The sequence below is a fragment of the Acinetobacter sp. RF14B genome, from assembly GCF_006864105.1.
GTDB classification, from domain to species: Bacteria; Pseudomonadota; Gammaproteobacteria; order Pseudomonadales; family Moraxellaceae; genus Acinetobacter; species Acinetobacter lwoffii_C.
Genome location: NZ_SMTB01000010.1, coordinates 1 through 44,432, shown reverse-complemented (window position 1 = coordinate 44,432; position 44,432 = coordinate 1). Strand labels below are relative to the sequence as shown.

Here is a 44,432-nt window from a genome sequence, read left to right as displayed (position 1 = left end):
GGCTGCCTCTACCGGCGCCATGGACCCCTGGGTGCTGATTCCGCTCTTGTTTGCTGCGGCAGTCTTGGGTGACACCCTGAATTATCATATTGGTAAATATATTGGTCCACGGGTGTTCGAGATTGAATCACGTTTTATTAATAAACAGCATTTAACCTATACACAAAAGTTCTTTGAAAAACATGGTGGTAAAACCATTATATTTGCGCGCTTTGTACCGTTTGCCCGCACCTTTGCACCCTTTGTGGCCGGTGCTGGCAGCATGAACTATAAGTACTTCCTGACGTATAACGTGGTGGGCGCTCTGCTCTGGATCAGCTCTTTTGTGATTTTAGGCTATATGTTTGGCAATATGCCGATTATCAAAGACAACTTTACCTATCTGATTTTCGGTATCATTATTCTGAGTGTGATGCCGGGTATAGTCGGCTTTATCCAGCAGAAGCTGAAAAAAAGCAAACCGGCTTAAATCTGTTTTCTTAGAATTAATCCCAAAGCTTGATCCATACTGGAATCAGGCACAGTAAAAGCAGCAATAAGGTGATCTTATAGATCAGCTTGTTGCTGATGCGTTTAAGCTGATTTGCAAGTAATGCCTGTCCGAAGTATATCCAGAAAAAAGTGACTGGCACCGCGACCGCTATAAATGCTGCAAAGACCAGCAGAAAATTGACCGGACTTTGCCAGGTTGCTGTGGGTAAAATCCCCGCAGCCAATAGCGCTGCTTTGGGATTTTTTAAGGTTATTCTAAACATTTGCCAAGGATGTAGATGTGGATGGCCCTTGTTATACTGCTGTAATTGTTGGGCCTGATATAAATGAAAGGTCATCCAGCCTACCCAGATCAAGCTCAGAACATGCACCACCCCTCTAAAGCCGGGCCAGATTGGGGAGAACAAATGAATCAGTAAGGCCCAGGCATTAATGGCATACAGATAGCCGACCAGAATCGCCGGGATATAAAGGCTGGTTTTTAATGGGCCATGCTGATAGGCCGAGCTGGCGACCATTGCATTGGCTGGCCCAGGAATCATCAGGACCGCTAAAATGGCTAGCACAAACAACCAGTTTTCAATCATAGGCAGAGCAACTCTTCAATTCAGGCCGTACCTTAACCAATCTTGAAGCCCGAGAACAAGCGCACAAATTTTTATTTTTTATGCTGATGAGTCATTTTTTCATCAAAATATTTTTATTTTTCTAGCATATCACAGTGCAGATATAAAAAATGCCAGCCTAAAGCCAGCATTTTTGATTATTGCAAAGAAAGATAGTTAAGACGCCACGGCTTTCCGGGCAATCATCGGACAGTTTTTATAGCGTGCTGCTTGAGCAATGGCTTCCTGTTCACCCAATAGTCGTGCCGTTTCAGTACGTTTGGTATTGGAAGATTGCCCCATATTCACGGATACACTTGGACCAATGCCCCACCCCCCCCGACTGCCCCAGCCACCACCTAAGCCTACTCCCACCCCGACTCCAGTACGCTTAGGTGCTTCCACACCATTATTAATATACTGCTGAATCCGGTTATATTCGCTCTGTAACTGCTGACAGCTAAGTGCCTGATAATGGGTCGGTGAGACATAGGTCGGCTTGATGGTACTTGCACAGGCATTTAGCAGCACCAACATGCCAAGGCCCAGACTTAGTTTCACAAGTTTCATAGTTAGCTCGATCTTAGTTCTGCTCAATCTCATTGAACAATGATTGATAGGCCTGAGTCAATTTATGATCAGTAGCGAGATGAATCAATGGCTGATTTTTTTGATGGGATTCTTTCATCACAATAGAAGGCGGCAACATACTGTTCAGTACAGGCAGTCCCTCATCTTTGAGCTGCTGCACGACTTCGCGTGGCAGTTTTGCCTGCGCCTGAAACTGATTGACCACAATCCCTTCAATTTCCAGACCAGCATTATGATCATCCTGAGTTTCGATGACATTTTCAATTAAAGTATGCAGAGCACGCTTGGAAAATACATCGCAGTCAAACGGAATCAGAACCCGATCTGCTGCAATCAGGGCAGACAGGGTAAAGAAGTTAAAAGCTGGCGGCGTATCAATAAAGACCCGATCATACTGACCGGCCAGAGCCTGCAGAGCATCACGTAGCTTGTAGATTTTATGTTTAGCTTCCAGTCCATGCGCCAAAGCACCCAAATTCGGGCTGGCGGGAATGACCTCCAGATGCTTGAAAGGCGATTGATGCACATAACTTTCCAGCCCTTTGGCGCGGGTCTTTAAAATAGAACCAATCGCATTGCCAAGCAGTCCCTTGCTTTGCTGCTGACCGAGTATATCTACAAAAAAGTTCTCAATATTGGGTTCTAATGCAGGTTTATCATGTGAATAGGTGGCATCATCGCCCAGTAAATATTGACTGGAGTTGGCCTGGGGGTCCAGATCAATCAGCAGTGTTTTCAGCCCCTGGTGCGCACTGATTGCAGCCAGATTCACTGCAATACTGGACTTGCCCACCCCACCCTTTTGATTAAATATCACACGTGTACGCATAAGAACCCCCTTTTCATTTTTGTATTTATTTCACTGAGATGATATTGCGGTTAGTTAATTCATTTTTTTAACCAAACGTTGGTTTGCTAATCACCAACCCGATAATCGCAAGCAAAGAAACCACTGCGATGAGTAGACCTGCCCGACGCTGCACCAATAAGATTGAATCATCTTTTTTATAGGCTTTCCCCAAAGATGAAAGCAAAACCAGAAACAGAACAATTTTGGCATAGAACCAGGGCTGCACATCAAAGTCTTTAAGGACCAGCGCAATTACGCCTGTTATCGCAATGATGGTCATGGACAAATGCTGTAAGGCCACTAAAAATTTCTGTGCGACTGGATTAGGTAAATTTCCCTGCGTACCCACAAACAAGGTAAACGCACGTATAAGGATGGCCACGAGGGCCACGCCTGCAACAGACATATGAATTATTTTAACTAAAAGTTGAGTGTCCATAATACGCTCTCAGTGTTTGGGTGCATGTGCACAGGCTGGGCTGGAGGTATCTTGTTCTTTCCATTCCTCAGGTAGAAAAGCATGGATGGCTAAAGCATGGATCTTGTCTTTAGCCAACAAGTCTCCCGCTGCAGCATAGACTTTCTGATGACGCTGTACCGCACGCAGGCCAGCAAACGCTTCACTGACAATGACTGCCTTAAAATGCGATTCTTTACCAGGAAAATACCCCCCATGACCCGAAGATTCATTGACGACTTCCAGATAACTTGGTGACAATTGTGCCAAACGGTCTTTCAGTTGCTGTTCTAAGCTCATGGCCTGACTCCCATTGATAATCTGTCTCCAGTATACCTTGTTCTCTACTCTATTTCGGTGAACGATTTACCTCTAATCATTTGATTGTGGCCAATTTTCATTAAAATTAGCATAACTTTTGTACACCCATCTGCTTATAGCCCCAATATTGCTTTTATTTTATGCAATTGATACAAGATTTTTCATAAAGTGATTGACCCTGATTTTTCATGCTGTATTATACACGGCATGCGGGAATAGCTCAGTTGGTAGAGCACAACCTTGCCAAGGTTGGGGTCGGGAGTTCGAGCCTCCTTTCCCGCTCCAAATTCTTTTTTGTTCATTTTTTTGTAGTAAAAAACTGATCGCCTATGCGGGAATAGCTCAGTTGGTAGAGCACAACCTTGCCAAGGTTGGGGTCGCGAGTTCGAGTCTCGTTTCCCGCTCCAGATTCAAAAAGCCCTGATCGAATGATTGGGGCTTTTTTATTGTTGATTTTATTATATTTTTTAAAAACTCTCCTTCCTTTGTTATTCGATTCAATAAAAAATATTCTTAATGTGATTCGTATTTTGTGACCAAGATGTGACCATGGCGTGCCCACAACAAAAAAAATGGTCTCAATTGATCTTAAATGTCCTCAATCGATCACCACTTTCAGAGCTTTTTTGAAGGCAAAAAATCACCCTGTTCTCTTCCAAACAAGATATTTTTTACCAAATGATCAATAATTTGTGACCATTTCACTTTTTGATGTGACCATTTGTGACCAAACTACTTACTAACAGATTGTTCTTTATTGTCTTTTTCAAAAACAAATAAATCCCCTACCTGTACATCCAAATAATCACAAATTCGATCGATGGTCTCCAAATCAATTCGAGTCAATTCGCCATTATAAAGCTTATGCAAAGTTGTCTTATTAATGCCTGTGCCACGAATTAAGTCAGCTACACGCATTTTTCTTTCAGCCAACAATATTGGCAGCTTACAAGTAACCATTAATTTTTCCTCTAATACAATGAAAATTTAATTGCATTTAATTAAATTTGAGGTTATTTTAGGTCTAAGGATGAAAAATTCATTACATCCTATGAATTACGCTAGGAATACAATTATGTCATATACCTATCTCACAGCCCAGCAACTGGCTGAAAAAATCCAGTACGACGCTCGTACTATTCGCAACCAGCTGAAGGACAGTGTCTTTATTGAAGGTGTTCACTACATCCGTCCTTTTGGTGGTCGCAAAATTCTTTTTGTTTGGGAACGTATTGAAACTGAAATGCTTAAATTCACTGGTTTAAGCATGGATGCCCTGCAATAAGGCTTAGGAGGTTTAACTGATGGCTACCATCCGGGAACGAAGTGGCAAACTGATTGCCGATTTTCGCTACATGGGCATTCGTTGCAGAGAAACAACCAGTCTTGAAGACAATGCCTATAATCGTCGCATTTTAAAAAAACGTCTCGAGCAGCTAGAGGCGGAAATTACTTTGGGAACTTTTGAATACGAAAAGTACTTCCCAAAAAGTAACCGTGTCGAGGAGTTTAAGGAAAAAAGAAGTCAGCAAATCGCTGTACAAACCAAAGTACCTCTTTTTAAAGAGTTTACTGCACTGTGGTTTAAACAGAAACAGATTGAGTGGAGAATATCCTATCAACACAAGGTTTCAATTATTATTAAAAATTATTTGATTCCTGCTTTTGGTAATCAGGTTCTCTCAAAAATCAAGAAGTCAGACTTGCTGAACTTCCGTGCTTCCCTCGCCAAAGTGACTCACGGAAAAGATCAGACAAGTCTGAAAGCATCGAGAATCAATCAAATCATGACGCCTTTACGTATGATACTCAATGATGCGGCTGAACGATACGAGTTTGAGTCGCCTTATAAAAATATTAACAATCTGAAGGAAAGCAAGATTGAAGTCACACCTTTTTCTCTGGAAGAGGTGCATAAAATTCTTACCACAGTGCGTGAAGACTTCCGTCCCTATTACACCATTCGCTTTTTTACGGGTATGCGTACCAGTGAAATCGATGGTCTGCAATGGAAAAATATCGACTTACAACGTCGTGAAATCCATATCAGAGAAGCGTTAGTGAATGGTGTGCTTGGTGGAACCAAAACTTATGGTTCTGACCGCACGATCCAGATGAATGACCACGTTTACCAAGCCTTTCTCCAACAGAAAAGCTTAAATAATGGCAAATCAGAGTTTGTATTCTGCAATCGTGACGGTGGACCTCTCGATTACCGTCTGGTGAATAAACGTGTCTGGCATCCGATCTTGCGCTTTCTAGGATTGAAGCCTAGAAGAGCCTATCAAACACGTCATACCGCAGCAACACTCTGGCTGTCGGCAGGCGAGAACCCAGAATGGATTGCACGCCAGCTGGGACATTCAACGACTGAAATGCTATTCCGGGTCTATAGCCGTTACATCCCTAATGTTACGCGCCGCGATGGTAGTGCTTTTGAAGCCATGCTGGAGAGACTGAATACAGAGGAGCTTGCCCATGAACAGTAAAGCTTTCTTTGGCGGCGTAGTCGTTAGCCCAGAAGCAGATATGGTCGCTCGTGAATTAATCCATGAGCTCCACATTCCCAAACTGCACAATCTGGCCTTTTTGCTGGAAATCAATAAGTGCTTCGATGATCACCAAGTATTAAGACTCTGGTTACAACGAATGCTGGATGAAGGGCAAGCCCATTACGATGACTTGGCCCAACAGGCCCGTCTCCGGTTAATGAGTCTCGCCCACCAATAAAACCAACATAGAAGGTCATCCAATCGATGACCTTAGCCCCTCTATACCTATAAAAAGGTGAACACATGCATAAAGATATTTCAATTTGGATGCCACTCTATATTGGCGACCTACAGGCAAAATTTGCACGAATGACGGCAGAACAAATTGGTGCCACCCTACTGTTAATGATGGATTTCTGGAAAAATGGTGCCATTCCTCATGACCTAGCTACTGTATGTAGCATCACAAAATTATCGCAACATACCAAGGCTAAAACTTTGTTGAATACGCTAATGGCCCTGGAATTGTTTGAAATCGAATCTGAGCAGATTCATTCAAACTTTTTAACCAGTTTAAAAAGCCAGGCATTGCAAAATCAGCAAATGAAATCTGATAAAGCTAAAAACGCAGCTCAAGCACGTTGGGGAAAATCCGCAAGTAATGCTCAAGCATCAACCAAGCAACGAAAAGTAAATGCTCAAGCAGCTCCTGAGAAGAGCCCGAGTATTACTCAAGTCATGCTTGAATCATGCCCTTCATCTTCATCTTCATCTTCATCTTCATCTTCATCTTCATCTTCATCTTCATCTTCATCTTCATCTTCAAATTTTGAAGAAAAAAATGAGGATTTTGCAGAAAACTCCAAATGGATTTGAGGAGGTTCTAATGAATACTATGCCTAGAATGCTTCAGTTTGACGCAGAATCAACGAAAACACTTTGCCCTACCCACCATATACCCCTGATGGAAATTGCTGGTCATAGGCTCTGTAAATTGTGTGCCAAAGAAACCGTCCATCACTCACATGCAGCCTATGAGGATGAACTGCAACAGCGATTGCTACAACAGAAAATTAAAAATTCAGGGCTCAATAAACGCTACCTGGATCGTGGCTTCAAGAATTATGTAGTTGCATGCCCTGCACAAGATAATACCATCAAGCTATGCCAGGCCTTTGCACAGCAAATTATTTCTGATCACAACCCGAACATGTTGATGATTGGTACACCGGGTACAGGTAAAACCCATCTGAGTGCATCAATTATTCGCAACATTCTGCATAACAGTACAAAATCTGCACGCTACTATACCAGTGCAGAAATTGCTCAAAAAATGATGGATACCTGGTCAGATACTTCACGCTCTGAGAAAGAAGTCATCGATCATTTCTCCAGTTTTGATTTATTGGTGATTGATGAATATGGCCTGCATGACCGGCATGAAAAACGCCTGGAGATGGTGCATAAGGTCTTATATAGTCGTTATGACAATATGAAATCTACCCTGCTGATTTCCAATTTCACAGTCCAAAATATGCAGCGGGATTTAGGTGTCCGATTATGGTCACGATTACATGAAAACAATTTGATTGTAGTACCGTGTTATTGGGATGATCGACGAATAAGCAGATAGCCAAACTTTTTGCTCAAGCCAATTATCTTCCGAGATAATTGGCTTTTTTATTAAAAAAATTATTTACAGGCTCGAAAAGTGGGTTCAGCGGACGCTTACGGTCAAAATACATTTTGTGGTGTATGCAATATTTCAAATGAGCTCAAAAACTCAATTTCATCCGAATTGCTATCTACTCCAAGTAATTCTTGTACATATTTTTTGACTAAAATGGATGAATTACATAATATTTTTTACCAATTTTTATTATGAACTACCCCAATTTCAAGCCATTTATTTCCTTGAATTCTGGTGGTGCGTATTCTTATTTTAATGGACAGATATTCTTATTTGAAGTAGAACATCAATTCTTACTTTACTTGGACACATTATAAAATTTAAAGTATTCCTGTACCAGTTTGATGCTTTAATAAAGCTGCCAATTGTGAACCTGATTTTAGCTTCTCTGTATAGGGACAGCCTTGATCATTAGGTGCCCAATGAGGACAACGTAAATAATATTGATCTAATAGCCCAACTCCATTCTTTTTCTTTTGTAAAACCATCGGTTCAGCATGCATTGGGCAACAAACAATGTTAACACCTTGCTTTTTACTCCTTAGATCAGACTGTAAATCATCCATACGCTCTATAATACTTTCAGACGTACGATGATCCTGAAGAATAATATTGAAGTCTTGAGCTGAAAGACTAAATTCAGGTGCGGATGTATCTGTCATTAATGCTAAGTCTTGTTGAGATAAATTTTCACGATATTCACATAAACGAACCTGTTTATTATTAAAATACCAACCTGTACATCCCCAATAGAAATCTTGTGGATTAACATGAACTAAATTACGTGCCCACTGTAATTTCATAGGTCTTTGACATCTAGGGCATGCCTTTGCCATGGTATCTGCAAAAGCATTCCATTGAAGGACATGGGTTGTTTCTAGATCAATATCAACTTTATGAATATTATTTTCATTCTGTTGGAATCTATCAGCAGCAATAATTTGACTATCACTTTTAATGCCTTGTTTTAAAAAATTTCTTTCCTCATCAAGCTCATACAGCCTTTTACGTTGTTGTTCAGTAATACGTCCTGATTCATTTAATTTTCTACGCAAAAATTGAATTTCTTGATTAAGCTCATGTATTTGATCTTGTTTTTTGTCTCGCTCATCGTAGACAGTTTTTGCTACGATTTCTTTTGCAGTGAAATAGGTTTTGACTGTAGAAACGACTTCAGAAACTACGCTCACTGCTGCACTGAATAAAGACCCAATGCCAGAAAACAACATATCAAAAAAGCCCATAATTTCCTCGTAAAAGAAAGTCTATGACGTAGTCATAGACTTTCGATTGCTTATTTCACTAATTTCATCAAACTACCAAAACTATCAATCACCGAATAATGAACTACATCCTCCAATGATTGATTTTCTTGATTTAAAGTAGCGAAGAACTTTTTAGCACTGTCAATTTTACGTTTCTCTTTTTCCCTTAGGTCACTGTCTAGCATTGAGCCTTTAGTTTCTGCAACGAAATAGATTTGGCGTACTTTATCCTTATTGAAAGCAATTGCCCAGTCAGGGTTATAGCTACCAAAAGGCGTAGGAATCTGGAAACGATCAGGAAGTTTAGCGTAGACGACCACCTCATCTGCACCATCCAGCTCCTCAACAAATTTACGCTCATTATCAGAATCGGTGACTACGTAATCCCATATATGACGCTCTGCCTTATACGCCTGTAATGGAATATTTTCATTACTCACAAAGATTTCATTGTCAGGATAAGTACTATCTAAAGGGTTATATTTCAGTCCTTGAATGACCATTTTGGCTTGCTGTTCGTTGATGATACGACTCATTTCACGAATGAAAGCTTCTGGATTCGACTTAAACTGCGCAAATACCGCAGCGTTAATTCCCTGTAAGATACGAGCAACCGTTTTACGAGTGAGATTCGTATCATCAGCAATATTGCCAATCAGGTCATAGGTCACTTGAGACTGAATAAAAATATTCGCCACTTCAGTTTTTGAAGTCACCTTCCCAAACATTTCTTTGGCTTTGACTTGCTCATAGGTGGATTCATCATTCTGTGTCGCTTCTGCAAGTTTATAACTCAACGTTTCCACAAATTTGTTGTTGCGCTCAACAGCAGTACGTTCAACAGCACTAATGCTTTGCTCAATGAGTTTTTCAGAATCTAGATGAATTTGATAAACTGCTTTACGGTTAATACGAGACCATAAAGCCTGGAATTCTTTTCGTTCTAAATTGGTTTGGTTGATCGTATTGGTTAGCTTCTTATTGCCATTATCAGTCATACCCTCCAAAGCTTTTGGATCAAACAGCCCATCAATCAGCTTGTGAATTTGCTCAGAATAAGCCACTAAATTTTCAGGCAATTCAGCAAGCGTACCTTGCTCTTTCGCTTCGTGATACTTTGACGTTAACTGATCATTGTCATCTATATAATCATGCTTAGACAGATGCTTATTAATCTGCTTTGCCATCAATTCAGTTACTTCAACACTAGATCCATCGGATAACTTAAAAATTTTCCCTTTAAAGTAATCAGGAGTCGCTTGTGTCGGACGATTTTGAATCGTATTTAAGATTTCTGATTGTAGATTCGACACAAACTCTTTGTAACTTTCATTGGTAACAACTGTGAGATTATTCAGTTTATGAATTTCTCCTAAGGCCCCTTGGAAATGGTTGGCATCCATACGTTCGCCAAATTTATTCACTGCAAGGCGCATACCACGGCCAACTTCTTGGCGACGAGAAATCACATTATCTGAATGCTTTAAAGTACAAATCACAAAGACGTTCGGGTTATCCCAACCTTCTCGTAACGCTGAGTGAGAGAAAATAAAACGAGTTGGCTCTTCAAAGGAAAGTAGGCGTTCTTTATCTTTTAAAATCAGGTCATAAGCGTCTGTATCATTGGATATCTGAGCTTCTTCAGCTTTCTTATCAATTGCTGGATTGGCAAGACGTTTTGATTTCTTATCAATTGAGAAATAACCGTTGTGAGTGCGGTCTACCTCAATTGCTTTCAGATAGTCAAAATATGGGTCATTTTCTAAGTTTAGATCCAGAACTTCATTGAGTACCTGCTGGTACTGTTCTTTAAAAATTTGAATATATTCCCCATCTACAGGATTATTATCCTCATCATATTGACGATATTTTGCTACTTCATCAATGAAGAAAAGACTCAGAACTTTAATACCCTGATTGTATAACTGACGTTCTTTTTGAATGTGTGCACGAATCGTTTCACGGATCTGAATGGTTCGCATGATCTTTTCATCAACATGTCCCAATGCTTCACCAACATGAATTTTGATTCCATTTACAAAAGTAATGGAATTATCTCGAGCATCAATATCTCTGACTACATATCTATCATTATATTGTTCAGCTTTATTGGAAATATCATAAAGATTATTGCCTTTACTGACCTTTCTCACTTCACGCTTAAAGCCATTTTGGGTTTTAATTTCGATTTCTAAACGCGCGACAGGTGCAGATTTAGATACAATGATGTCTTGTAAGTATAAATAGCCATGTGTACCCGTTAAGCCTTGTACTTCCACACCTTTCACGGTGATTTTTTTCACCAGTTTTTGGTTATAGGCATCCAAGGCATCCAAACGGTAAACAAGGTTATAGTTGCGCTTATGCGTAGCTGAATAGCGCAAAATGAATAAGGGGTTGAAGTTTGATAAAGACTCTAGTGTTTTATCTGCCCCCATCTTTTGAGGCTCATCCAATATTAAAATTGGACGGTTACGGCTGATCACATCAATTGGACGACGGGATTGGAATTCATCCAATTCGTCATAGATCCGACGGTTATCTTTACCTGTCGCATTAAAGGCTTGAACGTTAATGACCATGACATTAATGCCACCATTAGAACTAAAACTTTCTAAATGGTGCAGTGCTTTTGAAGCATAGATAAAGAAACGCGCCTTTTTGCCGTACTGTTCTTGAAAGTGATCTGCCATCATATTTAGGCTTTTATAAACGCCCTCACGAATGGCAATGCTTGGTACGACCACAATAAATTTCGACCAGCCATACTGCTTATGCAGTTCAAACATGGTACGGATATAACAATAGGTCTTACCTGTACCTGTTTCCATTTCAATATCAAGGTTTAATGGGCTTTTAGTCAGGTTTTTACCTTTGCCATTGTCATCCGTGATCAATTGCGATGATCGTTGTAATCCACCTGCTGCTTGTACTTCCTGAATGTTTTTCAATACAGCTTGCAGATCAAAAATATGAGCATTCTCAAAACCAACATCGGCAATAACTTTTTTAGCCTTACCACCTTCTAAGTCCAAGGTTTCTTCAAGCATATCAACCTGTGCAGTTGCTTTTTTCACTTTAGCTGCACCTTGGTCAATCATGTAACGATGACCTTCAGAACGTGGTTGTCCTTTAAAGCAATCCACAATCGCTTGTACAGAATCTTTCTGATAATCAAGAGTTTTAAAACGGATTTCCATTATCTAACCTTCTTAAAGAAACTTGACTTCGGTATCAGGAGAGAGCTGTTTAAAGCGTTCTTTGATATTGGTTTTATCATGGTCTAGACGAATGGCCTTTTCTGCTGATACGAAGCGTAAAGGACGATCTTTAGCAACTTCATCAACTACATCGAAAGTCAAATCATCAAAACAAGCTACAAGGCTATTGCCTGCAACGTAAAAGACTTCTTTTCCTGCAATAGTTTTACGTTCAATCGGTAAAGAAAGTTCAAGCCCCCAATCCAACATGACTTGGAATAACAGATCTTCAGATGTACGGTCTTCTTTAATATTTGAAGCTAAATCCAGCATATCAGCTTGTCTTAAAGCGTCAGGTGTGTAATACACATCCTTCATATTGGTTGAGTCAATTTTTAAGAATCTATACCCACAAGTTAAATTATATTTATTCTTTAACCCCAAAATTCTTTTATGAAAGATATTTTCTATACCTTCATGGGCAATTTGGATTAAAATAAATTTTCTTTCATTATTAGAGTCTATTTCCTTGTTTATTTCAACGATAGCTTGAGCTGTTGTACCAGAACCTGCATATAAATCTAAAATTAAATCCCCTTCATTTGAAAATGTTTGAATTAAATATTTCATCAAATTAATTGGTTTTACAGTATCAAAACCATGTTGATTTCCAACAAGAAAATTTAATTCTGATTTTCCATTCTCAGCAGTACCAGTTAAATCAGTATCTAAATAGGTATATACTGGATAGAGAGGGTCATATTCATCATCTTCATATTTTTTTAAAACTGGATATCCATCTTCATTAAAGATTATTTGATTGTCTGCAAATAAATTTTCAATCGTTTCTTTTCCAGCTTTCCAACGATACTCTTCTTCAGGTAAATAACCATTACTTTCAAATCTCATGGTTTCACGTCTGAATGATCCTCTATTCGAAGTCAGAATTGTTGTAGTCCTGTATTTTCTACCATCTGTATCCGTATGAGGATAAGTTCTACTTTTTGACGAGCTTAAATTTAAAATAACTTCTTCTGGGTTAGTCATAGAATAGACAATTACATATTCAGCAACTTTTTGAGCTCTATATTTTGAATTACCGGCATTAGTAGGTTTGCTTCTTGATTTCCATGTAAAAATTCCGAGTTGATTTTTTTCTCCAAATACTTCACTCAGCATTTTGAGCATGTTACTTAATTCACGCTCTCCAATCGATACAATGATAAATCCGTCATCTGCTAAAAGATTTTTTGATAAACGTAGCTTTGGATAAATATCTGATAACCAATCAGAATGGAATCTTCCGTTACTATCAGAATTTGTAAAGAATTTATTACCTTCTTGATCTATTTCATTGGCTTGTAATTTGTATAGATCTCTATTAATTGCAAAATTATCTTTATAAATAAAATCATTACCCGTGTTGTATGGTGGGTCAATGTAGATCATTTTGACCTTACCCAAATAATTCTCTTGGAGAAGTTTTAGTGCTTCGAGGTTATCACCTTCGATAAACAAGTTTTCTGTCTTATCAAAATTAACGCTTTCTTCACGACATGGGCGCAAGGTTTTCGCAATTGGTGCATTAGCCGTTAAAATGGCTTCTTTTTTACCGACCCAATCAAGATGATAGCGTTCCTGCTCACCTTCAACCAAAACTTGTGAAAGTTCTTGTTTAAGCAAGTCAAAATCAACGGCTTTTTTCAGCTCACCATTTTCATCTTTGGTTTCGGTAATGCAGTTTGGGAATAGTGCTGAAATTTTTTCGATGTTTGCATCCACAAGATTGGGTGAGTGCATTTTTAACTGGTCTGACATAGATAACTCTTAATTTTCTGAATGATTTAATTCGGTATTGGTACGGTATGCTTGCTTTTCATGCGTCGGTGTCGTTGGAAATGCAAGACAAAGCTGGTTGGCTTTTACCATTGGGGATAGATAACGCTTTCTTAAAGGTTCAGCCTTACGATTCAGCAATTCACCTAAAGCAGATATGGTAAAAAAATGCTCACTACAAAGTCGCAAAATTATGTGCTGCATGACTTCGAAAGAAAGACGCTGCTTTATTCTCGCTTCATTCGCCAAAACATAAAGACTTTCCCTAAAATCCTCAGATAATTCCATTAAATTATCAATAATTGGAAAGTCCAAACGATCGCTACACAAGCGCCCCATCTCATCTCTATATGATCCATTAGGTATAGAGCTCGACTCTTTAAGACCTAAGCTAGCGTCGTTAGAACCTAAGCTCGCTTCGTTAGAACCTAAGCTAGAATCACTTATTTCTTTATTTTGTTCATTAAAAATATCATCTGGCTGAACAATATCTACCCCAGCCAAGGTATATACAGAACCACGACCACCACTCGTATTTAGAAAGCCAAGTTTAACAAGATGTTGTAAATCACGAGTGATATCAACGGAATGTCCTGTCACAACAGTTTGTAAACGTGCATGTGTTACAGTGCCTTCAAGTTTGGCAATGGCAAGGGCAGCGCGCTCATTTTGCGTGAGCTCAGTAAAACTTGAGCCAAATTGTTGCGTCAATTGCTGCATGGTGTCAGATGGAAATAAATCAACCATGGTCATTTCGAGAAGGGTTTGATTATTGGGTTGTCGCTTCTCATGTAAATAAGGTGGAATCCAATGCTGAGAATGCCACCCAGATAGGATTTTTGGAATTCCTGAACCTGCCTGCTCACCGACATTAATAAGTCTAAATATTTGATGTAGCCTTCGATTACGGCAGTCGGATTCACTACCTTTTAGTGCATGCTCTAGTGGAATCCGCATCAGTCCAGGATTTCGGAAACCAAACATATCGGGACGTTTTACAATAAGGACCGAAGCTCGATCTGTATAATCCGCATGTACAATACAATTTACCAAAGCTTCACGTAATGCAATATGAACTGGTGTATCTTCTTGACGCACTCCATCTTTAAGCTCAAACGGAATTTTTAAATCTTGTATAAGTTTATTATAAACCTTACGGTAAAAGTCGTATAAGTTCCCGCTCCAAGAACCGTCAGGCACAACTCGATCAACCCAACGCGCTTCTGTTTGCGCATGAGGTCGTTCTTGATAGTCCACCATGTAGTTTGGGAATACCTCAGCTATTGTATGCTGCATTCCAAACATCAATAATCCCGCTTTGGTTAGACCGCGCGCGCCTGTTTCACGGTTAATCCCATAAGCCCCGATACGACGTAAAAACTCTATATCAACCAAATCATTTAATTCAGCATTAGGATTTAAATTGCTATAGCGTTGTCGATAAGACCTTAATGACTCTATCGCTAAATCATCTAACCCAAAATTCGGAAGAATCTCATCATCTCGACCATCATGTGCTTGTTCAGCCAACATGCGTTTGACATGTTCATCATCAAGTTTATAGTCACCCTCATTCTGACGAACATAAGTATTATTGAGTGGATTATTATTTAAATAAATTGGCTGCTGCTTTCGTGATGCTCTAGGCACAGCAATCACTAGCAAACATTTACCATCAACTTGCCATTCTCGAACAAACTGATCGGTTAACAAGTTTTTATTAATCTTTGCAGGATTATTCAGCGTATTAAATAAATCTGCTTTGATCTGAATAAGATTTTCTATACCACGTGCTTCAAATGTGCCATTTTTTAACTCTTTGGCACCTAAAATAATGATGCCACCATCCGTATTTGCAAAAGCACTGTATGTTTCCCAAAGGCTTTTTGGTAACCCACCTTTTCCATCATGACCAATAGCTAATTTGCACTCAATATCTACGCTTTCCTGTAGAAGGGAAAAATCTCCTGCGATCAATTGCTCTAACTGCTGAATAATGGAATTTATCATTTTATATCAACCATTAATGAATACGGCTTATCTGTAATTGCAAATTTTGCAATTGTTTATTCAACTCAACTCTACGATTAAATTGCCTTTCATTTCTCAACTTGGATTGCAACTGAGCAAGCTGCTTTTGCAAGCTTTCAAGTTGTTGAGCTTTTTGCAGTTGAAGTTCAATAGAAACGGACTCATCATCGTTTTCTAAGTCTTTACTTGATGCAATTGGCAAGATTTGAGCAATGAAATGTTCATATAGATCAGCCAAGTTTAAATAAAAAGGTAGTTCTATACGATCATGATCCTCTAGCCATTCAGAAGCATAATATTGACCTATCACAGCTTTGCTTTTATCTGCTTGATTCAACCGTTTATAGGTTGCAACAACCTTCACTTTATCTTGATAAACAACTTCAAAAACAATTGGAGTGAGAATGAGCTTATCAATGAAAGATAGAATTGACATATCTAAATCTTCAACCCGACTTTTCACTCGAAAGATTTGAATTTCCTTCAAATCTTCCTGATCTTGGAGGTGGATTGTAGATGAAGCCAACTTGTAAGCCCACCGTATATTTGCCACTTGATCAACAAATAGTTGTTCGAGCTTGGCATTGGCTTTCCCTTGCTCATAAAACTTATTTTTCGGAATTAACAGATCCACTTTAGCCTGGGGTGGAAATTTATATAACTTCATGATCAAGATTCTTCAATCACAATAAAACTAATAAGCTCAAAGTCATTTAATCCAGAAACCACATCTACCAACGCCGATGTAGTCAAGCCTGAAAACAAGCTATCAATATCCTTCTCAGCTTTTACGTCCTGAATGGTATGAATTACAATATCCAACAATTCTGAATATTGGCTCATATCTTGTCCATCATTGGTTTTCTCATTAAACTTTTCATATGCTTCAGGAATCGGATGATCTTTTCCTCGACATGCTTTACGTGCTACATCCAATAAATATTTGGCTTGGGTATAGTCATAAACGACTTCACCGCCTTGATTAATATAAACTAAGTAATATGGATATAGGCGGTTGCTTTGGCTGTTAGGTGACTCAGGATGTCGTGCTCTTAGGGTAAAAATAACTCCTGCATTTAAACCGAGTTCTGGCTGTGCAGGGACAACGGTATGCAATCCATTCGGTAATCGCTCCAATTCAGGATGCTCTTCCATATAGCCAAGCAAATCCATACGGAAGTCATTTAGACCTAAATCGGTAATAGAAACCCCTGTATTGGCATCTTCCAAGTCTAGTACTTCAGTTTGTAGCTTTTGTAATTGTTCACGACGATAGGCAATATCATTGGCTTGAGCACTGAGGACGTTATCATCTCCCGTACTGGTCATATCGACGATCACCATGCGATTCTCGACGCGTTCTCGCAAGTTAATATATTCATCCAGACTGATATCAGGCCAGTAATTAACGAGCTGAATGACGCTATTTGATGAGCCAATACGATCCACACGCCCAAAGCGTTGAATGATGCGTACAGGATTCCAGTGAATATCGAAATTAATCAAATAATCACAGTCCTGTAAGTTTTGTCCTTCAGAAATACAGTCGGTTGCAATGAGCACATCAATTTCTCTGGACTCTTCAGGGAATATGTCTGCTTTTTGCTTTGATTGTGGAGAGAATAGAGTCAGTAAGCCCTGCATATCATAACTTTGACGACTTCCCACTCTGGTCTTAATCGTTGAAGTATTATCACTACCGATCACTTTGGCACTGTGCAGACCGTAGGTTTCTAGCAAAATCGGAGCAATATGCTCATAGATATAATTCGCTGTATCCGCAAAGGCAGTAAATATGATGACTTTACGGTTATTGGCATTAATTGGGTTCTGAATTTTCTCAACAACATGTGCTTTAAGATGCTGTAGTTTGGCATCCTTTTCAGCATTAATTGGCTGAATCATTCGCAGTAAACCGAGAATAATGTGGTAGTCACCGTCTAGATCCGTTTTCCAGCTCAACAGATCCATATCAGCCAAATGAATTTTGAGCTTATTGCCAATGAGGTCTTCAGTATTAAGCAATTCGCCATTCTCATCTTCATCGTAGCCAAAGTCTGGTGAAATACTGACTTCATCATCCGCCTGACGAGCTTCAAAGTCCGCAATTTTAGCGAGTGCATTTTCAATATTTTTCTTTAAAACGTTGAGCGTCAGTCTAAACGCATGGACAGAACTTTCTAGGCGTTTCAGCAAGTTGACCGTCATTAAGGCCTGTAAACTTTTTTCACGGTCTACCTGTCTTAATTTACCTTTGCCTTCTACACGAGTATCAAAAATCTCTTCATATTTTCTTAAGGCACTTGGAAAGATATAACTGACTGGTGCATAGACTGACATCTTGATTAAGGACAGATCTGCATAAATTTGATTCAGAGAAACACTATCCTGATCGGTTGATAATGCACAACGGAATGAAATCGGCTTGAGTCGTTGAGGGAACTGTCCAATATCTTTGGTGTCATAGAAAGTTTGAATGTGTTTTCTTGAACGAGCAATTGTTACGCTATCCAACAGCTTAAAGAAATCGAAATCCAGAAGGTTAAGAATTTCTTGAGTTGTCCGTTGGGCAGGATCTAGTTTTGCCCAGGCATTAAAGCTGGCCTGTGCTCTACGGAATATGGTTTCGATATCACGTTCAGTATCGAGCTTATTTTCCAATAACCCTGCATTTCCCTCATAAGCAAGGGCGAGCTGATTCTTAAGGTCAGTAAAGTGATTATTTACTGGCGTAGCAGATAACATTAACACTTTGGTTTTCACGCCCTGACGAATCACTTGATTCATTAAGCGGTCATAACGTGTTTCTCGATCCTTAAACGTGCCACGGTTACGGAAGTTATGCGATTCATCAATGACAACCAAATCATAGTTACCCCAATTGATTCTCGCCAAATCTATGCCTAGGGTTTCACCACCTTTACGAGAGAGGTCTGTGTGATACAGCACATCGTAGCTAAAACGGTCTTTAGCAAAGATGTTCGTAACTAAATTGGCGTTATAGTTCGTCCAGTTCGCCCCCAATTTCTTAGGGCATAAAACCAGAACGCTCTTGTTTCGTAATTCGTAGTATTTGATCACAGCCAATGCGGTAAAGGTCTTACCCAAACCAACACTATCCGCCAAGATACAGCCATTGTAGGTTTCAAGTTTATTGATAATGCCTACGGCTGCATCTTTTTGGAAATTGAACAGCTTATTCCATACCAAGGTATCCTGATAACCTGTGAGATCATTAGGCATCACATCTGCATTGATATCTTCGAGGAAGTCTTTGAAGATGTTGTAAAGCATTAAGAAGTAAATGCGTTCAGGTGGATTTTCCTGATAGACAGACTCAATGTGTCGAATAATTTCACTAGTGACATCTTCAACTTTTGAGGGGTCATTCCAAATTTGATTGAACAGCTGAATATAGGTTTGCACCATCGGCTGCTCATCAAAGCAGTTCACCATATTGGAAATAGCATTACCTTTTTCAAAGCCGAGTCCCATAGGGGTAAACCCCTGAATTGGCATATAGGTTAAGGATTGCTCAGGTTTCTGAATACTGATGAATTCCTGCATTGGTGCATTGCTGTTATTCGATTTAAATGTTGCTTTTCGTCGTATCCAATCTGCACACTCTTTAGCAATTGCCTTTTGTGATAACTGATTTTTCAAGTGAATTTCAAATTCTGTGCCATAAAGACTGCTTTCACGATCTTGTTTAGGAATGACAAATTCACGTCTCTCTTTCTTCAGTTTGTCCGTCACATTATCTGCAACAAAGGTTGGTGACGTAAAAACAAATTGCAGTTCTTCGATCTTTTCTAATTCTTTTTTTAAAGCAGCGTAAGCATAGATGGAGAAATAGGAAGCAGCGATCTTTAATCTGGACTTTCTACTGAGATTTCCCCCAATATCTGAACCTAATGTGCTGTTGATGTTATCAATGAGTTTCATTTGTCAAATGCAGTAATTAAGACAATATGATAATAACTGATATTTTTCTTATTAATTAAATTATCACTTTGTTCTCACAACGAATTTCTATAAGTTTAGAGACTAGTTTTTTTTCACTACCACCCAACCAAACCAAATACTCATTCTCAACTGCCTGTCTGTATGCCCAATCAGCTACCCGACGCGAACGCTGCATATCAGTTAAAAAACCAAGTTGAGAAATCTCTTGAGTGATTAGTCGATCATGTAAATAATTACGTTCTAGCCATTGATCTAGGAATTGCTCGGATGCCAGATAATTCCTTTTTTGTGAATTACATTTATCATCTGCCAGAACAAAGTTATGTCCGGTATCGGCAGGATATAGAGACCATGGAATAAAATGATCCAGCGCTTCTGGCACAGCTCTTCAATAATTTCACTAAACTGTCTCAAACAATACATCACTTTGGGTAAAAGCTTGAGGGACTGTTTGGAGTCTTCAAGGCAATAGAGAAATTCTACCGTTTGACCATTCAGATTCTGCAAATACACTACTGGCATTTGCTTTACCGTTGTCGCAACTGTTCGCTTCAGCCTGTTCCAGTAAAGTACATCCTTTCTCAACGTTCCCAAGGTCTTGAATTGTTGCTGTGCATTCTGAATTTCACTGATGATCTTTGCCTGCTTACCAGTGTTTTGATGAATAGTAAAAGGCTCATACTGGTTAAACTGAAACGGCAGTGACTGTTTCCAGTACAGGTTAATAAACTTTTCAGCAATATCCTGATATTCCAAATGCAACGCAGCACCGGTATCTTGCCCCTGTTCAATCGCCAGACGCGTGATACTTATCAGCAAGGCAAACTTATAGGTCGAAGTAAAAGTCCCTGACTGCAATATCTGCTGAATATGCTTCAAGAATTTCAGCTGCTCGTTGGGTGTTGGTATTTCGGCTGTACTGAACAACATGTCTAAGCCTGCTTTTTTCTAATCAGAATATTTAACCACTTTTCTGTACGGTCTGGGCGTTTATCTACAGTAATCCATTGCTGTAACAGTAAAGCCTGATCTATTTGTTTGAGTAAGTCGTAAGCTTGCTGCTCATTCAAGTCAGTAAAGCTGCGCCCTTTTTTCTCACGGTCTGTATCGCCATATTTAAAAGACATATAACACACACCATTTGGCTTTAATGCTTTAAATATGCGCGCCAGCACTTCAGTCAGGCGATCTCTTTCACAGTGCAAAAGAGAAGCACAAGCCCAAATCCCATCATACTTAGCTACTTCATTCAGCTCATAAAAACTTTGCTGACGTACCTCGATGCCTGTCAGCTCTCTCGCCTTTTCAACCAGCTCGGTAGAATAATCAATTGCCTCAACTTGATAGCCTTTTTTCTTAAATGCCAAAGTGTCCCGCCCCGAGCCACAGCCCAAATCCAGGATTAATGCCTGTTCCGGCAAATATCTTAGAAATGGTGCATAAAGACTTTCCATCTCAACCTGATAGGTATTTTCAAAAAATGCTTGAGCATGTTGATTGTAATAATTTGATGTTTGATTCATTGTCTAAAAGCCAATATCTTATGTTAAAGAACATACTGATATTTCACTAGATAAGTCAAATGATCAGTCCTATGAATGAATCAAACTCTTATTTCACTGTATCCGGATAACTGAGATAGAAACCAAACTGGTTCTTGTAAATGGAAAAAATATGGGCTTCAGATTTCGCAAGAGTATTAAAATATTACCTGGATTAAAAATCAATCTGACGCATAAAGGCATCAGCAGTGCAAGCATTGGCAAACCTGGTACTTCTTTAAATATTGGCAAAAAAGGCACCCGAACCAGCGTTGGTATTCCAGGCACAGGCCTATCCTATTCCAAGTACCAACCCTATAAGAACAGAGCTGGCAACCAAGAGAATCCTGCTCAGGAACAACAACCACTCTATACATCACATACTGAGAAACCCAAATCGAATGTCTGGATTTGGGTAATTTTTGGATTATTTTGTTTTATTGTCGGGGCTATTATTTTTTAGAATTAGCCGTCCTTTGTACCCATAACATTCATTCCGCTAGGCAAAATTTAATTCATTCATTACTATGGACGGATGTTAAATACAATAAAGGCTGCCGCTAATGTCTGATAATGACAATACTCTGGATTATGATGAAAATGATTTAATCGACTCTCCCTTATCTCAAGTTTTACAAGAGGATAATGAGCAAATTGAAATTCTAATTTATCGATTACCTGATAGTGATTGGACACTGGAAGTGGTGAGCCAAAGTGGTACTTCTACCGTATGGGATGAAACATTCCTGTCAGATCAGAAAGCTCTATCTGTCGCTTTAGATGGAATTAAAGCCGCAGGCGGTATTCAAGCATTTTCCGAACTCAGTGACCTCGAAGCAAAGAAAAATATTTTTCCTGAATCCCTTACTCGCCATTAAAAATGAAGCTGCTAGCGTGGATATGAATCAGTATTTTCTGGATTCTTAGAACCTGTCGCGATGATAGGTTCACTTCAACCCAAACCCATCTAGGGTTGAAGGGTCAAAGTTTTCATCAAACATAAACTCATCTGCTCGCTCTTTTTTTAATGTCGCAAGTGCATAAAAAAAACATTTCTCACATAACTGCAATTCATATCTTTCCCCGTCATGCTTAGAACCATAGCCCCAATGTGCCGATAAAGTTCCAAACTCCAGTTTCGTTGATTGGTTGCATACATCACATACAACATCTGTAACGACTTCTACCTGTTTCAGTTGTTTAATTTCCATATACGGCTCCCGATATCAATCAAGTTAAATTTGTCTATATACTTAGCAAAAACTTACTTATTTTTTATTTTAATCCCAATTCTAAAAACAATAAAAACTATATATAGTGATTTTAATAATTCACAAACACCATATATGGTATTTTTAGCCATTGCATCACTATTGAAAATTATATGAATATTATTTTTTATTTTCAGCCATTTGGCACAAATATGGGGAAGTATCACTGTATGTCTGGAAAAAAGAAAAACGTACCAAATTGCCGCGTATCTGCAAAAAATCTGCAATTAATGTGTTATCCCAAATGTATGCATGCTTATCAAATCTGGATAGCTTTATTTTTTCAGCTTAATGAGAAACAGCAAAACTATCATTTGGATTTCACTTTTAAACAAAATATAGATATCCCTCTCCTTACAACTGATAAACCAGATCACTATTTTTTTAGTAGCCATTTCAGCTGGATCTATGCTTATTTTTACAATAAGAATAAAACTCAATTTAAGTTTAAAGCTTACGAGAAAAATAATTCATATGAATCCATCATTCAGGCTCTAAACGAAGTAAGAAACTTACTCAGTTCTGGTTTGCATCACTCAATTCAGGGCTTAGATATCATTGCATACTGGCTGAATGAACAATACCGACCTGACCATCTTCAAGAAGTTTTCGGTCATAAAATTTTAACTATCAACCAACTGCGAGAATTATCAGGACTATCCAAATCCCAAAGCCCGATAAGTTCTATTTCAGATTATGCAGGTCCAATTTCATTAGAAAAAATTCTGGCGGGAATTTCATCATGAATGGATATAGTTATTTAGAAGATACTCAAGAATTAAAGCTTGAGCCGTTTCGAAAGTTCTACCAAGTATTGGCAGAAGCAAAGCTGAAAAATTATAGTGATTCCCTTAAGCTCAATGACTTCATTCAGCACACTGAAATAATTCAACTTGATAACATCATAAAACAAGATCTTGCTGATACATCAATCAGTGAGTATCCTCTAGCTCATTACCTTATTGCACTCATCAACACCCCATCAGCATATCAAACAACTGCACTAAAATGGGCTATTTTTAATACTCAATGCATTGAATCGCTCAATAACAAAGAACATGCAGCCACTGTAGCTAACCTTTGTAGACGTTTTCGTTTAGCTAGTACAAAGCAAGAATACTATTGGCTTTACAATTTCTTAGCTCCTCTTCCTATAGAGTTAAAAGATCTGCTTGCATTTCTAAATCAAGCAGAAATTGAGAATAGAGAGTTACTTAACCGCTCCACACCAAAATTAGATGAAAAACAAATTGGCCAGCTGGCAAATCTACGTGTCATCTATCAATATGTCTTTACTCAGTCTGAACGTTTAAAACGAAATCGCCAAAGCAGTTCAGGCGCCAAAGAACCTCCTCAAACTGATGTTCAAAAGACATCAAGAATATCTCTCGATGATGAACAAACGCATCAGACTCATTTTGAACAAGGTACAGCCAAACAACCACGCGAAGATAAAACTATAGAAAAATTTGAAGATCATAATTTTGAATTTAATCCTCTTGAGCAATACTCAATTACAGCTCAGGTCAATAATCTCAAGAACAAAGTTCTGCATCAAAACAAAAATCAGTTAATGAGCAAGTCAAATCCTCGTGTCTTTGATTTGCCTACCGCACAGCATATTATACGAATTTTGTTTGAACAGGCAGAAACCTCTCCAATTCATGCCTTACTTTTATTTTCAGTACTCAGTTTGACATACTATGAAGAGCTATTAGTATTTCGGAAAAATTTCCGTCTGAGTTCAAAAAGAAAAGAAATTACTTTTAGCCCTGAAAACTTCTATTTTCGGCAAAGTTTTGATAACTCTAAATTTAAAGATGCTTTATTAAAAGAATATATGCTGAATATAGGAAATTCTTTTACCATCCCCTTACCCAAAGTTTATTTTGATCAGATTTTTCAACTAAAAAAGTGGGATAAAGATGATATTGCTTCAGATGTACAAGAATATTTACGTAGAATCAGTGACGGCCTTACTTTTCATTTAACAGCTCGAAACCTTCCTCGTTTAATCAGCGATATCACGTTGAATACACTCGGATATGAATTGGAAAGTAAATTACTTAGTGGAGAAAACGTTAATAGCTACACCCCAGGCCATTACTATTCAATGAAAATTGTTGATATCCTCGATATTTATAGCCAAACACTTTATCTGGTTTGCCCGCAGCTCGACACTAGTTATATCGAAGAATTTAAATCCCCTCTTACTTTCGGTAGTCAGCAAACGCCAGACCTGCCTCTGGTTAAATCCTTTTTTAAACAGCTTGACCAGCAAGTTCGGGGCAATCCTAACCCTTTCAAAACACTGAAATATTATTCAATTTGGCTATGGTACGTTTGCATGATTATGACATCTGCCCGACCAAATGAAGCCTTTCCCCCGAATCTCGATTATCTTGATCTCGATAATCAATTGATGGCTGTTGCAGATAAAGAGCAGCGTTATTCGGGCACCATTGGACGATATCTACCATTTAACGATTATCTTCGTGATGAAATACAGCATTACCTAAAATATTTAAAACACTTTCTCCACCTCACAAAGGCCTATCTGTCCAATGAACAAGTACAAGCAATCCATGAGGTCTTCGAGGGTGAGCGCCCCTTTCTATTATTTTACGATCCACAAGGATATATCCGAAATTTAGAACTTTCTGATATTCAAAAATACTGTACAGAAATAGCTCTTCAGCGCAATTGGACCCGCCACTTTGCTCGTTATTTTTTTGCCCAATACTGCAATGAAGACATAGTTAAGGGCATCTTTGGTCACGACGAAGCAATGCAAGGACTGTTTGACCGCTATTCAGCTTTTCAGGCGACTGATTACGATCAAATTAGAACAGCACAAGACAAGCTAATTGAAATATTAGAGCTTAAAAGTATGTCGACATTCAACGGGATCATGATTAAATGAGCAGACATCCACACTCCCTCAAAAGAATAAAAAAGCATAGAAAAAACAAAGCATTTCTTCTGAAATTGTTTAGTGAGAAATGTATAGAGCTGACACCTGAAAACTATTCGGAAATTTGTCGCCAAGTTGATAATCAGCTTTTAGAACACTGTAAGTCAAATATCCGTAGCTATCAGATGGCACGTATAGAGTTTGCTAAATATATTAAGCGCTTTAACCGCTTATCGAATCAAAACTATCCGGTGCCCGCCACTCCTGTGAGACATGAGAGAACTCTACCACAGCAAAATATTGAAACCTTAAAACATGGTAAAAAAATTACTCAATTTGCCCAGAATGTGATTGCTCACTGGACAGAACATAATGACTTCAGTCCAACTCAATCCCTCGCTTTTTGTTTGATCAGCACAATATTATTCAATGGCATTTATAATGAGAACGAACTACAAAAGTTTTTAAAAATCATTTTAAAAACAAGGAAATTTCAAAGCTTCTTAGACTCGAATCATGTTGTTTCGCTAGAGATCCCAAATCCAAATTTCGGTAATCAGCGTATTAATAACCCTGAGTTTTCAGTCAGCTATACCAAAACATTTGTGCTGCACGATATTGTGAAATGCTGGATCTACAGACTAAAACATCAAAAATTTGATTTATTTTCAGATATTGATGACGCAGAACAATTGATCAACACTTGCATCAACGAATCCTTTCCTGAGGAAAAGGTGCGTTGTAAAGACCTGTTAAAATACGGTTTTTACTATACACAGTTCCTGAAAAACAGCGGACTGGATCAAATGTCCATTTGTATCTTAAAAAATGAAATTTACAGTTCCAGTCCTCTCGAAAAACAATTAGCAGCTTATTTTATTCAGCCTGAACCCACACCTACCCATACGATTCAGGAAGTTTATAAAAACCCTCAGGACCAATCTACAGTCACTATTGCATTAGATGTAGCTGATATTTTAGTAGAAATACGTCAAGCTATTCGTGCAAAAAACTATAGCGATCAACTCATAGAATTATATGCCAGAGAACAATCTCCAGCCTTGGAACGTTTGCTGCTGTGGAGCATTCTACGCTCAAAATTAACGGAGCCTCAACTGGACCTTCTCAATCATATTATTCAGCAGCAGGAACGATTTAAGCGCAAGCTTATACGTGCAGATTTTCAGCCGCTCAAGCAAAGTTCTCTGAGGACCATGTTTTCACAGTTTGCAGTCCTTTGGCTGCAGGCAACACAAGACAAAGATATTTCATCATTTTCAGATGCTGATTTTGAAGATCTGTATGGAGAAATGCTTTTATTAAAGAAAGAAACAACTAGAGCGACTTTACAAAAACGTCTACAGGAGTTTCATCACAAACAAACCTTATTCTTTAACGCACCCACTATCGATCTGGATAATTTAATCCAGGTAAAAATCTGCAGAACCGCATTGATCTCGCCCCATATTTTTCACCACATGCTAGAGCAGCTCGAAAATACTCAAGATATCTCGATTCAGGATAAAAATATATTTAAACTGATTTTTATTCTGGGGTTCAGAGTCGGACTACGGATCAATGAAACATTGAATATCTTCGTACGTGATCTATTTATTAGTGAAGATGCTGTGATACTCACTGTTCGAAACAATCGCAATAAAAATCAAAAAAGCTACTCAGCTTACCGCAAGATTCCCCTGCATCATCTCCTTAAAGCCGACGAATTACATACATTTAAAGCATATAGTCAGAATAGAAAACGCTTGCTAAAAGAACAAGGAAAATCAGTTACACAACCGCTATTTTTCAAACAGTCGTTGGAAGAAACTCATGAAAATGAAGTCAATGCTCTGTTGAAACAATTGATCCAGTCAACTTTTGGAGAGCACAATTTTACTTATCATAGTCTGCGTCATTCAGCATTTAATCATCTCTATCTGATTTTAAAACACTCACCGCTTGCTGATGCATTTACAGACTATACGCCAAATGAGCAAATACGCATTCGTTCTGCCTTGCTACGGATCAGAAATACTCAACAGACCTGGTATGCTCTTTCACATTTTGCCGGGCATCTGACACCTGAAACAACCTGTTCTAGCTATCTGCATTTAATGCATCTGGCAATCAGTTATCAGCTTAATCAAATACAAAGCCTGCTTCCTAAAGAAGCCTATTTTAATATTCTAAAACATGATGCTGCTGTTAAATATCCTGTTCAACAACGTGCAATAAGACCGTTCTTATTTGATCAACTTACTAAAGACCGTTACAAGCAACATGATCATCAATATCAACCAGGGCACCAGAGTTCCACTGACCCACTGATCTTGGGAGCACATGATTCCGAAATGACTTTTGAACTATTGCATCACATTCTTGCAGTAGAAAAAGAACAAGACCTTTTGTTACCTGAAGCTATTCCTTTGCAAATCGCGCAAAAATTACGTGCCAGAGCTCTGCATTTGAAAACCTCCTATGTAAACCAAAAAAAATCATCGAGGTTATTTACCACAGATTTTTTAAGGAAAACTCCTGCTGCATTAGTTACCATGTTGCCGACCAATCAGGAGGAAAAAAAGGTCATTCACCATGTTCAGGAGCGTTATGCAAATGTACAAAGTAAATACAAAAAACAGCTCAATACGATCTACTCAATTTATCTTGAAAAAGTTCAGCCCAATTCAGCCCAGTTAATTTTTGAACTGAATGAAAAACGGCAACTGAAGAAACTTCTTTCTTTTATTCATAGCTTATTTCCAAAAAAATATCTTCATTTAGAACTCTCTCAGCAGAGCAAGACAGAGCTCAAAAAGACATTACAGGATTTAACATTACGGGCAGAAAATTTCAGCCTGAATGAGGATGAAGAGCGAATTAAGTTCTCTTTCAAGTATAAAGATGCAAAAGCACTTGGGGTATTCAAACTACTGATGTATCTCATGATAGTTTCTCATCTTTAAGCTGTTTGTAATAAAAATTTGAACTCTGAGAAACGATAATCAAATAGTATAAACTCTAGATATCAGCAACGTCTGAAACAGAGATCAGTCATGCATAAAACACCAGAAAAAATTGCAAAACAAAAAAAGGTATTAGCTAAAGCTGTTTTATCATCTGCAAATCAACTTGGTTTGACACAGGGCCAGCTTGCTATCATTCTCAATTTAGATTCAATAGAAACTTTAAATTCGCTTGAGTTAGATCCTGATTCAAGTCAGGGAGAGCTCGCAATTATTTTAATTCGTATTGCAATATCACTAGATGCTTTAACAGGTGGAGAGGCTAAATGGATGCTGCATTTTATGAAGGCACCAAATAAGTTAACCAAAGGCATTCCAATAGAACAGATTCAGACTACTCAGGGATTAATTACTATATTAAACGTAGTCGAAGGGCTTCGGCTTCAGGGTAAATATTAAGATATACAAGGCCTTATTACACACAAAAAAAGTCATTGTTTGTCTAATAATTTAAATTTAAGGTATAAGAAGTTCCTCTTCTCAAGAGGTATACAACTGCCTCATTATTGATAACTGCCATACATATATGGATTCTATTAACTTAATTCGAGGCTAAATTGAATCTTATAAGTTCAATTTAGCCATTCAAGAATCATTATAAAAGTTTGCTATATAGCGAACATTAACTATTATTAGTTAAAAGTTTGCTATATAGCTAACAAATTTGGGGAGCAAAAAATGGCTACACGAGGTGAAATAGGTAAAAAAATACGTTTGGCCAGAAAAGGATTGGGCCACACACAGAAAAGTCTTGCAGAAAAAACTAAAGTCAATAAAACAACAATTTCAGAGATGGAAAATGGCCGTTTTACAGGTTCATTTGACATATTTGAACGTGTGCTTGATGGTGTTGGTTTACAATTCGAAGTGAATAAAAAAAATTGTAAATTGCCACAGTGGGATGAAATTGAAGAAATATTTTCAGAATATGACAAATAAATAAACAGCTTTTTTACACAAACATTCAAAAGGTGAATTCTCCCCAATCCATTCAAATTAATTTTTTATATGAAAGCTGATTGAAATACACATCTAGATCATAAATCTGATTAGATAAATGCGGATCAAATCGACATCCATTTTTAAGAGAGTTTTAAGGTTAAGAACTTAAATTAATCAAATCTCGTCTTAACTGAATCACTTCTATGTCCCCTGATCGTTCACTCTATAAAGGCACTTCCGGAATACAACGTATTTTCAATGCTACCCGTTATTCCGCGGCCGGTCTTAAAACAGCCTTCCGAACTGAAGCTGCCTTTCGGCAGATCGTGCTAATTAACCTGATTTTGATTCCTCTTAGTTTTTGGATATCCGAGAGTCTAGCTGAGCAAGCACTCATGGTGGCTGTGTGCCTGCTAGCACTGATTGTTGAACTGATTAACTCAGCAATTGAGGCAGTAGTGGATCGTATTTCCATAGAACAGCATGAGTTATCCAAAAATGCTAAGGATATGGGCAGTGCCGCTCAGTTTGTCGCACTCAGTTTAATTACCGTAACTTGGGGCATCATTTTAATCGGTCATTCATTGTGACCTCATTTTTGCTACAACGACAAGAATGGAATATTTAAAATGTTGTCAGAGCGATCTCGTTTTTTACTAAATCAAATATTACTACTGAGTTTCAGTTTTTTGGTTCTTTTGAACTTCTTTGATATTGGAGGAGTGCTTGATTTACAGCTTATCTATCCCTTTATCGATGGTCAGGGACAATTTCCCCTTCGGCAAAATTGGGCGCTGGCAGAACTTAATCATCGTTATGTTAAAGACATGCTGATTCTGGTGTATATCCTATTATTTCTAGGCTGGCAGGTCTCACTAAAATGGCAGAACTGGCATACGCGGCGCTGGGAATTTGGCTATTTCTTTAGCATGGTAGCAGTGACCACAGCCTCGATCGGAATTTTAAAATCCCAGTCAGCCCATGCCTGTCCCTGGAATATGGTTATTCCTACTTATGATGGTATTTTATGGGATTTTAGTGCTACTGCTGGCCACTGTTTTCCTGGAGGGCATGCCTCTAGCGGTTTTTCCTTAATGGCTGGCTATTTTGTTTATCGCATGTCTAACCCCAAGCGGGCTTATTTCTTTCTGATCGCTGCGGTAATTTTAGGGTTAGCCATGGGCTGGGCACAAATGATGCGTGGAGCGCATTTCCTGAGTCATAACCTTTGGACTGGCTGGATTATCTGGTGTCTGAATGTTATCGGCTATGCGCTATTTAGTCACAAATTAGAGATAGAAAAAACTGTTCCTTAGCGCGTTTAATCAAGCAGCCTCAACGCCCAAATAGCCCTAAGCCTATCCCCTTAGGCTTTGGCTAAAGGAAACTTGACCTGTACACAAAGGCCACCCAGATTGAGACTTCGGGAAAATTCTAGTGTTCCACCCAAGCGTTCGGTGGCTTTATCTACAATGGACAAACCCAAACCACTGCCAATTTCTGCATAATTATGTATCCGGTAGAAGCGTTGCCGAATCTGATTGAATTGAGCAGTATCAATCCCGGTTCCGCTATCTTCGATCTGTAAAACTGCCTGCTGGCCTTGCTGGAAAATCGATACGTTAATTACGCCATCCTTCGGACTATATTTAATCGCATTATCGATCAGGTTATAAATAATTGAATGCAAGGCCGAAGCTTGGCCGTGAATCAACAGTTCCTGTTGCTGCTCCACCCCTAAATCAATTTCTTTCTGTAGTGCCAGTTGGATCAATTGCTCAATGCAGGCGACTGTCATTTGATTCAGAGACAGGGATTGTACAGGCTCAGTTAAACCATCTGTGACTTCCTGTTTGGCCAGACTTAATAGCTGATTTACCAGATGTTGCATCCTCAAGACGCCCTGACTCAAGTTGTGCAAGGCATCACTTTGTGGAAATTGCTGTAATAATATCTGCAACTGTAAATTCAAAGCTGTCAGTGGTGTACGTAGTTCATGTGCAGAGTCTGCTACAAATTGGCGCTGCTCTTGTTGTGATAGGGAAATACGGCCAAACAGGTAATTCATTTCCTGAATGGTCGGTTCCAGCTCCAAGGGATAATCTTTCATTGCGATCGGCTTTAATTCTTGAGCCTTACGGCTGGCCAATTCTGTTTTAAAATCATTAAGAGGCTGAAAATTTCTCCGAATTACCCAGCTTAAACCGAATATAGCAAAAGGAAGAAATAGTACATAAGGGAGAAACATGTTCGCTGCGAGTTCCAATGCTAATTCTTGCCGGACATTTTTTTGCTGGCTCACTTGGATCTGCAATTGGTCTCCAGGAATAATATAAGTTAGCCAAGTCCCGTAAGGGGTCTGATGCGTATAGAATCCTGCTTTCTTGACCGATGCAACCAAAACATCCTGTGGATGTAATGTAGTATGTGTATAAGACCAGATATCTACAAATAAATCTTCCTCACTATACTGTTTTTCTAAATCGATCTTGCTTTGTAGCGGTTCTGGACGATTTTCTGCAATGCGCTCTGCGAGACTTTGCATCTGTTTGTCCAAGACTTCATTAATTTCTTCAAGTGCAATCCGGTATGCTGCAAAGATTAGTACACAGCCCAATACCACGCTAAACAATGAAATATAAATAATTAGACGTTTTTGTAAGGAATAACGTTTTGGCTTCATGCTCTATCCTAAGCGATATCCTAGACCACGGATCGTCCGTATAAAGTCTTTTCCTAATTTGGCGCGCAGATGATGAATATAGACTTCCACAGTATTACTACTTACATCACTATCGAAATCATAAAGTTTGTCTTCTAAATCGTTTTTAGAAAAAATTTTGCTAGGATGCATGAGGAGTGCAGTGAGAATAGACCATTCCCGATTAGACAACTCGATCGGTTCACCATTAAAGCATACGATGTGCTGTTCCAGGTCCAGTTCCAGCCCACTGTGTGATAATTTCTTATTCATATCTGTCACAGTATTTTTTAAGCCGGCACGTCGGATTAAGGCATGAATACGGGCCAGCAGTTCGTCAAACTCATAGGGTTTAATCAAGTAGTCATCAGCTCCCTGATTCAGCCCATCTACCCGGTTTTGTAATTGATCCCGGGCAGAGATAATCAATACCGGTAAATTCGGAAACTTCTGCCGGATATTTTTTAGCACCAACATGCCATCCATCATTGGCAAACCTAAATCGAGCAGCACAATATCGTAGACCTGCTGCTGTAATTGTTTTAAACCCTCAATCCCATTATTGACCCAGTACACCTCAAACTGATGCAGTTTAAGCAATGTTTCAGTCGACTCGGCAATCATAAAGTCATCTTCAATAATCAGTATTTTATGCATTTCAAGCTCTGTTTTTTAATGATGATGAGCATTGTGCAAGCATATCATTTTTAGCTTCAATCACTTGCGTTTTTATATCCAGCATACTTAATAAGCTGGGGAAAAGATGATCGTGACTGCGTGCCTGTCCGGTCTGTGTTTTTAAACAGTTTAGCTGCAGGGCATTATACTGTTGCCAGGTATCAGAAAACCACATCAGCATTGGGATATGGGTTTGCTGCGTGGGCGCCATGCTATAAGGAGCACCATGCAGGTATAAACCGTGCTCTCCGGTAGATTCTCCATGATCAGACAGATACCAGAAACCGGTTTGATATTGAGTCTGTTGCTTTAAAGTTTCAATGATCTCGGCAAGAACATGGTCTGTATATACAATCGAATTATCATAGCTATTCTTTAATTCTTCTGTACTGCAGCCCTGAATGGCATTGGTATTACAGGTCGGTTGAAATGGCTGATATGGTGCTTTGGAGCGCTTGAAATATGCGGGGCCATGACTGCCCATCTGATGCAGTACAATTAACTGCGGTTTCGAGTTGTTTTTATCCAGATGCGCCAGATAATCTTTCAGGCTATCCACCAGGATTTCATCAAAACATTCACCACCAGCATCACACCATCTCTGTTTCAGTTGGGCTGGAATCTGGTATTTTTGTACGCGGTCACAGGCACCTTTACAGCCCGAATTATTATCAATCCAGGTCACCTGATAACCGGCCCGCTGAGCAATATCCAGCAAACCTTCTCGGTGGCTAGCCAACTGTTCATTATAGTTTTGACGTGTCATCCCTGAAAACATACACGGTACTGAAACAGCTGTGGCAGTTCCGCAAGAACTGACTTGATTGAAATTAATTATCGGTAACTTGCTCAGTTCAGGATTGGTATTGCGTGCATAACCATTTAAAGCAAAACTCTCGGCACGTGCAGTCTCCCCAACCACCAGCACCATCAATTTGGGTTGTTTCTGTATTTGAGCCTGCTGCAGCAGATGGGCATCTTCACCATAAGGAATCAAAGGCAAATTGGCTTTAGGTGCTTTCTTTTTATAGTAGGATACGGTGGATGCAATACTATTTTGCGGGGAAATCATGCCCTTCAGATCGCGGTGCTCGCGGAAGATGGCTGCATAATCGACATAAAAACAGAATAACAGTCCTAGAATCAATACGGCCGAAAGCAGACTGCTCAGGCTTTTATGCAACAATTGACGCCCGAAAGATGCAGGCTGAATGTTCAGCATCCAGACGATACACAAAGGAAAAATCACAAAGACCAGCGTCCAGATCACCAGCCGTATTGACCAGAGATCACGGACTTCCCGGGCATCGGTCTGCAGCATATTCTGGATCTGGTCCGGCGTAATAACAACCCCCAGACTATTGACAAAATAAGCACTAAAACCGCCCAGAATGATCAGCACACTGGCCAGTATCTTGGCATTCCATTTCCAGTTCAGCCACTGCAAGACCAGATTGTACAAGCCGATAACTACCAGGACTGTAGCCGCCAATAATGCGTCTGCCTTGAGGTTGGTATAAGGCGTCAGTTGATGGATTTTCTGATAGAAAGCAAAGTTTAAGACCAGTCCCAGCCAAATGGCGAGTAACAGGTTGAAGCGTGCAAGGCTGATGGGTTTGATCTGGCGTAGACCGGGAAAAGAAGGCAGCTTAAGCATTTTTTTTAGTTCAAAGACTTTAATATGCTTTAGCCTAAAATTTGAATCTTAAAAATGACTTAAAATAATCTGAGAGCTACAAAAACTTATACATATTTTGATTTCAAATCAAATCTGATAAAACCAAAAATGCAGCCCAAGCACGTTGGGGAAAATCCGCAAGTAATGCTCAAGCAAATCATGAGCACAGCCCGAGTATTACTCAAGTCATGCTTGAACCAGGCCCTGGACTGCCACCATTCTCCTAGACAAATTTCGTCTATTCTTTTTGCATAGGAGAGAACATTATGAGTGGACAACGATATACGCCAGCATTTAAATTAAATTTATAAATCAATATGATAAAATCTATTTTTTTGACTATCGTTTTAATAAATATTCAATTTTTTGAAAAATTCAATTCTGACAATCAATCCTCCAACTGCATTTGCACGTTGTAAAGTAATCTTGCCTAAATGAGAGTCAATAATCTGCTTCACAATAGATAATCCCAGACCACTTCCTACTACAGAACTGGCTTGATTTATTCTATAAAAACGCTGAAATATAAATGGGATTTGTGCTTCATCTAGACCTATGCCGTTATCTTCAACCTGTATAAAACTACCATTTCCAATACTTCCACAACTGACTTTAATAATGGGTTTATGTATTGAACTACGATAAAGAATGGCATTTTCGAGTATATTTCTCAACATAATTTCCAACTGATCTGACTGCCCCCAAACGCACACTGAGGTGAGATGCAATTGTAAGTCTACACCTGCTTTTCTGAACTGAATACCCATCATTTCAACTGTACCTTTAACAATATCTACCAAATCAATATTGCTTTTGTTTTGTGTGGCATTCGGTTCAAGCCTCGCTAATGTAAGCAACTGAGTAATCATTCTTGATGCTTTGTCTACTCCTGTAATAATGTCCTGTGCAGCTTCCTTAGACTCCTCATTGGAACGTGCATTTTGAAGTACTTGGGCATGTAAGCGTATAGCAGCTAATGGTGTACGGAGTTCATGAGCGGCATTTGAGGTAAAACGTTTTTCACGTTGCATACTTTCAGCAATCTCACTAAGTAAGGTATTTAAAGAGCTCACTAAAGGTTCTATTTCTTTCGGTACAACTGGCTTAATTGGATTTAAATGTTCAATGGATTGTTTTTCTAAGTTTTGACTAATGCTATATACAGCCAATAAATGACGACGGATCGTGCAAATAATCAACCATAATAATAATGGCAAAAATATGATTGAAACCAAAATCAAAAACAGCAACATATCTTGCTGAATATCTTTTCGAATTGTCCAAACCTGCGCAATTTGTACCTGTATTGTATGCGTACTATCCCAAACAGAATAACTACGATAAGTATTATTATTCAGTTTAATCCAACCAAAATTATCTTGCTGAACAAATGGCTGTGTTTCCACACCAATAGAACGATAAATTAATTGTCCATCACGATGCCAAATTTGAAATACAATTTGGTCATAATGCTCACCCTTAGCTTTTTCAATCACTGTATGCTGCGGTACTTTTCCATCTAGGGTACTTAGAGTCGTAGACAATAAAGCATGAGCAGTTTCTGCCAATGACTTATCAAAAATATTATTGGCAGTGTTTTGCATTCCCCAATAAATACTTCCTAAACTACCCAACCAAACGCTAGTGGTAATTGCCAGTAAAATTATAGATAAGCGCTGGGTTAATGAATAGCTGCGAATTGGATCAGCCATTTAATGCTGTTCATCCATGATATATCCAAAACCTTGTACTGTACGGATAATATTTTTACCTAATTTCCGACGCAAGTTATGAATATAGACTTGTACAACATTACTACTCACATCAACGTCATAAGCATAAAATGAATTTTCTATATTTTCACGCGAAATTACACGACCACGATTGAGAGTAAATAACTCCAATAAATGAAACTCTTTATGTGTCAACTCAATTTCGACTTGATTTAACAGTACTTGTTTACTCGCTTTGTTAATACTAATATTTCCAACCTGAATTAGGTCCCCTACCTCTCCTGAAATTCGGCGTAATACAGCATGAATCCTTGCTACGACCTCATGTAAATCATAAGGTTTAACAACAAAATCATCAGCTCCTGCCTCTAGACCTGTAATACGATCATCAACTTGATCTTGAGCAGTCAGAATAATAATTCCAACTTGATTCTTTTTGCGACGTAGTGATTTTAAAATTTCAATCCCATTTCGATCAGGCAAACCTAAGTCTAGTAGAATAAAGTGATAATGATAACTCACTAAAAAATGGTACGCTTGCTCTGCTGTGCTCGCAATGTCAACTACAAAGCCCATTTGATCTAGACCACGTGCAGTTGCTTTTGCCAACAAGCAATCATCTTCTACCAATAGAACTCTCATAACACCTTTTTCTCTTGCTTACCAAACTACAGCGCAAATTTATAATCCCTACTATGCTCGTAAATATTACTGTTAAATTCTATCCATCTCATGTAAAGGCCACAATTGATGAGAATCAAGTAATAAGGAACTCATACTTTCTGCATAATCTACTTTAGCTTGATCGACTCGGCTACGTGCTTCAATCAATTGCTGCGAATGCAACAAAAGCTCATTGAGATTCAACTCACCTAATTTATACGCTTTTTGCATCAAGTGATGTTGTTGTTGCAACAGTTGTAAGTTTTCTTGCGCCTTCGTATTCCGTACAGTCGCTGACTCCATTTGAATCACCCACCCCTGTATTTCTTGACGCAGACGTTTTTCTACACGCAATACCTCCAAATCCGCTTTTTTTGCTTCTGCCGCTGCCATTCCTGAAGCAATACCGACTTGTCGCGCAGTCAAAGGAATTGAAACACTAACCCCTAATAAATTCTCCTCTCCCGATTGCTCCCTACTGTAACCAAAACCAATCGTAGGATCTGGCAGTCTATTAAGCTGCTCTCTTTTTAATACTGCGTATTGCTGTGTAGCTTGCATCCTTACGAGTGCTAACTCATGATTAACTGACAAAATTTTCTGTACCCACTCTGCTTGACTATACTGTATAGGGCTAGGCTGTATAACATCGCTGCTCCACTGTTCAGGGATCTTTCCTCTATAATCGCGGGCCAACAATTGCTGAGCTTGAATATATGCAGCTTTAGCTTGCATATATTGTTCCTCAAGTTGTTGGTACTCATTCTTCAAGAGCATTAGCTCAAGTCGTGGTGCATCTCCTGCTCGAATACGTTGTTCAGTCACTTGGATAAATTGCTGAATTTGATCCAGCTGTTCTTGCAGTCGCTTCAAATGCAATGTGCTTCGCATATAAGCAAACCAACTATTTAACAACATTTTAGATGCTTGATGTTGAGCATTCTCATACTTCAGTTCTGCAATACTTGAAATACGTTGTGCTAGATCTTGATCTAGCCGGTATTTATTAGGCAAACGTATTTGTTTTTCTATCCCCAAACTAGGTTCATAACTATTGGCTTGTTTTCGCTCTAGTTGTGTATCCGTCTTACGTACTTGCATACCGGCTGTAACAGTCCACGGATTTTGCCCTACTTTTAATCCTTGTCGGGCAAAGTCTGCATAATCTTGCTCTGATATTGCAGCACGCACATTCGGATGTTCTACTAGACTCTGTTGTACTGCTTCAAGTGGTGGCAAAGCAGCTTCAAGTTGAGGTTTTGCAATTGCTGTCGAAGCCACTGTAAAACAATAGCCCAACCCAAACAGATACCAAATTTGGCCTAGAAGTGTTGATTTAAATTTGATATTTAATGTCATTAGTCAAGTGCTCCTTGGCTCATATAACCAGAAATTAATGTAGGTATGACCCAATAAAAACAATCACTTGATTTAAATTTTTGCTGAATATGCGCCAAAACCAATGATACAGATTCGTGTTGTACAATCAGCAATATAAGATTCCGTTCAGTTGCTCCGCGAATTTTTTCCTGAACATTACGATAATGTTGGCGATTACCAAACCCTTGTGCGTTGACACAAGTACACCCTGAAATCAACTCAGGAATTAACCACAAATGCTCCATAAGTTCTTCAGCAATATCAGAGGACACGTTAATAGAGAGTTGGCATATTTCAGACATGATGATCTCGCGCTAAACCAAATTTTTTAAACAAGTTAGGAAGTAAAATCAGAGTCAGCAAAGTACAAGAAATAAGCCCTCCAATCACAACTATCGCCAATGGACGTTGAATCTCGGCACCAGGGCCAGTAGTAAATAACAATGGGATCAAACCTAAAGCTGCAATACTCGCGGTCATCATGACTGGACGTAAACGGCGCATAGCACCTTCACGAACAACTTCCTCAATTGCAACACCACGAGAAATCAGTTGATTAAAATAACTAATCATCACTAAACCATTCAGTACAGCAATCCCCATCAAGGCAATAAAACCAACTGATGCAGGAACAGATAAATACTCACCTGTTAATGCTAATGCAAATACTCCACCGACTAACGCAAAGGGAATATTGACGAAAACCAATACGGCTTGACGCACCGAACCCAAAGTCGTAAATAGTAAAAAGAAGATCATTGTTAATGCAGCAGGTACAACAAGCATTAAGCGAGCAGCCGCACGTTGTTGGTTTTCAAATTGCCCCCCCCATTTGAGTGAGTAGCCGGTTGGTAACTTGACTTTCTCTGCAACCAATTGTTTTGCTTCATCTACAAAACTAACTAAATCACGATCACGTACGTTGGCACGTACCACTGACATTCGTGATGCATTTTCACGATCAATTTTTACGACACCCTCAGTCTTAACCACTTCTGCTAAAGATAACAATGGCACTGCAGCTGCATTCTCAATTGGCAAGGCAATATTGGAAAATTCAAAACTCGACTCTCCCAAACGTGGATCCCCTTTCATCATTAATGGAACAGGGCGCCCCTGTTCAATAATGGAACCTATTTCTTTGCCTTCCACGAGCATCTTGAGTTGGGCTTGAACATTTTGACTGTCCAATTGATTTCGTATAGCCATATCACGATGGATTCGCAGCTCTTGATACTGTACTCCCGAATTTTCGAGTGTCATGACATCTTCATTGCCTTCAATGCCTTGTAGAACTATTGCAATTTGCTTTGATAAATCATTAAGCTGGTCTAAATCACTTCCAAAAATTTTGACAGCCAAATCTCCTCGTACTCCAGACAACATTTCTGAAGTGCGCATCTCTATGGGTTGACTAAATGTTAAGTTCACGCCAGGAACATCTTGAAGTACAAGACGAATTTTTTCTAAAATTTGCTCTTTATTTTTGACTTGCCATTGCGTTTGTGGTTTTAGCACAATGAAACTATCTGTTTCATTTAACCCCATAGGGTCTAATCCCAATTCATCAGAACCTGTACGTGCCACAATTCTTTCAACTTCAGGCACTTGTTCCAAAATACGTTTTTGAATATCCAGATCTAATGCAATTGAGTTTTGTAAGCTAATCGAAGGGATTTTTTCTAACTGTAAAATAGTATCTCCCTCATCCATGGTTGGCATAAATGACTTTCCAATGAATGGGAAAATCAATGCAGCCAGAAGTAAGGTACCACCTGCTAAGACATAAATCTGTTTAGGATGGGCTAAACTCAGATTCAAAAGTTTTCGGTAACCAGTTTCTAATTTAGCTACTAAAAAGGGTGTGTGATGTGCTTTCGGTTTTAGAAAGAATGAACACAGTACAGGAATCACTGTCAAAGAAAAAATTAGTGAACTTGATAAAGCAAATACAATTGTTAAAGCCACAGGTGAAAAGAGCTTCCCTTCCAATCCTTCAAGCGTGACCAATGGAATAAACACTAACATAATAATGATCATGCCTGCTGTGACTGGTACTGCAACCTCAGACACTGCGCGGTAAATCATATTTAATGGCGGTAAAAAAGAACGTTGCGGTGACTCTTTTGCTTCAGCAAGTTGCATTTCAATATTTTCAACCACTACAACTGCAGCATCCACTAATAAACCAATCGCAATCGTCAAACCACCTAAAGACATTAAATTGGCACTTAAACCAAAATGGTGCATCATCAAAAAAGTACTTAGTGCAGATAATGGTAAAACTGCCGCAACCACTAAAGCAGACCTTAGGTTTCCTAAGAACAATAAAAGTAAAATCAAGACTAAGACAATAGCTTCTAATAACGTTTTACTTACGGTATGAATGGCTCGGTTTACCAACTCACCACGATCATAAAATGGTTCAATCGTTGTACCCTGTGGCAGAGTTTTTTCAATGTCGGACAAATGCTCACGAACATGTTGAACGACTTGACGTGCATTCGCACCTTTTAAAGTTAATACAATACCTTGGACAGCCTCACCTTGGCCATTTTCAGTCACTGCACCATAGCGTGTGAGTGCTCCAGTATGTACCTGTGCAACATCTTTAACCCGCACCAATGTTCCTTGATGGCTAGAAACAATAATATCGCCTAACTCTTCAAGGTTTCTGACGCGGCTATCGCTTCGGATCAGTAATGACTCTCCATTTTCATTAAGCCGCCCAGCACCATCACTGGCATTATTTAGCTCGATTGCCTGTTGTAGCTGTGTTAAAGATAAGCCTCGTGCCGCCAGGGCCTCTAAATTAGGGGTCACTTCAAATGTACGAACAAGTCCCCCCAAAGCGTTAACATCGGCGACCCCTTCAATTTTACGAAGTTGTGGACGAACCACCCGATCAAGTAGAGTTCGTTTTTCCATATCACTGAGTGGCCCATGTAAGGTAAACATAAAAGATTCACCTAATGGGGTCGTCATGGGTGCAATTCCACCTGACGTACTACTTGGTAATGCAGACATCACATTACTTAAACGTTCATTCACCTGTTGTCTAGCCCAATAAGGGTCAGTGCCTTCAGCAAAGTCTAATGTGATAATCGCAATCGCGTATTTAGATTGCGAACGCATTACTGTCTGATGAGATATTCCCAACATTTCTTGTTCAATGGGTACAACAATACGGCTTTCCACCTCTTCGGGCGTCATGCCGGGCGATTTCATCACAATTTGTACTTGCGTACTTGACACATCAGGAAAAGCATCAATTGGTAGTTTCGTAAAAGCAATGTAGCCTGCCACACTGATCGCCAATGTGAGCAATAATATTAAAATGCGCTGACTAAGTGAAAAGGCGATAAGACGTTTTAACATATGTCTCACCTCAACGTTCTGTAGTGCTAATAGGTGCTTGCTCTGCACCAAAGCCAGACCACACCGCCTTGAGACGCTCTACACCACTGATAGCAAGTTGCATTTTGGGTTTTAATTTTTCAGCTGTAATATAACTTTGCTGCTGATCAGCTGATAGAACTTCAACCGTTACAGCTTCAAACCCCTTCTGATTTTTAACAAAAATAATGTGTTTACCATCTTGTGAGGTTATGGCAGTACTTGGTACTGGCCATGCTGCAATTACTGTTGGCTGCTTACTTTGAACATGAACTTTGACAAATTGTTGCACCCGCAAACAATTATGTTTGGTATCCATTTGTACGATGATATTTTGAGTTTGTGTATTCCCTACAAGTGCTGGAGCGATATTTTGTATATGCCCTGTAATATCACAACCTTCAACCTGAACAACATCCCCAATATGCACATATTTACTGTCAGCTAAATTAGCTTGTAATAACAATTGTAACGGTGAATCAGCGTTTACAAGTTGACCTAATACTGTACCAGCCTCAACATACTGACCTGTAGAAACCTGTAAGTTTTCTATATAACCACTTGTTGGGCTTTTAACATAGACAATGGAATTTAGACTATTTACCTGCCCTCCTCCCATAAATTGCAGCATTCGCTGTTTTGCACCTAAGTCAATATTAAGACGCTGTACTTGATTCTGTGCCTCTTGCACACGCTTCTCGGCAATAATGCCTTCAGCATATAAGCTACGTTCACGTGTTAAATTTTGCTGGGCTAATTGTTGTTGAGCACGAAGCTGCAATATTTCATTTTGAATCTGAATTAAATCTGGACTATGTACAGCAAGTACATGATGATTCCGGGTAACTTCTGCCAAGGGTTGTACCAAAACTTGCTGCACCATTCCTGAAACAGGACTAGTCAGTACAACTTTGCTTTCTGGTGACCACTGTACTTGCCCTTGTAAAATAATTTGTTTTTGTATGTTAGTAGAAGAAGCACCTAATGTGTGTAATTTGATCCCAACTTGCTCAATTTGTTTTGAAGAAATTAAGATTTGTTGCTCTGAGACTTCAGGACTCCTCTCAGCCTCTGAAACCTGTCTCTCTACTTTAGCCTCTATATTTTTATTCGAGAGCAGCTTACTTCCCCACCATAGCCCAAGGCTAATCAAGATCAAGACGCTCATTAGATATAATAGTTTTTTAAAATTTAGTACATCTACTCGCTGATCCACTCGTTTCATCCTTCAAGAGATTTTCTCTACAAAGCTAAGATTAAGTTCTTAAGATCAGATTAAGTTTATAAACCTATTTCAGACTGCATAGGCCCAAGTGAACCGTATTGGGTTTGTGGGAGACTTTTATTTAACTGATGTTACGTAGTAAGTGCATTTTGAGCATCTTCGCTACTACATGTTGTAGTCGATTTATAAATTATTAATAATCATTATATTAAACTATATATTGTTATTATTTCTCACGAAAATCAGCATCAAAACATAGGTGACTTTTATAAACTAAAATGTCTAAAATGAAGTGACCAAAACCACATTAAATGATCTAAATTGATCAAAATTTTACTCCACCAAAAACTATATACCAGTAATCAAATCATATACTTATAATTAAGGTCATTTAATGGAATAAATCTCGGTGACCTTGCCAAGGTTGGGGTCCTTACTAATACCCGTGATTTCTACACTGACACGACGGTCAGGCTGTAAGCAGACCTTCAATGCTTCGCGCTCTTTTACAGCAAAGCAGCCATCTGTCACAGGTTGTTGCTCACCTGCACTTGCCGTACTTACGACATTGGCAGCCACACCGTTTTGAACCAAAAGATCACGTACGGTATCTGCACGGCTTTGTCCTAATTTCTGGTTATATTGATCATTGCCTAAACGGTCAGTATGTCCGACCAGTTTAATTTCTCGTACAGTGGCATAACCTGAAGTAATTTTTTGAGCTAAATCTATGATTTCCTGGCGCCCTTTAGGTAATAAGTCATTTAACGAGGAGCCATCAAACTTAAATAAGGTGTCTGCTGCGAGATCAATTACCGTAGTTGTTTCTACACTCGATGTAGAAGCAGGTACATTTTGAGATTTTTGTGTCTCTTCAGCGCATACAAGTGGTTTGTCTCCATTTAAAATAAATGGATGACCGCTCTCATCAACCGTTAAAGTGAAATGATTGTTTGCTAGTTTTTGCGGATTTAAATCCACATCACAGGATTTGCACTCATCTGTTGTACAGTTTTTAACTTTAAAGTTATAAGTCTCAGGCTTTAAATAATAATGAGCAGAGTTATTAATGTAAAAAGTCCCCGATTTAAAATTATCAATATAAAGCTCAATTGGACAGTCTTGCTTTTCTTCCGTATCTTCAGCGCATAAAATTCCATCTCTTTTTACAGTGAGAGTTTGGGTATTCGCTGGTTTTTTTTCTTGAAAGCGTAAATCTGTCGGATGTTTAAAAGGGGATGATGTACAGGCGGCTAAGCCGGTTAAACTTATAATTATTACTGTTAATAAAGATTTAGACATAACAAATTTTCCTGTTTTTTTTAAACTCAGATGCTAAAAACATAATTAAGGCATAATATAAATAACCCGAATCGCGGATAAGAAATTAACTTGAAAAATAGGAGGACTAGAGCCATCAGTTGAGTTACCACACAAAACCCACAACTCTAGTCCCGATGTTCAATAGTACCGAATTATTCTGTGTAATTG

At 38.9% G+C, this 44,432-nt stretch carries 39 protein-coding genes, 2 tRNA genes and 1 pseudogene; 17 read left to right on the top strand and 25 right to left on the bottom strand.

The window, feature by feature from the left end:
- Positions 1 to 469, top strand: a 469-nt coding sequence (locus E2K52_RS03120) for a VTT domain-containing protein (protein ID WP_151203609.1), incomplete at its 5' end; no start/stop codon positions are given.
- A gap of 16 nt (positions 470 to 485) precedes the next feature.
- On the opposite strand, the gene E2K52_RS03115 is transcribed toward E2K52_RS03120, so the two are convergent.
- From E2K52_RS03115 to E2K52_RS03095, 5 genes are all read right to left on the bottom strand, one after another.
- Entirely contained in the window at positions 486 to 1,079 is a 594-nt protein-coding gene (locus E2K52_RS03115; RefSeq protein ID WP_151203607.1) for a LysE family translocator, read from the bottom strand.
- Between the two features lie 195 nt (positions 1,080 to 1,274).
- Positions 1,275 to 1,667, bottom strand: a complete 393-nt coding sequence (locus E2K52_RS03110) for a hypothetical protein (protein ID WP_151203605.1) — start codon at positions 1,665 to 1,667, stop codon at positions 1,275 to 1,277.
- Positions 1,668 to 1,680: 13 nt separating this feature from the next.
- Positions 1,681 to 2,517, bottom strand: a complete 837-nt coding sequence (locus E2K52_RS03105) for a ParA family protein (protein WP_151203603.1) — start codon at positions 2,515 to 2,517, stop codon at positions 1,681 to 1,683.
- A gap of 67 nt (positions 2,518 to 2,584) precedes the next feature.
- The gene (locus tag E2K52_RS03100) at positions 2,585 to 2,977 is read right to left on the bottom strand and encodes a SirB2 family protein (protein ID WP_151203601.1); all 393 of its coding nucleotides are present in this window, start codon (positions 2,975 to 2,977) and stop codon (positions 2,585 to 2,587) included.
- 9 nt (positions 2,978 to 2,986) lie between these two features.
- Positions 2,987 to 3,295 carry a BolA family protein gene (locus tag E2K52_RS03095; protein WP_151203599.1) on the bottom strand — a complete coding sequence of 103 codons (309 nt, stop codon included), beginning with the start codon at positions 3,293 to 3,295 and terminating at the stop codon, positions 2,987 to 2,989.
- 230 nt (positions 3,296 to 3,525) lie between these two features.
- Here E2K52_RS03095 and E2K52_RS03090 point away from each other — a divergent pair.
- Both E2K52_RS03090 and E2K52_RS03085 read left to right on the top strand, forming a co-directional pair.
- A tRNA-Gly gene (locus tag E2K52_RS03090) sits at positions 3,526 to 3,601 on the top strand.
- Positions 3,602 to 3,647: 46 nt separating this feature from the next.
- Positions 3,648 to 3,723: transfer RNA gene (locus E2K52_RS03085), tRNA-Gly, on the top strand.
- Positions 3,724 to 4,048: 325 nt separating this feature from the next.
- Here E2K52_RS03085 and E2K52_RS03080 read toward each other — a convergent pair.
- On the bottom strand, positions 4,049 to 4,276 hold the full coding sequence (locus tag E2K52_RS03080) for a helix-turn-helix domain-containing protein (protein ID WP_151203597.1): 228 nt from the start codon (positions 4,274 to 4,276) through the stop codon (positions 4,049 to 4,051).
- Positions 4,277 to 4,391: 115 nt separating this feature from the next.
- On the opposite strand from E2K52_RS03080, the gene E2K52_RS03075 reads away from it, so the two are divergent.
- The 5 genes from E2K52_RS03075 (at position 4,392) to E2K52_RS03055 (ending at position 7,441) form a co-directional block, all read left to right on the top strand.
- Complete coding sequence (locus E2K52_RS03075) at positions 4,392 to 4,601, top strand: hypothetical protein (RefSeq protein ID WP_000122748.1); 210 nt, start codon at positions 4,392 to 4,394, stop codon at positions 4,599 to 4,601.
- 19 nt (positions 4,602 to 4,620) lie between these two features.
- Positions 4,621 to 5,805 (top strand): site-specific integrase, encoded by a 1,185-nt coding sequence (locus E2K52_RS03070; RefSeq protein ID WP_151203595.1) that lies wholly within the window; start codon positions 4,621 to 4,623, stop codon positions 5,803 to 5,805.
- Positions 5,795 to 6,046 carry a hypothetical protein gene (locus E2K52_RS03065; protein WP_151203593.1) on the top strand — a complete coding sequence of 84 codons (252 nt, stop codon included), beginning with the start codon at positions 5,795 to 5,797 and terminating at the stop codon, positions 6,044 to 6,046. Before E2K52_RS03070 ends, E2K52_RS03065 begins: the two co-directional genes overlap by 11 nt.
- A gap of 65 nt (positions 6,047 to 6,111) precedes the next feature.
- On the top strand, positions 6,112 to 6,684 hold the full coding sequence (locus E2K52_RS03060) for a DUF1376 domain-containing protein (protein ID WP_151203591.1): 573 nt from the start codon (positions 6,112 to 6,114) through the stop codon (positions 6,682 to 6,684).
- Between the two features lie 10 nt (positions 6,685 to 6,694).
- Positions 6,695 to 7,441, top strand: coding sequence for an ATP-binding protein (locus E2K52_RS03055; RefSeq protein WP_151203589.1), 747 nt, complete (start codon positions 6,695 to 6,697; stop codon positions 7,439 to 7,441).
- Positions 7,442 to 7,818: 377 nt separating this feature from the next.
- Here E2K52_RS03055 and E2K52_RS03050 read toward each other — a convergent pair whose 3' ends face one another.
- The 8 genes and pseudogenes from E2K52_RS03050 to E2K52_RS03015 all read right to left on the bottom strand — a co-directional run bounded on the left by E2K52_RS03050 (position 7,819) and on the right by E2K52_RS03015 (position 21,319).
- Entirely contained in the window at positions 7,819 to 8,742 is a 924-nt protein-coding gene (locus E2K52_RS03050) for a hypothetical protein (RefSeq protein WP_151203587.1), read from the bottom strand.
- Positions 8,743 to 8,792: 50 nt separating this feature from the next.
- Positions 8,793 to 11,963: a type III restriction-modification system endonuclease gene (locus tag E2K52_RS03045; protein WP_151203585.1), complete on the bottom strand. Its 3,171-nt coding sequence runs from the start codon at positions 11,961 to 11,963 to the stop codon at positions 8,793 to 8,795.
- Between the two features lie 12 nt (positions 11,964 to 11,975).
- Positions 11,976 to 13,781 carry a site-specific DNA-methyltransferase gene (locus E2K52_RS03040; RefSeq protein WP_151203583.1) on the bottom strand — a complete coding sequence of 602 codons (1,806 nt, stop codon included), beginning with the start codon at positions 13,779 to 13,781 and terminating at the stop codon, positions 11,976 to 11,978.
- Positions 13,782 to 13,790: 9 nt separating this feature from the next.
- Positions 13,791 to 15,809: an RNA-binding domain-containing protein gene (locus tag E2K52_RS03035; RefSeq protein WP_151203581.1), complete on the bottom strand. Its 2,019-nt coding sequence runs from the start codon at positions 15,807 to 15,809 to the stop codon at positions 13,791 to 13,793.
- Between the two features lie 13 nt (positions 15,810 to 15,822).
- Positions 15,823 to 16,497: a DUF4391 domain-containing protein gene (locus tag E2K52_RS03030; protein WP_151203579.1), complete on the bottom strand. Its 675-nt coding sequence runs from the start codon at positions 16,495 to 16,497 to the stop codon at positions 15,823 to 15,825.
- A gap of 2 nt (positions 16,498 to 16,499) precedes the next feature.
- Positions 16,500 to 19,775: a helicase-related protein gene (locus E2K52_RS03025; protein ID WP_151203578.1), complete on the bottom strand. Its 3,276-nt coding sequence runs from the start codon at positions 19,773 to 19,775 to the stop codon at positions 16,500 to 16,502.
- A gap of 55 nt (positions 19,776 to 19,830) precedes the next feature.
- Positions 19,831 to 20,726: pseudogene (locus E2K52_RS03020) on the bottom strand (HNH endonuclease).
- Between the two features lie 2 nt (positions 20,727 to 20,728).
- On the bottom strand, positions 20,729 to 21,319 hold the full coding sequence (locus tag E2K52_RS03015) for a class I SAM-dependent methyltransferase (protein ID WP_151203576.1): 591 nt from the start codon (positions 21,317 to 21,319) through the stop codon (positions 20,729 to 20,731).
- Between the two features lie 151 nt (positions 21,320 to 21,470).
- Between E2K52_RS03015 and E2K52_RS03010 the strand changes: the two genes are divergently transcribed.
- Together E2K52_RS03010 and E2K52_RS03005 are read left to right on the top strand one after the other, a co-directional pair.
- The gene (locus E2K52_RS03010) at positions 21,471 to 21,800 is read left to right on the top strand and encodes a DUF4236 domain-containing protein (protein ID WP_151203574.1); all 330 of its coding nucleotides are present in this window, start codon (positions 21,471 to 21,473) and stop codon (positions 21,798 to 21,800) included.
- Positions 21,801 to 21,900: 100 nt separating this feature from the next.
- Positions 21,901 to 22,215: a hypothetical protein gene (locus E2K52_RS03005; RefSeq protein ID WP_151203573.1), complete on the top strand. Its 315-nt coding sequence runs from the start codon at positions 21,901 to 21,903 to the stop codon at positions 22,213 to 22,215.
- A 69-nt stretch (positions 22,216 to 22,284) separates the two neighbouring features.
- On the opposite strand, the gene E2K52_RS03000 is transcribed toward E2K52_RS03005, so the two are convergent.
- Positions 22,285 to 22,548: a hypothetical protein gene (locus E2K52_RS03000; RefSeq protein WP_005094670.1), complete on the bottom strand. Its 264-nt coding sequence runs from the start codon at positions 22,546 to 22,548 to the stop codon at positions 22,285 to 22,287.
- A gap of 308 nt (positions 22,549 to 22,856) precedes the next feature.
- Here E2K52_RS03000 and E2K52_RS02995 point away from each other — a divergent pair, with 308 nt between their 5' ends.
- The 7 genes from E2K52_RS02995 (at position 22,857) to E2K52_RS02965 (ending at position 30,803) form a co-directional block, all read left to right on the top strand.
- Complete coding sequence (locus E2K52_RS02995) at positions 22,857 to 23,354, top strand: hypothetical protein (RefSeq protein ID WP_151203611.1); 498 nt, start codon at positions 22,857 to 22,859, stop codon at positions 23,352 to 23,354.
- Entirely contained in the window at positions 23,351 to 25,531 is a 2,181-nt protein-coding gene (locus tag E2K52_RS02990; RefSeq protein WP_151203571.1) for a hypothetical protein, read from the top strand. Before E2K52_RS02995 ends, E2K52_RS02990 begins: the two co-directional genes overlap by 4 nt.
- Positions 25,528 to 28,485, top strand: a complete 2,958-nt coding sequence (locus E2K52_RS02985; RefSeq protein WP_151203569.1) for a site-specific integrase — start codon at positions 25,528 to 25,530, stop codon at positions 28,483 to 28,485. Before E2K52_RS02990 ends, E2K52_RS02985 begins: the two co-directional genes overlap by 4 nt.
- Positions 28,486 to 28,575: 90 nt before the next feature.
- Positions 28,576 to 28,944: an antitoxin Xre/MbcA/ParS toxin-binding domain-containing protein gene (locus tag E2K52_RS02980; RefSeq protein WP_151203567.1), complete on the top strand. Its 369-nt coding sequence runs from the start codon at positions 28,576 to 28,578 to the stop codon at positions 28,942 to 28,944.
- Positions 28,945 to 29,223: 279 nt separating this feature from the next.
- Positions 29,224 to 29,484 (top strand): helix-turn-helix domain-containing protein, encoded by a 261-nt coding sequence (locus E2K52_RS02975; protein WP_016658942.1) that lies wholly within the window; start codon positions 29,224 to 29,226, stop codon positions 29,482 to 29,484.
- A gap of 206 nt (positions 29,485 to 29,690) precedes the next feature.
- Positions 29,691 to 30,077: a diacylglycerol kinase gene (locus tag E2K52_RS02970; protein WP_151203565.1), complete on the top strand. Its 387-nt coding sequence runs from the start codon at positions 29,691 to 29,693 to the stop codon at positions 30,075 to 30,077.
- 39 nt (positions 30,078 to 30,116) lie between these two features.
- Positions 30,117 to 30,803: a phosphatase PAP2 family protein gene (locus E2K52_RS02965; protein WP_151203563.1), complete on the top strand. Its 687-nt coding sequence runs from the start codon at positions 30,117 to 30,119 to the stop codon at positions 30,801 to 30,803.
- A gap of 50 nt (positions 30,804 to 30,853) precedes the next feature.
- On the opposite strand, the gene E2K52_RS02960 is transcribed toward E2K52_RS02965, so the two are convergent.
- From E2K52_RS02960 to E2K52_RS02910, 10 genes are all read right to left on the bottom strand, one after another.
- A complete protein-coding gene (locus E2K52_RS02960) occupies positions 30,854 to 32,170 on the bottom strand; it encodes an ATP-binding protein (RefSeq protein WP_151203561.1) in 1,317 nt (438 codons plus the stop codon).
- 3 nt (positions 32,171 to 32,173) lie between these two features.
- Positions 32,174 to 32,845 (bottom strand): response regulator transcription factor, encoded by a 672-nt coding sequence (locus E2K52_RS02955; RefSeq protein WP_151203559.1) that lies wholly within the window; start codon positions 32,843 to 32,845, stop codon positions 32,174 to 32,176.
- 1 nt (position 32,846) lies between these two features.
- A complete protein-coding gene (locus E2K52_RS02950) occupies positions 32,847 to 34,523 on the bottom strand; it encodes a phosphoethanolamine transferase (RefSeq protein WP_151203557.1) in 1,677 nt (558 codons plus the stop codon).
- Positions 34,524 to 34,891: 368 nt separating this feature from the next.
- Positions 34,892 to 36,256 carry an ATP-binding protein gene (locus tag E2K52_RS02940; RefSeq protein ID WP_004974307.1) on the bottom strand — a complete coding sequence of 455 codons (1,365 nt, stop codon included), beginning with the start codon at positions 36,254 to 36,256 and terminating at the stop codon, positions 34,892 to 34,894.
- Entirely contained in the window at positions 36,257 to 36,907 is a 651-nt protein-coding gene (locus E2K52_RS02935; protein ID WP_264765936.1) for a response regulator, read from the bottom strand.
- 84 nt (positions 36,908 to 36,991) lie between these two features.
- The gene (locus E2K52_RS02930) at positions 36,992 to 38,299 is read right to left on the bottom strand and encodes a TolC family protein (RefSeq protein WP_004974304.1); all 1,308 of its coding nucleotides are present in this window, start codon (positions 38,297 to 38,299) and stop codon (positions 36,992 to 36,994) included.
- The gene (locus tag E2K52_RS02925) at positions 38,299 to 38,622 is read right to left on the bottom strand and encodes a DUF3240 family protein (RefSeq protein WP_004974301.1); all 324 of its coding nucleotides are present in this window, start codon (positions 38,620 to 38,622) and stop codon (positions 38,299 to 38,301) included. Before E2K52_RS02925 ends, E2K52_RS02930 begins: the two co-directional genes overlap by 1 nt.
- Positions 38,615 to 41,698, bottom strand: a complete 3,084-nt coding sequence (locus E2K52_RS02920) for an efflux RND transporter permease subunit (RefSeq protein WP_004974298.1) — start codon at positions 41,696 to 41,698, stop codon at positions 38,615 to 38,617. Before E2K52_RS02920 ends, E2K52_RS02925 begins: the two co-directional genes overlap by 8 nt.
- 10 nt (positions 41,699 to 41,708) lie before the next feature.
- Positions 41,709 to 42,932 carry an efflux RND transporter periplasmic adaptor subunit gene (locus E2K52_RS02915; protein WP_151203552.1) on the bottom strand — a complete coding sequence of 408 codons (1,224 nt, stop codon included), beginning with the start codon at positions 42,930 to 42,932 and terminating at the stop codon, positions 41,709 to 41,711.
- Between the two features lie 396 nt (positions 42,933 to 43,328).
- The gene (locus E2K52_RS02910; RefSeq protein WP_151203549.1) at positions 43,329 to 44,243 is read right to left on the bottom strand and encodes an OmpA family protein; all 915 of its coding nucleotides are present in this window, start codon (positions 44,241 to 44,243) and stop codon (positions 43,329 to 43,331) included.
- Positions 44,244 to 44,432 lie beyond the last annotated feature (189 nt).

Excerpts from the sequence above, each read along its gene's own strand:
- E2K52_RS03115 (WP_151203607.1), bottom strand. The coding sequence starts at position 1,079 with ATGATTGAAAACTGGTTGTTTGTGCTAGCCATTTTAGCGGTCCTGATG.
- E2K52_RS03110 (WP_151203605.1), bottom strand. The coding sequence starts at position 1,667 with ATGAAACTTGTGAAACTAAGTCTGGGCCTTGGCATGTTGGTGCTGCTA.
- E2K52_RS03105 (WP_151203603.1), bottom strand. The coding sequence starts at position 2,517 with ATGCGTACACGTGTGATATTTAATCAAAAGGGTGGGGTGGGCAAGTCC.
- E2K52_RS03100 (WP_151203601.1), bottom strand. The coding sequence starts at position 2,977 with ATGGACACTCAACTTTTAGTTAAAATAATTCATATGTCTGTTGCAGGC.
- E2K52_RS03095 (WP_151203599.1), bottom strand. The coding sequence starts at position 3,295 with ATGAGCTTAGAACAGCAACTGAAAGACCGTTTGGCACAATTGTCACCA.
- E2K52_RS03080 (WP_151203597.1), bottom strand. The coding sequence starts at position 4,276 with ATGGTTACTTGTAAGCTGCCAATATTGTTGGCTGAAAGAAAAATGCGT.
- E2K52_RS03075 (WP_000122748.1), top strand. The coding sequence starts at position 4,392 with ATGTCATATACCTATCTCACAGCCCAGCAACTGGCTGAAAAAATCCAG.
- E2K52_RS03070 (WP_151203595.1), top strand. The coding sequence starts at position 4,621 with ATGGCTACCATCCGGGAACGAAGTGGCAAACTGATTGCCGATTTTCGC.
- E2K52_RS03065 (WP_151203593.1), top strand. The coding sequence starts at position 5,795 with ATGAACAGTAAAGCTTTCTTTGGCGGCGTAGTCGTTAGCCCAGAAGCA.
- E2K52_RS03060 (WP_151203591.1), top strand. The coding sequence starts at position 6,112 with ATGCATAAAGATATTTCAATTTGGATGCCACTCTATATTGGCGACCTA.
- E2K52_RS03055 (WP_151203589.1), top strand. The coding sequence starts at position 6,695 with ATGAATACTATGCCTAGAATGCTTCAGTTTGACGCAGAATCAACGAAA.
- E2K52_RS03050 (WP_151203587.1), bottom strand. The coding sequence starts at position 8,742 with ATGGGCTTTTTTGATATGTTGTTTTCTGGCATTGGGTCTTTATTCAGT.
- E2K52_RS03045 (WP_151203585.1), bottom strand. The coding sequence starts at position 11,963 with ATGGAAATCCGTTTTAAAACTCTTGATTATCAGAAAGATTCTGTACAA.
- E2K52_RS03040 (WP_151203583.1), bottom strand. The coding sequence starts at position 13,781 with ATGTCAGACCAGTTAAAAATGCACTCACCCAATCTTGTGGATGCAAAC.
- E2K52_RS03035 (WP_151203581.1), bottom strand. The coding sequence starts at position 15,809 with ATGATAAATTCCATTATTCAGCAGTTAGAGCAATTGATCGCAGGAGAT.
- E2K52_RS03030 (WP_151203579.1), bottom strand. The coding sequence starts at position 16,497 with ATGAAGTTATATAAATTTCCACCCCAGGCTAAAGTGGATCTGTTAATT.
- E2K52_RS03025 (WP_151203578.1), bottom strand. The coding sequence starts at position 19,775 with ATGAAACTCATTGATAACATCAACAGCACATTAGGTTCAGATATTGGG.
- E2K52_RS03015 (WP_151203576.1), bottom strand. The coding sequence starts at position 21,319 with ATGAATCAAACATCAAATTATTACAATCAACATGCTCAAGCATTTTTT.
- E2K52_RS03010 (WP_151203574.1), top strand. The coding sequence starts at position 21,471 with ATGGGCTTCAGATTTCGCAAGAGTATTAAAATATTACCTGGATTAAAA.
- E2K52_RS03005 (WP_151203573.1), top strand. The coding sequence starts at position 21,901 with ATGTCTGATAATGACAATACTCTGGATTATGATGAAAATGATTTAATC.
- E2K52_RS03000 (WP_005094670.1), bottom strand. The coding sequence starts at position 22,548 with ATGGAAATTAAACAACTGAAACAGGTAGAAGTCGTTACAGATGTTGTA.
- E2K52_RS02995 (WP_151203611.1), top strand. The coding sequence starts at position 22,857 with ATGCATGCTTATCAAATCTGGATAGCTTTATTTTTTCAGCTTAATGAG.
- E2K52_RS02990 (WP_151203571.1), top strand. The coding sequence starts at position 23,351 with ATGAATGGATATAGTTATTTAGAAGATACTCAAGAATTAAAGCTTGAG.
- E2K52_RS02985 (WP_151203569.1), top strand. The coding sequence starts at position 25,528 with ATGAGCAGACATCCACACTCCCTCAAAAGAATAAAAAAGCATAGAAAA.
- E2K52_RS02980 (WP_151203567.1), top strand. The coding sequence starts at position 28,576 with ATGCATAAAACACCAGAAAAAATTGCAAAACAAAAAAAGGTATTAGCT.
- E2K52_RS02975 (WP_016658942.1), top strand. The coding sequence starts at position 29,224 with ATGGCTACACGAGGTGAAATAGGTAAAAAAATACGTTTGGCCAGAAAA.
- E2K52_RS02970 (WP_151203565.1), top strand. The coding sequence starts at position 29,691 with ATGTCCCCTGATCGTTCACTCTATAAAGGCACTTCCGGAATACAACGT.
- E2K52_RS02965 (WP_151203563.1), top strand. The coding sequence starts at position 30,117 with ATGTTGTCAGAGCGATCTCGTTTTTTACTAAATCAAATATTACTACTG.
- E2K52_RS02960 (WP_151203561.1), bottom strand. The coding sequence starts at position 32,170 with ATGAAGCCAAAACGTTATTCCTTACAAAAACGTCTAATTATTTATATT.
- E2K52_RS02955 (WP_151203559.1), bottom strand. The coding sequence starts at position 32,845 with ATGCATAAAATACTGATTATTGAAGATGACTTTATGATTGCCGAGTCG.
- E2K52_RS02950 (WP_151203557.1), bottom strand. The coding sequence starts at position 34,523 with ATGCTTAAGCTGCCTTCTTTTCCCGGTCTACGCCAGATCAAACCCATC.
- E2K52_RS02940 (WP_004974307.1), bottom strand. The coding sequence starts at position 36,256 with ATGGCTGATCCAATTCGCAGCTATTCATTAACCCAGCGCTTATCTATA.
- E2K52_RS02930 (WP_004974304.1), bottom strand. The coding sequence starts at position 38,299 with ATGACATTAAATATCAAATTTAAATCAACACTTCTAGGCCAAATTTGG.
- E2K52_RS02925 (WP_004974301.1), bottom strand. The coding sequence starts at position 38,622 with ATGTCTGAAATATGCCAACTCTCTATTAACGTGTCCTCTGATATTGCT.
- E2K52_RS02920 (WP_004974298.1), bottom strand. The coding sequence starts at position 41,698 with ATGTTAAAACGTCTTATCGCCTTTTCACTTAGTCAGCGCATTTTAATA.
- E2K52_RS02910 (WP_151203549.1), bottom strand. The coding sequence starts at position 44,243 with ATGTCTAAATCTTTATTAACAGTAATAATTATAAGTTTAACCGGCTTA.